This window comes from Lentzea sp. NPDC004782 (genome assembly GCF_040609115.1).
Classification (GTDB): domain Bacteria; phylum Actinomycetota; class Actinomycetes; order Mycobacteriales; family Pseudonocardiaceae; genus Lentzea.
In genome coordinates, this window is sequence record NZ_JBEXJN010000046.1 from 6,098 (window position 1) to 62,464 (window position 56,367).

The 56,367-nt window shown below is 69.7% G+C and carries 58 protein-coding genes (1 of these 58 running past the window's edge); 20 read left to right on the plus strand and 38 right to left on the minus strand.

The features are described from left to right. Nucleotides 1–106: 106 nt before the first annotated feature. Complete coding sequence (locus tag ABZV40_RS33590; protein WP_355450762.1) at nt 107–2,860, minus strand: AAA family ATPase; 2,754 nt, start codon at nt 2,858–2,860, stop codon at nt 107–109. 244 nt (nt 2,861–3,104) lie between these two features. On the opposite strand from ABZV40_RS33590, the gene ABZV40_RS33595 reads away from it, so the two are divergent. Then, nucleotides 3,105–4,325, plus strand: coding sequence for a serine hydrolase domain-containing protein (locus ABZV40_RS33595; protein ID WP_355450765.1), 1,221 nt, complete (start codon nt 3,105–3,107; stop codon nt 4,323–4,325). A gap of 67 nt (nt 4,326–4,392) precedes the next feature. Here ABZV40_RS33595 and ABZV40_RS33600 read toward each other — a convergent pair whose 3' ends face one another. Beyond that, the gene (locus ABZV40_RS33600; protein ID WP_355450768.1) at nt 4,393–4,830 is read right to left on the minus strand and encodes a DUF3237 domain-containing protein; all 438 of its coding nucleotides are present in this window, start codon (nt 4,828–4,830) and stop codon (nt 4,393–4,395) included. A gap of 109 nt (nt 4,831–4,939) precedes the next feature. Between ABZV40_RS33600 and ABZV40_RS33605 the strand changes: the two genes are divergently transcribed. Continuing rightward, nucleotides 4,940–5,926 (plus strand): PHP domain-containing protein, encoded by a 987-nt coding sequence (locus ABZV40_RS33605; RefSeq protein ID WP_355450771.1) that lies wholly within the window; start codon nt 4,940–4,942, stop codon nt 5,924–5,926. On the opposite strand, the gene ABZV40_RS33610 is transcribed toward ABZV40_RS33605, so the two are convergent. The 3 genes from ABZV40_RS33610 to ABZV40_RS33620 form a co-directional block, all read right to left on the minus strand. After that, nucleotides 5,889–6,470 carry a hypothetical protein gene (locus ABZV40_RS33610; RefSeq protein WP_355450774.1) on the minus strand — a complete coding sequence of 194 codons (582 nt, stop codon included), beginning with the start codon at nt 6,468–6,470 and terminating at the stop codon, nt 5,889–5,891. The genes ABZV40_RS33605 and ABZV40_RS33610 overlap by 38 nt on opposite strands. Before the next feature lie 131 nt (nt 6,471–6,601). Further along, nucleotides 6,602–6,823, minus strand: coding sequence for a hypothetical protein (locus ABZV40_RS33615; RefSeq protein WP_355450777.1), 222 nt, complete (start codon nt 6,821–6,823; stop codon nt 6,602–6,604). A 155-nt stretch (nt 6,824–6,978) separates the two neighbouring features. Continuing rightward, a complete protein-coding gene (locus tag ABZV40_RS33620; RefSeq protein WP_355450780.1) occupies nt 6,979–7,302 on the minus strand; it encodes a hypothetical protein in 324 nt (107 codons plus the stop codon). A 171-nt stretch (nt 7,303–7,473) separates the two neighbouring features. On the opposite strand from ABZV40_RS33620, the gene ABZV40_RS33625 reads away from it, so the two are divergent. From ABZV40_RS33625 to ABZV40_RS33635, 3 genes are read left to right on the plus strand one after another with little or no spacing between them, the layout of a single operon-like run. Continuing rightward, on the plus strand, nt 7,474–7,938 hold the full coding sequence (locus ABZV40_RS33625) for an SRPBCC family protein (protein ID WP_355450783.1): 465 nt from the start codon (nt 7,474–7,476) through the stop codon (nt 7,936–7,938). 12 nt (nt 7,939–7,950) lie between these two features. After that, a complete protein-coding gene (locus ABZV40_RS33630) occupies nt 7,951–8,670 on the plus strand; it encodes a SigB/SigF/SigG family RNA polymerase sigma factor (RefSeq protein ID WP_355450786.1) in 720 nt (239 codons plus the stop codon). Between the two features lie 42 nt (nt 8,671–8,712). After that, nucleotides 8,713–9,144 (plus strand): DUF4383 domain-containing protein, encoded by a 432-nt coding sequence (locus ABZV40_RS33635; protein ID WP_355450789.1) that lies wholly within the window; start codon nt 8,713–8,715, stop codon nt 9,142–9,144. Here the strand turns inward: ABZV40_RS33635 and ABZV40_RS33640 are convergent. Then, entirely contained in the window at nt 9,131–10,042 is a 912-nt protein-coding gene (locus ABZV40_RS33640) for a DNA topoisomerase IB (protein ID WP_355450792.1), read from the minus strand. The two genes, ABZV40_RS33635 and ABZV40_RS33640, sit on opposite strands and share 14 nt — an antisense overlap. A gap of 49 nt (nt 10,043–10,091) precedes the next feature. Here ABZV40_RS33640 and ABZV40_RS33645 point away from each other — a divergent pair, with 49 nt between their 5' ends. The 3 genes from ABZV40_RS33645 to ABZV40_RS33655 are packed head-to-tail and all read left to right on the plus strand — an operon-like array spanning nt 10,092 to nt 12,316. After that, the gene (locus tag ABZV40_RS33645; protein ID WP_355450795.1) at nt 10,092–11,159 is read left to right on the plus strand and encodes a glutamate--cysteine ligase; all 1,068 of its coding nucleotides are present in this window, start codon (nt 10,092–10,094) and stop codon (nt 11,157–11,159) included. Continuing rightward, entirely contained in the window at nt 11,159–11,923 is a 765-nt protein-coding gene (locus tag ABZV40_RS33650; RefSeq protein WP_355450798.1) for an iron-containing redox enzyme family protein, read from the plus strand. Before ABZV40_RS33645 ends, ABZV40_RS33650 begins: the two co-directional genes overlap by 1 nt. A 30-nt stretch (nt 11,924–11,953) precedes the next feature. Further along, nucleotides 11,954–12,316, plus strand: coding sequence for an STAS domain-containing protein (locus ABZV40_RS33655; protein WP_355450801.1), 363 nt, complete (start codon nt 11,954–11,956; stop codon nt 12,314–12,316). A gap of 1 nt (nt 12,317) precedes the next feature. On the opposite strand, the gene ABZV40_RS33660 is transcribed toward ABZV40_RS33655, so the two are convergent. From ABZV40_RS33660 to ABZV40_RS33685, 6 genes are all read right to left on the minus strand, one after another. Further along, the gene (locus ABZV40_RS33660) at nt 12,318–13,004 is read right to left on the minus strand and encodes an SDR family NAD(P)-dependent oxidoreductase (protein WP_355450804.1); all 687 of its coding nucleotides are present in this window, start codon (nt 13,002–13,004) and stop codon (nt 12,318–12,320) included. A gap of 134 nt (nt 13,005–13,138) precedes the next feature. After that, nucleotides 13,139–13,585, minus strand: a complete 447-nt coding sequence (locus ABZV40_RS33665) for a nucleoside deaminase (protein WP_355450807.1) — start codon at nt 13,583–13,585, stop codon at nt 13,139–13,141. Nucleotides 13,586–13,595: 10 nt separating this feature from the next. Continuing rightward, nucleotides 13,596–15,920, minus strand: a complete 2,325-nt coding sequence (locus ABZV40_RS33670; protein WP_355450810.1) for an immune inhibitor A domain-containing protein — start codon at nt 15,918–15,920, stop codon at nt 13,596–13,598. 89 nt (nt 15,921–16,009) lie between these two features. Next, complete coding sequence (locus tag ABZV40_RS33675; RefSeq protein ID WP_355450813.1) at nt 16,010–17,110, minus strand: hypothetical protein; 1,101 nt, start codon at nt 17,108–17,110, stop codon at nt 16,010–16,012. Beyond that, nucleotides 17,107–18,285 carry an ATP-binding protein gene (locus ABZV40_RS33680; RefSeq protein ID WP_355450816.1) on the minus strand — a complete coding sequence of 393 codons (1,179 nt, stop codon included), beginning with the start codon at nt 18,283–18,285 and terminating at the stop codon, nt 17,107–17,109. The genes ABZV40_RS33675 and ABZV40_RS33680 overlap by 4 nt, the downstream gene beginning before the upstream one ends. A 67-nt stretch (nt 18,286–18,352) precedes the next feature. Next, nucleotides 18,353–19,009, minus strand: a complete 657-nt coding sequence (locus tag ABZV40_RS33685; protein WP_355450819.1) for a M23 family metallopeptidase — start codon at nt 19,007–19,009, stop codon at nt 18,353–18,355. 196 nt (nt 19,010–19,205) lie between these two features. Between ABZV40_RS33685 and ABZV40_RS33690 the strand changes: the two genes are divergently transcribed. Further along, nucleotides 19,206–19,904, plus strand: a complete 699-nt coding sequence (locus tag ABZV40_RS33690) for a response regulator transcription factor (RefSeq protein WP_355450822.1) — start codon at nt 19,206–19,208, stop codon at nt 19,902–19,904. 4 nt (nt 19,905–19,908) lie between these two features. On the opposite strand, the gene ABZV40_RS33695 is transcribed toward ABZV40_RS33690, so the two are convergent. Then, nucleotides 19,909–20,238 carry a TfoX/Sxy family protein gene (locus ABZV40_RS33695; RefSeq protein WP_355450825.1) on the minus strand — a complete coding sequence of 110 codons (330 nt, stop codon included), beginning with the start codon at nt 20,236–20,238 and terminating at the stop codon, nt 19,909–19,911. Between the two features lie 81 nt (nt 20,239–20,319). On the opposite strand from ABZV40_RS33695, the gene ABZV40_RS33700 reads away from it, so the two are divergent. Continuing rightward, nucleotides 20,320–20,595 carry a YggT family protein gene (locus tag ABZV40_RS33700; RefSeq protein ID WP_355450827.1) on the plus strand — a complete coding sequence of 92 codons (276 nt, stop codon included), beginning with the start codon at nt 20,320–20,322 and terminating at the stop codon, nt 20,593–20,595. Here the strand turns inward: ABZV40_RS33700 and ABZV40_RS33705 are convergent. Beyond that, a complete protein-coding gene (locus ABZV40_RS33705) occupies nt 20,576–22,111 on the minus strand; it encodes an FAD-binding oxidoreductase (protein WP_355450830.1) in 1,536 nt (511 codons plus the stop codon). The genes ABZV40_RS33700 and ABZV40_RS33705 overlap by 20 nt on opposite strands. Nucleotides 22,112–22,180: 69 nt before the next feature. On the opposite strand from ABZV40_RS33705, the gene ABZV40_RS33710 reads away from it, so the two are divergent. Further along, complete coding sequence (locus ABZV40_RS33710) at nt 22,181–22,954, plus strand: hypothetical protein (protein WP_355450833.1); 774 nt, start codon at nt 22,181–22,183, stop codon at nt 22,952–22,954. Here ABZV40_RS33710 and ABZV40_RS33715 read toward each other — a convergent pair whose 3' ends face one another. Both ABZV40_RS33715 and ABZV40_RS33720 read right to left on the minus strand, forming a co-directional pair. Next, a complete protein-coding gene (locus tag ABZV40_RS33715; protein ID WP_355450836.1) occupies nt 22,955–25,543 on the minus strand; it encodes a CHAT domain-containing protein in 2,589 nt (862 codons plus the stop codon). Nucleotides 25,544–25,602: 59 nt separating this feature from the next. Continuing rightward, nucleotides 25,603–25,962 (minus strand): hypothetical protein, encoded by a 360-nt coding sequence (locus tag ABZV40_RS33720; protein ID WP_355450839.1) that lies wholly within the window; start codon nt 25,960–25,962, stop codon nt 25,603–25,605. On the opposite strand from ABZV40_RS33720, the gene ABZV40_RS33725 reads away from it, so the two are divergent. From ABZV40_RS33725 to ABZV40_RS33745, 5 genes are all read left to right on the plus strand, one after another. Further along, nucleotides 25,933–26,820 (plus strand): S8 family serine peptidase, encoded by an 888-nt coding sequence (locus ABZV40_RS33725; RefSeq protein WP_355450842.1) that lies wholly within the window; start codon nt 25,933–25,935, stop codon nt 26,818–26,820. The genes ABZV40_RS33720 and ABZV40_RS33725 overlap by 30 nt on opposite strands. A 54-nt stretch (nt 26,821–26,874) precedes the next feature. Next, nucleotides 26,875–27,504 (plus strand): sigma-70 family RNA polymerase sigma factor, encoded by a 630-nt coding sequence (locus ABZV40_RS33730; RefSeq protein WP_355450845.1) that lies wholly within the window; start codon nt 26,875–26,877, stop codon nt 27,502–27,504. Further along, nucleotides 27,482–27,925: a hypothetical protein gene (locus tag ABZV40_RS33735; protein ID WP_355450848.1), complete on the plus strand. Its 444-nt coding sequence runs from the start codon at nt 27,482–27,484 to the stop codon at nt 27,923–27,925. Before ABZV40_RS33730 ends, ABZV40_RS33735 begins: the two co-directional genes overlap by 23 nt. A gap of 98 nt (nt 27,926–28,023) precedes the next feature. Continuing rightward, nucleotides 28,024–28,824, plus strand: coding sequence for an SAM-dependent methyltransferase (locus ABZV40_RS33740; protein ID WP_355450851.1), 801 nt, complete (start codon nt 28,024–28,026; stop codon nt 28,822–28,824). Further along, a complete protein-coding gene (locus ABZV40_RS33745) occupies nt 28,824–30,662 on the plus strand; it encodes a diguanylate cyclase (protein WP_355450854.1) in 1,839 nt (612 codons plus the stop codon). The genes ABZV40_RS33740 and ABZV40_RS33745 overlap by 1 nt, the downstream gene beginning before the upstream one ends. Before the next feature lie 24 nt (nt 30,663–30,686). On the opposite strand, the gene ABZV40_RS33750 is transcribed toward ABZV40_RS33745, so the two are convergent. The 5 genes from ABZV40_RS33750 to ABZV40_RS33770 form a co-directional block, all read right to left on the minus strand. Further along, nucleotides 30,687–31,205, minus strand: coding sequence for a snapalysin family zinc-dependent metalloprotease (locus ABZV40_RS33750; RefSeq protein ID WP_355450857.1), 519 nt, complete (start codon nt 31,203–31,205; stop codon nt 30,687–30,689). A 213-nt stretch (nt 31,206–31,418) separates the two neighbouring features. After that, nucleotides 31,419–31,961 (minus strand): ATP/GTP-binding protein, encoded by a 543-nt coding sequence (locus ABZV40_RS33755; RefSeq protein WP_355450960.1) that lies wholly within the window; start codon nt 31,959–31,961, stop codon nt 31,419–31,421. A gap of 71 nt (nt 31,962–32,032) precedes the next feature. Beyond that, nucleotides 32,033–32,455 (minus strand): roadblock/LC7 domain-containing protein, encoded by a 423-nt coding sequence (locus ABZV40_RS33760; RefSeq protein WP_030468876.1) that lies wholly within the window; start codon nt 32,453–32,455, stop codon nt 32,033–32,035. Then, complete coding sequence (locus ABZV40_RS33765; protein ID WP_355450860.1) at nt 32,452–35,292, minus strand: nitrate- and nitrite sensing domain-containing protein; 2,841 nt, start codon at nt 35,290–35,292, stop codon at nt 32,452–32,454. Before ABZV40_RS33765 ends, ABZV40_RS33760 begins: the two co-directional genes overlap by 4 nt. Before the next feature lie 221 nt (nt 35,293–35,513). Beyond that, nucleotides 35,514–36,524, minus strand: coding sequence for an ABC transporter substrate-binding protein (locus tag ABZV40_RS33770; RefSeq protein ID WP_355450863.1), 1,011 nt, complete (start codon nt 36,522–36,524; stop codon nt 35,514–35,516). Nucleotides 36,525–36,699: 175 nt separating this feature from the next. Here ABZV40_RS33770 and ABZV40_RS33775 point away from each other — a divergent pair, with 175 nt between their 5' ends. Both ABZV40_RS33775 and ABZV40_RS33780 read left to right on the plus strand, forming a co-directional pair. Then, entirely contained in the window at nt 36,700–37,869 is a 1,170-nt protein-coding gene (locus ABZV40_RS33775; protein WP_355450866.1) for a 4-hydroxybenzoate 3-monooxygenase, read from the plus strand. Between the two features lie 174 nt (nt 37,870–38,043). Next, nucleotides 38,044–38,925 (plus strand): IniB N-terminal domain-containing protein, encoded by an 882-nt coding sequence (locus tag ABZV40_RS33780; RefSeq protein ID WP_355450869.1) that lies wholly within the window; start codon nt 38,044–38,046, stop codon nt 38,923–38,925. 217 nt (nt 38,926–39,142) lie between these two features. On the opposite strand, the gene ABZV40_RS33785 is transcribed toward ABZV40_RS33780, so the two are convergent. The 5 genes from ABZV40_RS33785 to ABZV40_RS33805 all read right to left on the minus strand — a co-directional run bounded on the left by ABZV40_RS33785 (nt 39,143) and on the right by ABZV40_RS33805 (nt 47,046). Further along, on the minus strand, nt 39,143–39,940 hold the full coding sequence (locus ABZV40_RS33785) for an ABC transporter ATP-binding protein (RefSeq protein ID WP_355450872.1): 798 nt from the start codon (nt 39,938–39,940) through the stop codon (nt 39,143–39,145). Further along, nucleotides 39,924–40,703, minus strand: coding sequence for an ABC transporter permease (locus ABZV40_RS33790; RefSeq protein WP_355450875.1), 780 nt, complete (start codon nt 40,701–40,703; stop codon nt 39,924–39,926). The genes ABZV40_RS33785 and ABZV40_RS33790 overlap by 17 nt, the downstream gene beginning before the upstream one ends. After that, the gene (locus ABZV40_RS33795; RefSeq protein WP_355450878.1) at nt 40,688–41,431 is read right to left on the minus strand and encodes an ABC transporter permease; all 744 of its coding nucleotides are present in this window, start codon (nt 41,429–41,431) and stop codon (nt 40,688–40,690) included. The genes ABZV40_RS33790 and ABZV40_RS33795 overlap by 16 nt, the downstream gene beginning before the upstream one ends. Before the next feature lie 81 nt (nt 41,432–41,512). Further along, entirely contained in the window at nt 41,513–44,245 is a 2,733-nt protein-coding gene (locus ABZV40_RS33800; protein WP_355450881.1) for a helix-turn-helix transcriptional regulator, read from the minus strand. A 92-nt stretch (nt 44,246–44,337) separates the two neighbouring features. Continuing rightward, nucleotides 44,338–47,046, minus strand: a complete 2,709-nt coding sequence (locus ABZV40_RS33805) for a helix-turn-helix domain-containing protein (protein WP_355450884.1) — start codon at nt 47,044–47,046, stop codon at nt 44,338–44,340. A gap of 142 nt (nt 47,047–47,188) precedes the next feature. Here ABZV40_RS33805 and ABZV40_RS33810 point away from each other — a divergent pair, with 142 nt between their 5' ends. Then, entirely contained in the window at nt 47,189–47,404 is a 216-nt protein-coding gene (locus ABZV40_RS33810) for a hypothetical protein (RefSeq protein ID WP_355450887.1), read from the plus strand. A 9-nt stretch (nt 47,405–47,413) separates the two neighbouring features. On the opposite strand, the gene ABZV40_RS33815 is transcribed toward ABZV40_RS33810, so the two are convergent. The 8 genes from ABZV40_RS33815 to ald all read right to left on the minus strand — a co-directional run bounded on the left by ABZV40_RS33815 (nt 47,414) and on the right by ald (nt 53,409). Next, entirely contained in the window at nt 47,414–48,148 is a 735-nt protein-coding gene (locus tag ABZV40_RS33815) for a pseudouridine synthase (protein ID WP_355450890.1), read from the minus strand. Further along, nucleotides 48,141–48,935: an SMC-Scp complex subunit ScpB gene (gene scpB, locus ABZV40_RS33820; RefSeq protein ID WP_355450893.1), complete on the minus strand. Its 795-nt coding sequence runs from the start codon at nt 48,933–48,935 to the stop codon at nt 48,141–48,143. Before scpB ends, ABZV40_RS33815 begins: the two co-directional genes overlap by 8 nt. Further along, entirely contained in the window at nt 48,935–49,762 is an 828-nt protein-coding gene (locus ABZV40_RS33825; protein ID WP_355450895.1) for a segregation/condensation protein A, read from the minus strand. The genes scpB and ABZV40_RS33825 overlap by 1 nt, the downstream gene beginning before the upstream one ends. After that, nucleotides 49,759–50,079 carry a hypothetical protein gene (locus tag ABZV40_RS33830; protein WP_355450898.1) on the minus strand — a complete coding sequence of 107 codons (321 nt, stop codon included), beginning with the start codon at nt 50,077–50,079 and terminating at the stop codon, nt 49,759–49,761. Before ABZV40_RS33830 ends, ABZV40_RS33825 begins: the two co-directional genes overlap by 4 nt. Further along, on the minus strand, nt 50,076–50,999 hold the full coding sequence (locus tag ABZV40_RS33835) for an AAA family ATPase (RefSeq protein WP_355450900.1): 924 nt from the start codon (nt 50,997–50,999) through the stop codon (nt 50,076–50,078). The genes ABZV40_RS33830 and ABZV40_RS33835 overlap by 4 nt, the downstream gene beginning before the upstream one ends. A gap of 101 nt (nt 51,000–51,100) precedes the next feature. Continuing rightward, nucleotides 51,101–51,430 (minus strand): helix-turn-helix domain-containing protein, encoded by a 330-nt coding sequence (locus ABZV40_RS33840; RefSeq protein WP_355450903.1) that lies wholly within the window; start codon nt 51,428–51,430, stop codon nt 51,101–51,103. A gap of 24 nt (nt 51,431–51,454) precedes the next feature. Next, nucleotides 51,455–52,330: a site-specific tyrosine recombinase XerD gene (gene xerD / locus ABZV40_RS33845; RefSeq protein ID WP_355450963.1), complete on the minus strand. Its 876-nt coding sequence runs from the start codon at nt 52,328–52,330 to the stop codon at nt 51,455–51,457. Nucleotides 52,331–52,338: 8 nt separating this feature from the next. Then, on the minus strand, nt 52,339–53,409 hold the full coding sequence (gene ald / locus ABZV40_RS33850; protein ID WP_355450906.1) for an alanine dehydrogenase: 1,071 nt from the start codon (nt 53,407–53,409) through the stop codon (nt 52,339–52,341). 52 nt (nt 53,410–53,461) lie between these two features. Here ald and ABZV40_RS33855 point away from each other — a divergent pair, with 52 nt between their 5' ends. After that, nucleotides 53,462–54,061, plus strand: a complete 600-nt coding sequence (locus tag ABZV40_RS33855) for an NINE protein (RefSeq protein WP_355450909.1) — start codon at nt 53,462–53,464, stop codon at nt 54,059–54,061. Here ABZV40_RS33855 and ABZV40_RS33860 read toward each other — a convergent pair. The 4 genes in view from ABZV40_RS33860 to ABZV40_RS33875 are tightly spaced (at most 41 nt apart) and all read right to left on the minus strand, a layout consistent with a single transcriptional unit that may run on beyond the window. Next, a complete protein-coding gene (locus ABZV40_RS33860; RefSeq protein WP_355450912.1) occupies nt 54,051–54,479 on the minus strand; it encodes an SRPBCC family protein in 429 nt (142 codons plus the stop codon). The two genes, ABZV40_RS33855 and ABZV40_RS33860, sit on opposite strands and share 11 nt — an antisense overlap. A gap of 10 nt (nt 54,480–54,489) precedes the next feature. Then, nucleotides 54,490–54,855, minus strand: coding sequence for a DUF2752 domain-containing protein (locus ABZV40_RS33865; protein WP_355450915.1), 366 nt, complete (start codon nt 54,853–54,855; stop codon nt 54,490–54,492). Nucleotides 54,856–54,896: 41 nt separating this feature from the next. Further along, nucleotides 54,897–55,517 (minus strand): NUDIX hydrolase, encoded by a 621-nt coding sequence (locus ABZV40_RS33870; RefSeq protein ID WP_355450918.1) that lies wholly within the window; start codon nt 55,515–55,517, stop codon nt 54,897–54,899. Beyond that, nucleotides 55,514–56,367, minus strand: the 3' portion of a protein-coding gene (locus tag ABZV40_RS33875) for a CTP synthase (RefSeq protein WP_355450920.1). 832 nt of this gene lie beyond the right edge of the window; only the last 854 of its 1,686 coding nucleotides appear in the window; its start codon lies beyond the right edge, outside the window — the gene reads right to left on this strand; its stop codon occupies nt 55,514–55,516. Before ABZV40_RS33875 ends, ABZV40_RS33870 begins: the two co-directional genes overlap by 4 nt.

Below are 56,367 nucleotides of genomic sequence, written 5' to 3' on the forward strand. Positions count from 1 at the left end.
CCCTTTTTTCGCCGCCCCCCCCCCCGCTGTTTTTTGGCCTTGAGGGCCCCATACAACAACCCCCCCGGGTTCCGGCCCCCCCAACCCCCCAACGGGGCGCACGTGCTTAGCGCTGTTGCATGGTGTCGAGCACGCGGGCGAGCTCCAACCGCGAGGAGACGTGCAGCTTGGCGTAGATCCGGGACAGGTAGACCTCGATCGTGCGCGGGCTGTAGTGCAGCGCGGCCGCGATGTCGCGGTTGCGCATTCCCTGCTGCACCAACCGCGCCACGTTCTCCTCGGCCTCGGTCAGCAACCCCGGCGCCTTCGAGCGAGCCCGCGGCACCTTCGCGCCCAACGCGCGCAAGCGGTTGCCCGCCTGGCGCCGCAACCCGTGCGCGCCGAGCCGTTGGAACGCCGTGTACGCCTCGACCAGCACCGGCACCTCGTCGGCCGACAGCTCGCCGAGCGCGAGCTGGGCGCGGGCCTTCTCGAACTCCAGACCGCCCAGCTCGGCCTCAGACACCGCCTCCCGCAGCAGGTCCGCGTCCTGGCGCAGGACACCGCTCACCCGCCGGGTCGTGGTGCGCGACCAGGGCGAGACGCGGGTGGACGACACGGAAACCAGTCGTGCCAACGCTTCCTCCGCCGCGGCCGGGCGCCCGCGGTCCAGGTCGAGCTCGATCATCCGCGCGACCAGGACGCAGGAGTAGGCGGACTCCAGCTTCGCGGTGACGGCGTCGTCCAGCACCGCGTAGGCCTCGTCGACCTCGCCACGGGCGATCAGGTACTCGGCGAGGGCGCAGGCGTGCAGCTTGGAGATGTTCACCGACTGCGGTGCGGGCAGGGCGGCCAGGCGCGCGGCGACGTCGAGCTCACCGCGCCAGGTGCGGATGAAGAGCTCGACCGCCTGCAGCACCCCGAGTGCCTGGTCGGCCTGGGCGGCCTCGACGTCCGGGAGCCAGCGGCCGATGCCGTCGAGAGCGGCGTCCCAGCGGCCGCCCAGCCAGTCCAGTGCCACGCGCGAGGCCGCGCGTTCGGCACGGAAACCGTGCGAGCCCACCTGGTCGACCAGTTCCTCTGCCCTGCGCACGCGCCACGACGCGTCGTGCACCAGGCCCGCCAGCGCGGTGATCGACGCGCAGACGGACAACGCCTGCAGTTCGAGCATCGGCTGGCCGTCGCTGCAGGCCAGGGCGCGGTTGGCGTACTCGACGGTGCGGTCGTGCTGAAACAGCAACGACGACAGCATGGCCAGGTGCTCGAAGACGATCACGCCCTCGGCCGGTGAGCTGATCGGAAGTGCCTCGATGCGTGCCACTTCGCTGACAGCGTCGTCGTAGCGGTTGTTGTAGACGAGCAGCACAGCGCGTTGGGCTTCCAGCGAAGCCGGGACCGGACCTCGCGCGACTTCGTCATCAGCCAGTGCCATCGCTTCTGCCGTGCGTCCGACGGAGAACAACGACGAGATGACCGCAGTGGCGACCCTTGTGCGTTCCGGCCCGGGGTCCAGCGACTCCAGCGCGGCCAGGCCCGGTTCGACGGCCAGGGCCGGACGTGACGCCCTGGCGAGCACCCGGCACTGCAGCGCGAGCAGCTCGGCGCGTTCAGGTGCGTTGCGCGGCAACAACTGCAGGGCGCGGGCACACAACGCGGCGGCGGTCTCGGGGGCGGTCGCGCGGGCCACCGAGGCGGCTTCGGCGAGGATGCCGACCGCGACCCGGTCGCCGGGCGCGGCGGACTCGGCGAGGTGCCACGCCAGTTGCAGCAGGTCGACCGGCAGGCCCCGGGCGCGGTCCTCCATCAGCCGCGCGGAGATCAGGGAGTGCAGGTGACGGCGCTGCGCCGGACCGACCTCGTGGTAGAGCGCCTCCCCGACCAGCGCGTGCGAGAAGCCGTAGCCGAGGTCGTCGTGCACCACGATGTGTGCGCGCAACAGGTCGTCGAACGCCGCCACCACCGTCGACTCCGGCAGCGAGGCGACCCTGGCCAGCAACGAGATCTGGTCCAGCCGCACGCGCCGGAAGACGGCGACGGCCCGTGCGACCAGACGGGTGTCGTTCTCCAGAGGGGCGACACGGCGCAGAACGGCCTCACGACGCGTCAGCCGGATGGCGTCGGGAGACACCGCGAGACGGGCGCGGTTGCCGTCGACCGTCACCAGATCGAGCTCTCTCAACGAGCGGGCGATCTCGGTGACGAAGAACGGGTTGCCGTCGGACCGTTGCTGGACTTCGCGGGCGAGCCCGGAGTCCACGGGGGTCTGCAGCACGGCCTCGACGATGCGGGCGACGTCGGCGTCCGACAGCGGGGCGAGGTCGATGCGCACGACCTCCGCGTGCTGTTCGACGCGATCCAGCAGGTGTTCGGCGCCCGGTTCGCTGACGTGCGAACGGCTCGCCGTGACCAGCACGAGAGGTGCCGCCGACACGCGGCGCAACACCAGGGTCAGCAGGGCCAGGGAGTCGTCGTCGACGTGGTCGAGATCGTCGATCAGCAACGCCGCCGGACGCGTCGCGGTGAGCTCGGTGAGCAGCCGCACCACCCGGTCGCAGGCCCGCCCGAACCAGGCACCGGAGTCCTCGGCCACGGAGATCTCCAGTGCCGCGAGGGCATCCGCGCGGATCTTGTCCAACTGCGGCGGCGCGCCGAGCGACCGGATCAACGCGACCACCGCGCCGTACGGGATGCGCTTGCCGAGCACGTCCGACGCCGACGTGAGCACCCCGCAGTGCCGTTCGCGCAACCGGCGGGCGATCTCCGCGAGCAACGACGTCTTGCCGATGCCCGGTTCTCCGCTCACCCGCACCACGACGAGCCCGGTCGCGGGCGCGGTGCCGACGCAGTCGAGCACGGCGCGCAGTTCCGGTTCCCGGCCCACCAGGCCGGTGCGGAGCGGAGTGTCGACGATGACGGCCTCCCGGCGAGCGTCGGCGGAGCACCGCCGAGTCTTCCACGCGGGTGTCCGGCCCCGGCAAGGCCCGCGTTCCGCACACGATCAGTCACACACGGTGCGAAGGACTGCTCCAGGTGAGGCTCGTCACGTTAGCCGCTAAGTCTTCCCTACTGATCCGTGGCTCCAGTCAGTGATGCCCTTGGTACAAGCCACCTCAGAAGGAGGATCCATGTCGATCCAGGGAACCTGCGCGCCGCAGTTCGAAGAGGTGCGCGCCGAGTTCGAACGCAACTTCGCCGAGCGCGGTGAGGTGGGCGCCTCCGTGCACGTGACCCTCGACGGCGAGCCCGTCGTCGACCTCTGGGGCGGCGTCGCCGACCCCGTCACCGGTCAGCCGTGGTCCGAGGAGACCATCGTGCACGTGTGGTCGTGCACGAAGGCCGCGACCGCGCTGTGCGCCCACATCCTCGCCTCGCGCGGCGTCCTCGACCTCAACGCGCCGGTCACGACGTACTGGCCGGAGTACGGCGCCGAGGGCAAGGACGCGACGCTCGTCCGGCACGTGCTCAGCCACCAGGCCGGCCTGCCCGCGCTCACCGAATGGCTGCCCGCCGGCGCGTTCTACGACTGGAACCTGGTCACCACCGCCCTCGCCGCCCAGAAACCGCTGTGGGAGCCCGGCACGAGACACGGCTACCACGGCCTGACGTTCGGCTTCCTGGTCGGCGAGATCGTCCGCCGCGTCACGGGGCTGACCCTGGGCCAGTTCTTCGAGAAGGAGGTGTCCGGACCACTCGGCCTCGACTTCTGGATGGGCCTGCCGGAGGACCTCGAACCCCATGTGGCGCACACGATCCCGGTCGACCCGACGCAACCGGGCATCCTGCTGCCGTCGCTGTTCATCACCGCGATGACGCAACCCGAGTCCGTGCCCGGCCTGATGCTGCTCAACAACGGCGGCTACATGGCACCGGGCGAGTCGGACTCCCGCGCCGCGCACACCGCCGAGATGGGCGCGATCGGCGGCATCTCCAACGCCCGCGGTCTCGCCGGCCTGTACCGGCCGCTCGCGCTCGGTGGCTCCTACCACGGCGTGCGGCTGGTCGAACCGCGGCAGATACCGCAGATGTCGAACGTCGTGGTGGCCGGGCTCGACGCCGTCGTGGGCGTGCCGTCGCGGTTCGCGCTCGGGTTCCAGAAGGCGTGCGACAACGCGCACCTGCCGCCCAACGACGCCGAGGGCCTGCTGCTGCCCGAGGAGGCGTTCGGGCACAACGGGATGGGCGGCTCGCTCGGGTTCGCCGACCCCAAGGCGCGGGTCTCGTTCGGTTACGCCATGAACCGGCAGGGGCCGGGGCTCGGCGTCAACGCGCGCGGACAGTCCCTTGTGGACGCTCTGTACCGGGCGCTGGGGTACCGGCAGACCGGTGGCGGCACCTGGTTCGCCTGAGGGCTTGGCCCCGAGGCTCCGGAGGAGCACATTCCTCCGGAGCCTGGCGGCGGAGGCCGGGCGAACTTCACCTCACGAAACACACCTCGTAGGTCAGCACCAGACCATCGAGCGCGCCCTTCGCTACCGCCTGGACGCGGTTCAGCCAGCGGTAGCGGTCATCGCCGGTCTCGAAGAGCGGGGCCGCGTACAACGGCGCGCCGAAACCGCTCGAGACGTCGACCCGTCCCGAGTAGTGCAGGTACACGTAAGCGTCGTCGTGCGTCCTCAGCACAGACCGCACGTCGAGGGTCGCCGTGCCGTCCGGGCCGATGGTCAGCCAGTCGGCGGTGGACGTCCCGTGCATGACGCCGGACAGCCGCTCGCCTTCGAACCTCCCCGACTCGACCTCGTAGATCAACCGGTCGCCGACGGGCGTTTTCGGGAGCAGGTAAGGCTTTCGCAGGGTCGCGGTCATCGTTCCCAACGGCACGAGCTCCATCGGCGCGAACAGGTTGCTCGACATGGCGGCGAAGCTATTCGGCCCGTGCCGGGCGGGCAACGAGCACCGCTTATCCGTCGGGAAACCCCGTACACCGGCCCGCGCGGCCGAGCCCGATGAGGTAGGAAGAGGTATGGATCCGGTCAAGGCGTTGAAGCAGGTGGCGTTCCACCTCGAACGGGCGGGCGAGCCGACCTACCGCGTCCAGGCCTTCCGCAACGCGGCGGCGGTGCTCGCCGAACTCGACCCCGCCGAGGTCGAGAAGCGGGCGGAACTCGGCACGCTCACCGACCTGAAAGGCGTCGGGAAGTCGACGGCCGGAGTGGTCGCGGACGCGCTCGCGAACCGCGAACCGGCCTATCTCGCGAAGCTGCGGCACGTCGACCTCACCGGCGGCGAGGAACTGCGCGCGAAGCTGAAGGGCGACTGCCACGTCCACTCCGACTGGTCCGACGGCGGCAGCCCGATCAGGGACATGGCCGAGGCCGCACGGGACCTGGGCCACGAGTTCATGGTGCTGACCGACCACTCGCCGCGCCTGACCGTCGCGAACGGACTTTCCCGCGAACGCCTGGAGAAGCAGCTTGAGGTCGTCGCCGAGCTGAACACCGAGCTGGCGCCGTTCCTGGTCCTCACCGGCATCGAGGTCGACATCCTCGACGACGGTTCGCTCGACCAGGACGAGGACCTGTTGGCACGACTGGACGTCGTGGTGGCGAGCGTCCACTCGAAACTCAAGATGCCCAGGGCGGAGATGACCGAGCGGATGCTGACGGCGGTGGCGAACCCGCACGTCGACATCCTCGGACACTGCACCGGACGTCTCGTGGTGGGCAAGGGTCGCCCGGAGTCGCAGTTCGACGCGGAACGGGTCTTCGAGGCGTGCGCGGAACACGGCACCGCGGTGGAGATCAACTCACGCCCGGAACGCCTCGACCCGCCACGCCGGCTGCTGAGCCTCGCCGTCGACGCGGGCTGCACGTTCTCGATCGACAGCGACGCGCACGCGCCCGGCCAGCTGGACTGGTTGAACTACGGCTGCGCCAGGGCGGAAGAGTGCGGTGTGCCGCCGGAAAGCGTGATCAACACCAGGTCCGCAGCCGAGCTGCTGTCCGGGTGAGGTGCTCGTACCACGACACCAGCGGCCCGGTGTCGGCGAGCGCGCGTCCCAGCGCGACCCGGCACAGGTCCCTGACCGGTTCGGGATCCCAGCCGGCCACCAGGTCGTCGAGTGATCCGCGCAGGGTGCCCAGCGCGTAGCGCTCCAGCCCGGCGCAGATCGGCACGACCGTCCCGTCCGCCTCGACCACGAGCGGATCGACCCGCACGAACGCCGACGGGTCCGCCCGCAGCAGCGCGGCGGACGTGACGTCGAACCGGACCTCGACCGCGTCGTCCTCGGCGACCCGGTTCAGCTCCACGGCCGCGTGCACGAGGTCGACCCGATCGACGCCGTACGGCCGCACGCGGACCTTGCGCGCGCCCTTCCCGACGGCCTCGGCAGCCATGCCCCGGAGCAATGGCACGGTGTCCGGCACCAGGTCGATCAGCACGGTCACCCGGTGACCGTGCGCAGCGCACTCACCCACCTCGTCCAGCCCGACCACGAGCTCGGCGCCCGGCACGGCGGTGAGCCAGCGAGCGTCGTGGACCTCGACTCCCATACCCGGTAGGAGCGTCCGTTCGGCCCACAAATACGTCCGTACCGCTGATGGGGCCATTTGCTTTTCGCATCCGGGTTCCCACCCGGCGGGGATTTCGGTACCGGAGGGGAGCTCGCCCGCGCCCCGGTGGCTCAGACGGGCAGGGGCCGCATCCGGTCGGGCATGTGGGCGCGCAACGCGTCGTGCAGCAACGTCACGTCGTCCGCGTCCAGCACGACCGACCCCGTGGCGCACGCCAGCACCGCCTCGCCGGTGCGCTGGTCGGGCACGTACCGCAGCATCACGTCCTGCTGGGCGACGTCCCGGACAGTGCACGACTCCGCCTGACGAATAGCGGTCAGCAGCTCCGACACCCGCTCGTATCCCAGCCGCGCACTCCACCGCAGCCCGGCCGGGGGACGAACGAATAACCGGAGGCCTCCCGCGGCTCGGCGAACCTCGACGCACGTCAACACCGCTAACCTCCTACAACCCGCTCACCAGCGAGACTAGCCAAAAAATCCGGGCATCAGCGGTGCCTGTCACCCGTTCGGTTCACTGATCGCGCGGCTTCGGAGAGCTTGAATTCTTTTTCCGTCCGAGCGCTGAAAAAGTTCTCCACCAGCATCACTCCGGTTGGAGCAGCGCCGTCCGGGCAGCAGAAGACCGGCTGACGGAACAGTGCATCCCGCACAGAAGCGGAAAAATGGGCTGCACCCGAAGGAAGCATGCCCTCACAGGGTTCGGAACTGTCGGTGAAGGACGGCGGTGGCGAAGTGAAACGCCGCCCTCCACTCGACGTTTTCGCCGGTGAGAGCCGGTGGATCGGTTCACCGTCGAGCCGTTGGCTCATCAGTATGACGTGGATCACAGGCATTTTGACCGGCGCGGGCGAATTCGTGATGCGCGGAGCGCGAGTGACCCCCCACCGGGTGTGTCCGTCCAGAGTGGACCGAACACGATGTGTAACAACCGGCGGCCCGGGTACTCACCTGGTGCAAGCAACTCATGAGGAGGAGGTTTCGTGACCACCATTGAGAAGACGGTGGACGTCCACGTGCCGGTGAGCACGGCCTACAACCAGTGGACCCAGTTCGAATCCTTCCCGGCGTTCATGGACGGCGTCGAGAAGATCGACCAGGTCACGCCGACCAGGACCCACTGGACCACGAAGATCGGCGGGGTGGTCCGCGAGTTCGACGCGGAGATCACCGAGCAGCACCCGGACGAGCGGGTCGCGTGGACCACGATCGACGGGCCGCCGCAGGGTGGCGTGGTCACCTTCCACCGCTTGGACAACGACACGACGCGGGTCCACCTCCAGATGGAGTACGACCCGGAGACATTCACCGAGAAGGCAGGCGCCGCCCTGGGCGTCGTCGGCCACCGGATCGAGGGTGATCTGAAGCGGTTCAAGGAGTTCATCGAGAACCGCGGCACCGAGACCGGCGCCTGGCGGGGCGACGTGACGCCACCGCCCCAGGTCTGATCGTGGTGCACGTTGACGCCAGATCAACACGCGGCGTTCGAGGAACTCGCGCGCACCGGCCGTGACTCGCCGCGCTACTACGCGCTGCGGGACCGGCTGGTGCGCGAGTACCTCCCGCTCGCCAGGCACATCGCCCGCCGCTTCAGCGAACGCGGCGAGCCGATGGAGGATCTCGCGCAGGTGGCGGCGGTCGGACTGATCAACGCCATCGACCGGTTCGACGTGGGCCGGCAGACGGACTTCCTGTCCTACGCCGTGCCCACGATCACCGGCGAGGTGCGCCGCCACTTCCGCGACCAGTGCTGGGCGGTGCGGGTACCGCGCAGGCTGAAGGAGCTGTGCGACTCGATCGACGGCGCGACCGCCGAGCTGTCGCACAAGACCGGGCGATCTCCCACTCCCTCCGAGATCGCCCGGCATCTGGGGGTCCCGCTGTCCGACGTCTACGAAGGCCTGCGGGTGGAGAAGAACGTCGCCTTCGCGCCGCTCGACGCGCTGGAGTCCTCCACCGTCGACGACCCGGCGCTGGAGGGCGTCGAGATCCACGAGGCCCTGCAGCCGATGCTGCGGGGCCTTCCGCGGCGTGAGCGGACCATCGTGGTGCTGCGGTTCTTCGGCCGGCTCACCCAGACGGAGATCGCGCGCCGCGTCGGGATCTCCCAGATGCACGTCTCCCGCCTGCTCACCAAGTCGCTGGAGCAGCTGCGGCACAACCTCCTGGCGGACGACTGAAATGAGCGAGCGGGGATGTCCGGTCTTCGCGATACTGACCGCATGAACCGGTTGCGGTGGCCCCAGAAGCTGGCGATCAGCACCGGTGCCCTGCTCGTGCTCTGGGGAGTGGCCGGCTTCTTCGTGACCGGCTTCTCGCCCTTCGCCGGCGAGTCCGGCACCTCGATCCTGCTGCTGCGGGTGAACCCGTTGCAGAACACCGTCCACGTGGTCCTCGGCGCCCCGCTGGTGCTGGCCGCCCCGCGGCTCAAGGCGTTGAGCGGCACCGGGTTGCTCGTGGCGATGTTGTTCCTGGTCGTGTTCGGACTCGGGCTCGCCCGCTACGACGACCAGGTCGTCAACTTCCTCAACGTCAACCCCGGCAGCAACGCGCTGCACCTCTTCGCCGGGTTCGCCGCGCTGGCCGCGGCCCAGGGCGCCGCCTGGTGCCGGCAGTGCGACCGGGCCGCGGCCGCCGCCGTCAGGGCCGCCTGAGCAGCTTCAGCACCGCCCGCTCCGGGTCACCTCCGCCGATCACCTCTCCGCGCTCGAAGGCCTCGGTCAGCCGCGGGTCCACGTAGGACTTCCTGGCCACCGCCGGGGTGTTGCCCAGGCGCTCGGACACCTCCTTCATCACCGCGCTGACCGCTCGCCTGGTCGGCTTGGCCTGCGCCGCGAAGGCCTGGGCGGCGAACACCGTGGCGTGCCAGGTGCGCAGGTCCTTCACGCTGAACTCGTCGCCGACGAGCTCGCGGAACCGCTCGTTGACGTCGTCGGCGGTGAGGTCGAAGACGCGGCAGTCCGGGGTGCGGTCCTTGAGCAACGTCCGGACGGCTCGCGCCAGCTGCGGGTCGGTGATCTCCTCGTCGACCTCGACCCCGTGCTTGGCGGGGAACCGGAACCGGACGCGGTCACCACGCACGCTGAGGTGTTCGCAGAGCAGCGTGGCCACGCCGTGGGTGCCGTTGTCCTCCGCGTACTCCTCGTGGCCGACGCGGAAGACGCCGAGGTCGAGCATGCGCAGGGCGATGGCGAGCAACCGCCGGGGGCCGCGCGACCTCATGTCCTTCAGGATCTGCTCGCGGAACCGCTTCAGTCGCGGGGCGAGCCGGAGGACGCGGTCGAACTTCTCGGCGTCGCGGTCGGCCCGCCACTTCTCGTGGTAGAGGTACTGCCGCCGGCCGGCGTCGTCGTAGCCGACGGCCTGGATGTGGCCGTTGGGGTGCGGGGAGATCCAGACCTCACGCCACGCGGGCGGGATGACCAGGGCTTTCACCCGTGCCACGTCGTCGGCGCTCAGGGGCCTGCCCTGCGCGTCGAGGTAGCGGAAGCCGGCGCCGTGACGGCGGCGCGTCCAGCCCGGGCCGGCCGGGTCGCTTCGGCGCAGTCTCATGTTTGATCTTGGGGATTGATCGTCACGGCATCCGGGTACCCGCTCGCCGATGAACGACTACACGGTTGGGGTCGAGCAGGAGTTCCTGCTGGTGGATCCGGAGACGAGACGACCGGTCCCGCTCGCGCCGCGGGTTCGCGAGCTCGCGCACGCGCCAGGTGACCTCGACGTGCAGGGCGAGCTGACGCCCTTCCAGATCGAGATCGCCACCGGCGTGACCTCGTCGTTCGAGGAGCTGGACGAGCAGGTGCGCGCGGCACGGCGGGTGCTGGTCCAGGCCGCCGACGAGGCCGGGTGCCGGCTCGTGGCGACGGGCATGCCACCGATCGGGAAAGCCGGGCCGCCTCCGGGCACCGACGACCCCAGATATCACCAGATCGAGTACTCGCACCGAAGACTCGTGATCGGGCAGGGTGCTTGCGGGCTGCACGTGCACGTGGGCGTCGAGGACAGGGCGGAAGCGCTGCGGGCGTCCAACAAGCTGCGGGTGTGGCTGCCGACGTTGCTGGCGTTGAGCGCGAACTCCCCGATCTACGAAGGAGAGGACACCGGGTACGCGAGCTGGCGGTCGATGGTGTGGTCGCGCTGGCCGGTGAGCGGACCGCCGCCTTCGTGGGACGGCCCCGAGCACTACGACCGCACCGTCGACGCGATCATCTCGACGCAGGCGTTGCTGGACCGGGCGATGGTGTACTGGGACGTCCGCCCCTCGGCGAACCACCCGACCGTCGAAGTGCGCGTTGCGGACATCCCGCAACTGGCAACGGAAGTCGCCGTCCTCGCCGAGCTGATCCGAGCCCTCGTCGTGTCGGAACCCTCCGAACAGAGGGTGGACGACCCCGTGCTGCGGGCGGCATATTGGCGGGCGTCGCGCGACGGGGTCGACGGACTGGCCGCCGATCCACACACCGGAAAACTCTCCCCCGCGTTCGACCGGGCACTCGAGCTCGTCGAGCACGTCGCGCCCGCGCTGCGCGATCGCGGCACTCTGTCTACTGTGGAGCGCCAGATGGACTGGTTGCGCCACAACGGCTGCGGTGCCGCTCGGCAACGACGCTGCCCGGACCCCGAGTCCCTTGTGGACATGCTGATCGCCCGAACGCGTGAGGAAACCTGATGCGCCTCCCCGCTCCCCGCGGCCACATGAGCTCCGCCCTGGTCGCCGCACTCCGCGAGCCGCCCCTGCCCCGCCCGGCGCTGCTCGTCAGCACGGGCGCCAGGGAGATCTTCCTCGACGACGACCTGCAGCTGTCGTTGTGGATCTGCTACGAACTGCGGACGCGCGGCTTCGACGACGTGGCCGCCGGCTGGGAGGACCACCCGGCGCTGGCCCAGTTCCACGCGGCACTGGAGACGCGCTGGGAGGAGGCGCTGCGCTCGCTGACCGAGACCACGCAGCCCGCGGTGCTGGACGACGGGGGTGTGGCCGAACTGCGCAGGCACCACGCGTTCTGGCAGCCGCGCCGCGAGATGCGCTCGGTGCTGCGCGACATCCACGGCGACGCCTACGGCATCCGTTCCGAACGGACGCACTCGGTGCTGTTCACCGTGACGCTGCGCGACCTCGACCCCGTCGGCGTCGACGAGATGCCCGCCCTGACGTTGGCGCTGGTGAACGCCCTGTCGTTGTTCGGCCTGCACCAGCGCCTGGTCGGCGCGCTCGTCGGGTTCCTGAGCGCCGTCGACACGATCGGCGGTGACCCGTTCGCCCAGCTGCTGCCCGTCCAGTGCCCTCCGGACGACGTCCGTCTCGGCTTCACCGCGTGCCACGAGCTCCACGCCCGACTCACCCAGCACGTCCACGCCTGTCTGCGGGCCGGCCGCACCTCGCTGCGGGGCCGCTGGCTGGTCTCGCAGGGCAGGGTTAACGTGGGGTGCTGACCGCCCTGTGAAGGCTCGAAGGGAGACAGCGTGCCCGACCCGATCGCTCTGGCCACCGTGGTCGTCGACCGCACCGCATCCGACGTCGTCGTGCTGCACGTGTCCGGCGAACTCGACACCACGAGCAGCAGTGAGCTGACGACACCGCTGGAGAGTCACGTGGTGTCCGGAAACCGCGCTGTCGTGGTGGATCTGGGCGGGGTGAGGTTCCTGGGTTCCGCCGGGCTGGAGGCGCTGGTGCTCGGTCAGCAGCGGGCTTCCCGCGCCGGCATCGACTTCGTCGTCGTGGCGTCGTCGCGCGCCGCTCTGCGCCCGATCGAGGCGACCGGGCTGGGCTCCGTCTTCACGATCCTGGGGTCGGTCGACGAGGCCGTGGCGCGCTATACGTCCTGAGTCACCACGGCAGCGGTCCCTCGGCGTCGAAGTAGCCGCCGGTCGGGCCGTCCGGACCGATCTGCGCCATCCGCACGATGATCTCCGCACCCTGCTCGACGGTCTGCCGTCCGGCACCGCGGTTCAGGTCGGTGGCGGTGAAGCCCGGTTCGACGGCGTTGATCCGCATGTTCGGGAACGCCTTGGCGTACTGCACCGTGACCATGTTGACCGCGGCCTTGGACACCGGGTAGGCGACCCCGGGATACCCGCTGCCCGCGGCGGCCGTGGCGAGCGAGGCGAGACGGCTGCTGACGTTCACCACGACCGGCGCGGCGGAGCGCTGCAGCAGCGGCAGGAAGGCGTGCAGCACGCGGACCAGGCCGAAGAGGTTGACCTCGAACGTCTCGCGCATCAGGTCCGCGGTGAGCTCGGCGGCGGAGACCACGCCCGACTCGGTCCACTCCGGAGCGATGCCGGCGTTGTTGACCAGCACGTCCAGTTCCCCGACGGTCTCGGCCGCGGCGGCCACCGAGGCGTCGGAGGTGACGTCGAGCTGGACGGGGCGGGCGCCGAGGCGGTCGGCGGCCTGGAGACCGCGTGCGAAGTCCCTGCTGCCCAGCCACACCGTGTGACCGGCGAGGACGAGCTGACGGGCGGTCTCGTGGCCGAGGCCCTTGTTGGCGCCGGTGATCAGCACGGAGGACATGCCTCCAACCTACGACCTGGAGCGCGTTCCAGGTCAAACAACGGGCCCTGGCCGGAACTCGCCGTCCGGCGAGGTGGATGAAGGGCGCCTTCCTCCACCTGGTGTGGATGAAGGCGCCCTTCATCCACGTAACTTCAGTCCTGGCCGATGTCCTCGTACCAGAGCTCCGGCCGTTCGGCGATGAAGGACGTCATCATCTCGATGCACTCGGCGTTGTCGGCGATCGTGATGCCGACACCGTGCTCGGCCAGCCAGTCGTGGCCGCCGTAGAACGTCGTGGCCTCGCCGATCAGCACGTTCGAGATGCCGAACTGGCGGACCAGGCCGCTGCAGTACCAGCACGGCGACAGCGTCGTGACCATCGTCGTGCCGCGGTAGCTGCGCTGCCGTCCGGCGTTGCGGAACGCCGAGGTCTCCGCGTGCATGGACGCGTCACCGTCCTGCACCCGGCGGTTGTGGCCCCGGCCCAGCAGTCGGCCGTCGCCGTCGAAGAGCGCCGCGCCGATGGGAATTCCCCCCTCGGCGAGTCCCGTCCGCGCCTCTTCGACGGCGACGGCCAGCATGTCGGAAGCAGCTGTCATGCGCTTCAAACTACTTCGTCTTGAACAGCTTCACCGTCATCGACGTGCCGGACTGCCGCAGCACGCGCAGACCGACGCCGACCGCGGGCAGCTTCACGCCCGCCTGGGGCTGCTCGGCGTACCAGTACTGCTTGGTGTCGTCGAACACCGGCTGGGCCGCGGCACCGCGGATGTAGGAGGCCTTGCCGTTGACGTGCAACGTGAAGGAGTCCGACTTCTGCAGCGAGAACGGCGCGTCGTAGCCCGCGACCGAGGTCGGCCACCGCTGGCCTTCGAGGTTGTAGATCGGCGCCGGGTTGGCGTCGATCGGCAGGATCAGGCCCTCGCCGGGGTGCTCGCTGACGTTGTTGTCGAGGAAGCTCGTGTTCCACAACGACACCAGCAGGCCGTCCTGGTACGGGAAGTGCTCCACGAGGTTCGGCTTGTCCGGGAAGCTGTACCGGTAGGGCCCGGTCTTGTTGTACTGCCCGTACGACTCGTAGGTGCGGTTCGACGCGATGTAGAACTGGTCGAAAGTCTTCGTCTCCTTGCCCGTGGTCGTGCGGAAGCCGCGCGTGATCCACGGCGATGTGGTCTCCGCGCCGTCCGTCAGCACCGGTGCGCCGTCGGCGGTCACGGTGATCTGGTCGGCGAAGAAGCCCTGCAGCGACACGGCACCGTCGGTGCGGTAGGCGAGGCGCAACTTGGTGTTCTTGCCCGCGTACGCGTCCAGCGACACGTTCACGTCCACCCACTGACCACCTGACGACCCGGTGATCGCGGGCGCCCCGGCCGAGTCGCGGGCGAACGCGGCACCACCGGCGGTGCCGTCGAGCTGCGTCCAGCTGCCGTCCTCGTTGGACGCCTCGACGTAGAGGTAGTCGAAGTCCTTCTCGACGTCGTAGCGCGCCTTCAGCGTGACCGACGCCGACTTCTTGCCGCGCAGGTCCAGCGGAACGGTCATGGAGTGGTCGAGGTCGTTGCCCTGATCGCTCCACCACATCTTGTTGCCCGCGAACGGTGTGCCGTAGTCGAACGACTTGGAGGTGTCCGGCAGCACGACCACGAGTCCCTGGGCCTTCGCGGTGTTGTACTCGTGCGGCCCCAGCTCGAACACGCGTTCCTGACCCGCGACCGCGACCTCGTAGTCGAGCCAGCCCAGCTGCAGCTTGTCCCAGGCGGAGAACTCGTTGGGACGCTCACCGGGGGCCTCGCCCGGCGCGTTCGCCCGGTCCTGCCCCATGACCGACCACCAGTTGACGCCGTTCGAGCCACCGTTGGTGTCGTAGTGGTCGGGCAGGCCGAGATCGTGCCCGAACTCGTGCGCGAACGCGGCCACGCCGCCGTTCTCGGGCTGCATGGTGTAGTCGCCGACCCAGATGCCGGTGTCACCGATCGGCGTACCGCCGAGCTTGTTGGTACCGGGCCCGGTCGAGTAGTTCTTGAACGCGTAGCCGCGGTGGCTCCAGATCGCGTCCTCACCCTGCCACCGGTCACCGTCGGCCTGGTCACCGCCCGCGTGCACGATCTGGAAGTGGTCGATGTAGCCGTCGGGCTCGTTGAAGTCGCCGTCACCGTCGTAGTCGTAGCGGTCCCACTGGTCGTACTCGGCCAGCTGCGCCTTGATCTGCTCGGTGGTCCGGCCGGCGGCCTTCTGGTCGGCGACCCACTGGGTGACCGCGTCCTTGACCAGCTCACGGACGTTGTCGCAGATGTTGCCGTCGCACGGGTAACCGTTGCTGCGGCCGTAACGCGCCTCGTTGTAGCGGACCTTCACCCAGTCCGTGACGGTGCCGTCGACCGCGTACCTGCCGCTGGACTGCTTGTCGTAGAAGTTCGCGACGGAGTTGGCGTCCTTCCGGTGCGAGAAGTACAGGTCCTGGAAGTGCGCACGGCTGTAGTCCGGCTGCCAGATCGTCGTGTTGTCCACGGCCCGGTTCGGCTCGGGGATCTGGTTGCGCAACGGCCCGTCGAACCGCTGCGGCCCCGGCGTCTTGGGGTCGGTGTCGCGGTCGGGGTAGTCGGGATGCCGCTCGTTGCCGAACTCCGCGAGGATCACGAAGATCTTGTCGGTCTTCTCCCGCTTGAGCTCGACGTACTGGTCCTTGCCCTGCTTCCGGCCGACCTTCGCGACGGTGCTGCTGCCGCGCTTCTCCGTCTTGGCCACCCCGGTCAGCACGTCCGCGAGCGCCTGCTGCTTCAACGCGCGCCGCTTGACCTCCAGCTCGTGCGGCTGCTCGTCGGACTGCCGCGCCTGAAGCTTCTCGGGCTGGGCGGGCGGAGTCGCGGTTGCCGGTGTGACCAGGGCCGCGGTGATGAGCGTGAGAGCCGCTGCTCCCGCCAGAACTCTTCGCACGGTTCGTTCCCCTCCTCGGAATCCGGAGGGCACGCTACGTAGTTGGCTGGTGGCTCAACACGTCCGAAAGTCGGGAGTCGACGCTGCCGTCACGGCTTGCCGGACCGCAGTTCCACGTAGCACGGCGGGTCGACCCGCAGCCGCCCTCCGACCTCGGCGAGCACCGCCTGGGCGAAGGCGACGTCCGCGGCACCGGGAGGTGTCTCTCCGCGCGTGACCAGCACCGTCACCACGACTTCGGAGTCTTCCGAGCCGACGTGGACCACCACGGCTTCGTTGCCGGCGGCGAGCCCTTCGAGGATCCGGCGGCCGGCGCCGACGAGGGCGGTGCGGTGCTCAGGACCGAGTTCGGGCAGTCTGCCGGGCACGCGCAGCGCGGCGTCGTTCGTCTCGACCGTCAGGCCGCGGCGGCGTGCGGCTTCGACGGCGCCGTCCAGTCCCGCGGCCAGGCCGTCGGCGGCGGCCACCTCGCCCGTCTCGACGAACCGGCGCAGCCAGGTGGCCTTGGCCCTGGCCAGTTCGCGCTGCCGGTCGTCGTGGACCAGGTCGCCGAAGGCCAGCACCTCCAGGGTTTGCAGGACGCGGTCGTGCAGTGCTCTGGCGTGCCGCAGCCGTTCCCGTTCGGTCGCGATCTCGGCCGCCACGAGCAGTTCCCGCGCCCGCCCGCGGTTGATCTCGGTGTCCGCGCGGCGCAGCAGCCAGGCGCCGGCCCAGCCGCCGAGCGCGTTGGCGAGGTAGGCCGCGGGCGTGCCGAGCGCCGCCGCCGGATCGGCGTGGTGGAACGCCAGGTCGGACAGCAGGTGGCAGACGCCCCAGGTGGCCCCCAGCAACGCCGCCGGGCCCGCGCGGCGGCAGGCCATGCCCAAGGTGATCGAGACCAGGATCGTGTAGGGGTAGGCGAAGTAGGTCCACCCCGGTCGCGGGCCCTGCGTGAGCCACGCGTCGGCCACGATCGCGACCAGCCCGGCGGGCACGTCGAGGTACAGGCCCGCGGGACGGATCGTGCGCGTCCGGCGCCACACCACGAGCACCAGGCCGGTGGTCACGACCAGCCAGACCAGCAGTGCCGCCGTGGCCGGTGGATGCCGGAAGTCCTTCCACACGAAGGGAATCGCGACCCCGACCATCGCGAGCGCGCCCAGCCGCACGGTCACGCCGACCGCGTGGGCGGACCGCGTGACGCCCGTCATCGCACCGGCACCCACAGCCGGACCCGGGTGCCCCGGCCGGGGCTGGAGTCGATCACCGCCCCGCCGCCCACTTCGGCCAGCCGTTGCCGGATCGACTGACGACTGCCGGTGCCGGCCCGGACCGCGGCGGGGTCGAAACCCCGCCCGGCATCGGACACCACGACCCTCACGTCGCCGTCCGTCACGTCCACCGCCAGCGACGCCTGAGCCACACCAGCGTGTTTGACGACGTTGGTCAGAGCTTCTCGCACAGCACCGAGCAGCGCCTGAACCCGTTCAGCGGGCAGGGCCGGCACGGTCCCGGGTGAGAAGCACACCCGCACGCCGGCACGCCCCTTCTCCTCGGCCAGCCGGCCGAGCCCCTCGACGAGATCAACGGGCGGATCCGTCGAGCCGGTCGTGACCAGCCGGCGCAACCACGCCGCTTCCGCGCGCAACTGGTCCCGCACCCGCCGGTCGGCGATGTCGTCGGCGGCGAGCTCCTCGATGGTGGACAACAACTGGCCGCGCAACGCGTCGGTCTGCCGGATCCGTTCGCGTTCGCGGGCGAGCGTCCCCGCTCTGGCCACCGCCTGCCGCCGTTGCTCGTCGACCTGGCGTGCGGCGGCACGGACCGAGGCGGCGATCACCCAGGCGATGAGCGCGTCCCAGACCGGGTTCAGCACGTCCGGGGTCACGTGCCAGGTCAGCGGATACGGTTCGGTCGAGGCGGCGATGTTGCCCAGGGTGGCCCCCGCCGCGATCGTGGCGACGCCCAGCGCGGCGGGGAGCGACCACGGCGCGAGGCCCGCCACCGGGATGGCCACCATCAGGTAGTTGTAGGTCGGGCTCCAGGCACGACCGGCCGCTGTCACGGGCAACAGCAGCACACCCGGCCACAGCGTCGAAGACGTGGTGAGCATGTCGAGCAACGCCGGCCACACGGACACCGCACGCCGCCGGAGGCAGATCACGGCGAACACGGCGGTTTCCGCGGCCGCCACCGCCACGATGGCCACCAGTGGCCACCACCTGGCCGACGGCACGGTGGTGCTCACCAGCGCAGGAATGAGCGTCAGCAACGACAACAGCCGTGCCAGCACCACGACGACCGCCAGCATGTGCTCGACGAAGGCGGCGGCGGTGCCCGTCAGGTTCGACGACTCGGCACGTGCGGGCACCGCGACACCGGCCACTGCGCAAGTGTGCCGCAGTGGCCGGTGCCGCAGTGGTCATCAGCCGCAAGTTGATCCACTCGGACGGTCAGAAGCAGACCTTCTGGCCCTTCTGCAGGAAGTCGTAGAAGCCGCCACCGCAGCCCGCGTGCACCATGTGCCGCGGTTGCGCGCTCTGACCGCCGTAGACCCCTCCGGCCGCGGTGATCTTGGCGTTGCGCATCAGGGAGAAGTGCAGGTGTGGCGCGAACCCGCCGGTGCCGCCGACCAGGCCGATCACGGTGTTGTTGCCGATCCGCTGGCCTTTGCCCACCTTCACCGCGCTCAGGTGGCAGACCACGCTCCACCAGCCACCGCCGTGGTCGACGATGACGTACTGCCCGCACGTCTCCCAGCCGCTCGGCGCCCACCCCGCGTAGACGACGGTGCCCGCACCCCCCGGAGCCAGCACCTGGTCACCCGCGCGCATCCCGAGATCCACCGCGTAGTACTGGTTCATGTGGGTGGCGTCGTTGCAGTTGCGGTGGAAACCCTCGCCGTAGAACGACCCGTTCTGCATCGCGAACCCCTGACCGCCGTTCGCACTGCTGGTCAGCGGTGTCTGCAGGAACTTGTTGGTGGGCCAGTCGACACAGCCGGCGACGGTCTGCGCGGACACGTCACCCGGTGCCGCGGCGGCGCTGGTGACGGTCACCGTCAGCAGCGCGAACAGCGCCGCGGCGGCCACGGCCAGCCTGCGTGCCATGGTGCTCTTTCCCATCGAACTCCCCCGTTCTGATCACGTGATCCTCTTCGTCGGATCGGGTTGTTTGGTGCCATCGCAGTCTTTCGGCGATGCCGCGCGGACGTCATGTCGGCAAAAACCTGTAGGTCGCGCACCACGACGACCGTGGTGCGAACAGGGGAAGGAGGACGCCGGTCCCGCTACGTACCGTGAGAGCATGAGCGACGAGACCAGCACCGCAGACGTGCGCCGGGACGACGCGATCCGCGTGGCAGTCGTCGACGACCACCCCATCGCCCGGCTCGGCATCGAGCACGTGCTGAGCGCTGCCTCGCACATCGAGGTGGTCTGCAGCACCGGTTCGGTGGCCGAGCTGGGCCGCGAGCTGGAGCGCGGAGCCGGTCTGGACGCGCTGATCCTCGACCTCTACCTCGACGGCGACACGCCCGCGCTCGCCGAGGTGGCCGAACTGTCCAGGACGAACCGAGTGCTGATCATGTCAGCCTCCGGGAGAGCGGCCGACGTGCTCGGCGCGATCCGGGCCGGCGCCAACGGCTACATCACCAAGCGGTCCAGCCCCGAGCTGATCGTGTCGACCGTCGAGACCGTCGCCGCCGGTGGATTCCTGCTGTCCGGGGAGCTCGCCGACGTGATCCAGAACGAGCTGGTGCGGCACGCTCCCCCGCCCGCCCCCAGCGAGGCCCGCCCGTCGTTGTCGCCTCGCGAGGAGCAGACGCTGAACCTCGTCGCCAAGGGGTTCACGCACGCGCAGATCGCCACGAGGCTCGACGTCCGGAAGGCCACTGTGGACACCTACGTGGAACGAATCCGGGCCAAGCTCCAGCTCGGCAACAAGGCGGAGCTGACCAGAGCCGCCCTCGAACGACTCGCCCCACCGCCGCGCGAGCGGCCGTGACCGGTCACTTCGGCGGCAGCGCCTCGACGAACTCGCGCGCCCTGCCGATCCACTCCTCCAGCGCCTCGTCCTCCGCCACGGCGCCGCCGTCCACGATCACCCAGCCCTTCATCGGCCGTCCCGTGAAGTCGAAGACGCGCGCGCCGGGCCGGGCGAGCGCGTCCTCCTGCGCGTCCGGCCCGACGCGGGCGATCAGGTCGTCGCCGATCACGCCCACCAGCATGTTCCCGTGCCACAGGAACGCGATGCCGCCGAACATCTTCTTCGCGATGATGCCCGGCAGCGGCACCAGTGCATCGCCCAGGCGATGGGCCAAACCCTCGTCGTACGCCACAGGCTGAATACTGTCTCAGCGAGTTGCCAGGCGCCTCTCAGATTCGTGTGGCTTCATGGACATACAGGACAAAGGGAGGCCATGTTGTTCGGCTTGGTCGGCTTCGTGCTCGGGTGGCTGTTGACGCTGTTCATCCTCGTGATGATCGGCCGGATGATCGTGGACTGGGCGGTCACGCTGGAGGCGCGGGGTGACTGGGTGTGGAAGACGCGCCGGGTGACGCACGCGGTGACCGAACCGGTGCTGTCGCCGGTGCGGCGGGTGTTGCCGCCGCTGCGGTTCGGCGGGTTCGGGCTGGACCTCGCGTTCACGGTCGTGTTCTTCGCGGCGTTGATCCTCAGGTCGATCGTGTGGTGAGGACGCCGGGGTTGAGCACCCCGGCCGGGTCCAGCGCGGCCTTGGCACCGGACAGCGCCGCACCGAAAACAGCCGGGCGCTGACGTGCGTACCAGGGCATGTGGTCGCGGCCGACGGCGTGGTGGTGGGTGATCGTGCCGCCCGACGAGATCAACGCCTCCGACACGGCGGCCTTGATCTCGTCCCACTGCGCGGTGAGGCTGCCCCACCGGCCCGGCGCGTAGATGCCGTAGTAGGGCGCCGGGCCGTCCGGGTAGACGTGGGTGAAGCGGCACGTGACGATGCCGGCCCCGCACACGTCCTGAAGAACCCGTGTCGCGGCCTCCACCACAGCGGCGTGCAGCGCGGGGAACCGGTCCCAGGTGCAGGCCGTCTCGAACGTCTCGGTGATCATCGCGTGCTGGGCCATCGCGTCGCGCTGATAGGGCATGCGCAGGAACGACCTCCGCCACCGCTGTGCCGCGCCCTCGACCACCTCGCCGTCGCCGCACAGCTCCAGCGCCTGTGCCAGCACCGCGTCGACCGGGTGCGAAGCGGACTCGAAAGCCAGCACCAGCACGGAAGAAGCCGCACCGGCGTTGAGGAACGCCTCCGCCGGATCCAGCAGACGGCAGTTCGCCGGGTGCAACCCCGACTGCGCGATCAACCGCGTCGCCTCCACCGCCCGTTCCCACGACGCGAACCGCACCGAAGCGCCGGCGCGGAAGACGGGCGGCGACTGCAACCGCAGCCACGCCTCGGTGATCACGCCCAAAGTGCCCTCCGAACCCAGGAAGAGCCGGTCGGGTGACGGCCCGGCGCCCGACCCCGGCAACCGCCGCGACTCGGACACCCCGACGGGAGTCACGACCCGCAACGACTCGGTCAGGTCGTCGACGTGCGTGTAGAGCGTGGCGTAGTGGCCGCCCGCGCGGGTCGCGAGCCAGCCGCCCAGCGTCGAGAACTCGAACGACTGCGGGAAGTGCCGCAACGTCAACCCGGACGGCTTCAGCTGCGCCTCCAGCGACGGCCCGAACACACCGGCCTGGATCCGCGCGGCACGGCTGACGGCATCCACCTCCAGCACCCGGTCCAGCAACGACAGATCCAGCGTCACGACCCGTTCGAGATCCCGCGGCTCGACCCCGCCGACCACCGAGGTGCCGCCACCGAACGGAATCACCGCGACGCCGTTGGACGAACACCAGTCCAGCACGTCGACGACGTCCTGCTCGGTCCGCGGCCGCGCGACGGCGTCCGGCAACGGCCCGACCTCACCGGCGAGGTTCCTGGTGACATCGCGATAGGCCTGACCACGGGCATGGCTGAGCCGGTCGACGACGTCAGCGGAGTACAGCCCGCCAGGCGGTGAGATCCGCGGCGGCGGAACGTCCAGCGACGAAGGGTCCGGCGGAGCGTGGAACGTCAGGTCCGCGTCCGGCAACACCGCGCGGACGCGGGAGACCAGCTCACGGCGTTCGGCGGGGGTGACGGCGTCCTCGACGGTGCCCCAGCCCCACCACGACCTCGTTGTCATGCCGAGCAACATAAGCGAAACGTTTGAGTTCTGGAATGCCTCGGACCGGAACGCACTAGCGTCGCCCGCATGAAGCCCTGGGGGATCGTGGCTTTGCTCGCGGCCGTGCTCGCCGTGCTCGCGTACTTCGCAGCCAGACCAGCGGGCGACGGGGCCACCGACGACTCCGCCGACAGCTCGGCGGAGTGCCTCGCCAGGTATCCGGTGCCGGACAGCGCGGCCGCGTTCGCACGCCGCGAGCTGGAGTGGTACAGCCAGTGCGGCGGCTGGGACGTCATCGAGTTCACCGACATCGGCAACCGCCTCACCGACACCAAGAAGCCCAGCTCGCGCCTGGTCATCCGCATCCACCACGACGAGTACAACGCCTTGTGGGTTCACAAGGACGCCGTCACCGCGTGCTATCGCATGGAGTTCAACTACTTCGGCCTCGCCGACGGCCCCTCCCGAGTCCACTGCCCGCCCGGCGCCCCAGCGCTGCTCCCGCCGGGCATCCCGCATGACGGCGTGCCCGGCAACTACGCGGATGCCTTCAAAGCAGCCCTCTCCGCACTACCACCAGCCCCCAGCCGCGACGAGGTGCTCACCGCGGTGCGCGCGCAGCTGCCACCGTTGCCGACCGACGAGTACGGGCAGCCGTGGCGCGAGCCCACTCTGGACGCGGCCGTCGAGAACGGCGAAATCGGCGTCGTCGCCAACGGTGGCCGCGACAAGTGCCTTGAGGGCGTGCGCCTCGCGGACGGCACCGTCACCGTCGGGATGGCGGCACCTTCGGACATACCGAATGCCACCCGCGGCTGCGCCGCCGAAGGCGCGCTGTTCTCCAAGCGCCCGCGGAAGTGATCAGCCCGCGCCGAAGCACACGAACCCCACGGCCGCAGCATAAGCAGCGTCGTCGGCCGCAGCCCGTTGCACCGCCGCCAGAGCCTCCGCCGGCGCCATCCCCGCGGCCAGTTTCTGGTGCAGCTCCACCATGACCGGCGCGGTCCCGTCGGTGGGCACCGGCACCACCGGCGCGATCAACGTCCGCGTCCCCAGCCCGAGCAGCGCCGCCGTGAACCCCATCAGCTCGTCCCCCGGACGGACCGCCGACTGCCCGGTGTCACACGCCGACAGCACCACCCGAGCCGGAGGCGTCCGCAGCCGTTCGATGTCGTAGACGGTCAACGGCCCGTCCGCCAGCTCCAAGGCGCTGAACAACGGGTTGTCGACGCGGAACGAGCCGTGGGCGGCGATGTGCGCCAGAGCCGCACCGTCCATTGCGGACGCAACGGCGCTCACGGTCGCCTCTGAGTCGACCAGGACACGGCCAGGAACGTGCGCACTGATCGCCTTGATCTCGGCGGGCGCGGCGGTCATGCGCGGTCCGGCCGCCAGCACCGCCTCCCCGCCCGCGTCGGCGGCCGAACAGGCCCGCAGCCACACCGAAGCCGAAGGCGCCACGGTCACCTGACGCTCCAGCACGGCCCACGGCAGGCCGTTCAGCGCCCCGGTCGGCACCACGACCAGCGGCCGTCCGTCGATCCGGGCCGCCAGCGGTGCCAGCAACCGTTGCGCCAGAAGAGAAGCCGCGTGCGCCGCGGAAGACCGCGCCACGGCCAGGTTCGGCAGTCGCGGCGGCAGCGTCACCAAGCGGTGCAACGCGAAGCGCAGCAACCGGATCTCGCGGACCACGCCGTCCAATGGACCGAGCGTGTGCAGCGAGGCCCGGCCACCCGCCAGCACCACGGCCATCAGTGAACCGTCGTACTCGACGAACTCGATCAGCGCGGCGTCACCCAGAGCACTCACCAGCGAAGCCACCGACGGCGGCTTGAACACCGCTCCCCCGCCGGACATCTGCCGGGTGAGGTCGCGGACGCGTTGTTCGGCACGGACCAGCTGCACGCGCAACGCGCCGGCGGGCTTGCCGGCCAGCACCGCCGACTCGATGTCGGCGGACACCGCCCGCAACGACGCCAGCGCGTCCTCCAGGCGCGGATCGTCCGGCGGTGACACGGACTTCATCCGCAACGCCCCCGCGCGCCAGGTCTCGGTCCACGACAGCACCCGCCCGGCGTTCCCGGACGCCACGGCCAGCCGCAGCCCCTCCAGCGCCAGGGCCTGCCCCTGCACGCCGGTGGACGCCCGCAACTCGGCGGCGCCCAGGGACACCCGGTACTCGTCCAGCAACGAAATACCGCGGCGCAGTGCGGCGGACGTGCCGCGGATGTCACCGGAAAGCTTGCGCCGCAACGCCTCCGCGTACCAGCCGCGGACCCGCAGCCCGGCCGGTCCGCGCGACCGCGCCGCCGCCGCCACGGACAGCTCCGCGACCGCACGCGCACGATGCCCGAGGTCGGCGGCGACCAGTCCGGCGTCGATGCGGGCCTCCAGCGCGGGCAGGCGCCAGTCCATCGCGTCGAGCTCGGCGGCCACGCGGGACAGCGCGAGCCGCAACGGCCGGGTGCGGTCCCCGCGCAGCACCGCGGCGTGCAGCTCCAGGTAGCGCGCGCCGGCCGCCCACAGCAGGCGTTGCTCGCGGCGGAACCGGCGGCGTGCCTCGGCGGCGAACGCGTTGGCGGCGCCCGGATCGTCGTCCAGCAGCGCGATCCTGGCGCGGAAGTACAGCGCCTCCGAGGTGGCGAACGGGTTCCTCAGCGCCTTCAGCTCGGTGATCGCCCGGTCGGCCGCCGCACGGGCCTCGTCGACCAGCGGCACGGAGACCAGCAGCTCCAGCCGGTTCACCAGCAGCGCCGGCCGGGGCACGTCGAGCCGCCGGTAGACCTCGTCGGCCTTGTCGAACAACGTCAGCGCGGCCGGCACGTCACCGGACCGCGTCGCCATGATGCCCGCGTTCCAGTGCACGTCCGCGACGCCCAGTTCCTGCCCCAGCGAACCGAGCAGCGAAGCGGCCACGTCGAAGTCCGCGGCCGCCTCGCGCATGTTGCCCACGTACGCGCGCACGAGCCCGCGGTTGTTGTAAGCGCGCGCCTCGACCAGCTTGTCCTCCACGCGGCGAGCACCGCCGATGGCCGCGGTGTAGTCGCGCTGGGCGTCGTCGTAGCGGGTGAGGTAGTGGAAGACGACACCGCGTTGCATCAGCGCGGCGACCGCGTCGGCACCGGTCAGCTCCGGCATGGCGACGTCCAGCGCGCGCAGGGCAGCGCGGTGCCGGCCCGTGTAGGCGAGCACCCACGCGAGGCTCATCTGCGCCAGAGCGGACAAGCGGGGCAACGACGCGTCGGTGGCGATGCGGATCGAGCGGCGCAGGTGGCGAATCGAGCCGCTGTAGTCGTGCAGCTCGCGCAGCGCCAGTCCGATCGCCCGTTCGGCGATCGCCCATTCCGAGCGATCTTCCGTCGTGCGGAGCACCTCGCGAGCCATCTCCACGGCCGCACGCGGGTTGCGCTGCCTGGCCTCCAGCGCGTCCTCCGCACAAAAGTCGGTCACGGCGCCACTTTATCGGGTGTGGTAGTTTGATCAAGCTCGGTCGGGGTGGAGAGTCGACGCTACTTTGTGAGGCCCTGGTGACGAAACCGTCGGAACGTTCTGAGCTTTACGAAAGAGCATTTCAGCAGCTCATCGCCGATGACAAGAACATCGGCTTCCACGCCGAACGCGGGCGGGAATTCCTTTATCGTCCCGGCCAGCTCCTGGTCGGCACCGCCGATCTCGACCGGGTGATCGCAAAACTGCGGCAGAACAATATCGACGCCCGCCCCGGCGAAGGATTCGCCGGAATGGCGCGATTGATCCTCCCGAACAACGCCCAAGACATTCCGCGCATCGTGCGACTGTTGCGCGACCAACGAAACTGGCCGAACGAGCGGGTGCCGCTCGTGCAGCCGCACCACGTGATCGTCGGCCACGGCGGCAACGTGATGGGCAACCCCGGCGACCGCCCCCGCCCCACCGACCCGCTGTCCGCGCCCAAGGCCGACGACCGGCACTCCGCGATCCGGGTCGGGATCATCGACACCGGCATCGCCCAGAACGCGACGAGCGAGCACGCGGACTGGTTCAAGGGCCGATACGCCGAGGAAGCCGACGACGTCGACAGGGCCTACAGCGCCGGCAGCCTCTTCGCGCTGCAGGGCGGGCACGGCACGTTCGTCGCGGGCGTCATCCAGAGCGCCGCGCCCGGCGTCACGTTCGACCCGGAGGTCGCGCTCGACCCCAACGGCCTCGGCGACGAGGAGACGCTCTGCCGCAAGATCACGGAGCTGGGCCGCAAGAAGATCAACGTCCTGAACCTCTCGCTCGGCTGCTACACCGAGGACGACGTGGCGTCCGAACCGCTGCGTCTCACGCTGCAGAACCTGCCGAGCGACATCGTCGTGGTCGCGTCCGCCGGCAACCGCGGCGACCAGCGACCGAGCTGGCCCGCCGCGTTCTGCGGCGTGACGGCCGTCTCGGCACTCGCGCAGAACGCCGACGGCTCGATCATCCCCGCGTGCTACTCGAGCTTCGGCCACTGGGTCAACGCGTGCGCGATCGGCAACCGGTCCTCGACCTACCTCAAGGGCGAGTGGAAGCTGCCGGGCGAGCCGGACTTCACCCCGTTCACGCTCTGGGCGTACTGGGCCGGCACGTCGTTCTCGGCGCCGTGGATGACGGGCCGGATCGCCGCCGTCATGGCCGCGGACGGCATCAGCGCCGGTCAGGCGCGTGACAAGCTGCTGGACGGTGCCGAGTTCCACCCCGGCTACGGAGTTTTTGTCAAATAGTTGTATCTGGGGAGCAACCTCGGCCTCCGCCAGTTGTGACCGCGAGGAGTCGACGTGACCGCAGGATCCCCGATCGCCGCGCTCGTGCGCGCGGCGGCCGAGGGCGACCAGTCGGCGTGGAACGAGATCGTGGACCGTTACACGCCGCTGGTGGTGTCGGTGATCTACAAGCACCGGCTGCGCCCCGCGGACGCGGCCGACGTGAACCAGACGCTGTGGCTTCGGCTGGTGGAGCAGATCGGACGGCTGCGCGAGCCCGAGGCACTGCCCGGCTGGATCATGACGACCACCCGCAACGAGTGCCTGCGCGTGCTGCGCGTGCAGCAGCGCACGCACCTCTACGACCCGTTGTCGGAGTCCGACGCGCTGGAGTCGGAGCAGGTGGACGCGGACGTGGAGGCGGACCTGCTGGCCGTGGAGCGGCGGCAGGCCCTGCGGGACGGGTTCGCCGAGCTCACGGACCAGTGCAAGCGGTTGCTGACGAAGCTGATGACCGATCCGCCGCCGAGCTACCAGGTCGTGAGCGACGAGCTCGCGATGCCGATCGGCAGCATCGGCCCGACCCGGATACGTTGCCTGGAGAAGTTGCGCAAGACCCCCGCGATCGCAGCGTTCCTGGGATCGCCCCAGAAGAAGTCGTCAGCGAGAGGAGGTGTGCTGGGTGCGGCACGACTGGGACAGTGACGAGATGCTGCTCGACGCCTTGCGGGACGCCTTGAGCACACCTTCCGAGGAGGTGCCGCCGGAGTTCGTGGAGGCCGCGAAGGCCGCGTTCACCTGGCGGACCATCGACGAGGAGCTGCTGCTGCTCACGTCGTACGACTCCGTGCTGGACGACACGCTGTTCGACCGCGCGAGGTCCACGACGACGGCGCGGCAGCTGGTGTTCGACGCGGACGGCGTGTCGCTGCAGGTCGAGGTGTCGGCGGCGGGGATCACCGGTCAGCTGATGCCGGCGTCCGGATCGGTCACGCTGGTGACGCCGAACGGGGAGCACGAAACAGCGGCGGTCGACGAACTGGGGATGTTCGTGATGGGGAGTGCACCGCGCGGACCGGTGAAGTTCCGGTTCGCTCACGGTTGCACCGATTGGTTCATCCTCTGAGCACCATTCGAGTGATGGAGGAATTCCTTCGTTCGGCCCACCTCTGCGGCCACTAGGGTTGTCCGCGCTCCGAATTCGCGTCGCGAAAGGTGTGGGCCGTGGTCGATCGAGTCAGCTGGGTTCCGGAGGGCGTCAACGTCGACGTGCCGAGTTCCGCCCGGATCTACGACTACCTGCTGGGCGGCGGCCACAACTTCGAAGCGGACCGCGAGACCGCCGAGGCGCTCATCAGGGTGCTGCCCGTGCGGGACATGGCCCGGCGCAACCGGGCGTACCTGCGCCGCGTGGTGCTGGAGCTGGCCGGTCTGGGCATCCGGCAGTTCCTCGACCTCGGGTCGGGCATCCCGACGGTGGGCAACGTGCACGAGGTGGCGCACGAGGTCGCCCCCGAGTCGAAGGTCGTGTACGTCGACTTCGAACCGGTCGCGATCACGCACGCCGAGCTGATGCTGGCCGACGAGCCGAACGTGACCGCGTTGCTCGGTGACCTGCGCGAGCCGGAGAAGATCGTGGCGCAGGCCCGGGACCTGCTCGACTTCTCGCAGCCGGTCGGGTTGCTGGTCGTGGGCGTCCTGCAGTTCATCCCCGACTCCGACGACCCGCGGGGCGTGCTGTCGCGTTACGTGGAAGCGCTCTCCTCCGGTTCGTACCTGGCGCTGTCGCACTTCACCGCCGACAGCATGCCGGCGGCCATGGCGGCGGGGAAGGAGATCTTCGCGAAGACCGCGGAGCCGATCACGCCACGCACGCGCGCCCGGGTGGCGGAGATGTTGTCCGGACTGGAGATCGTCGAGCCCGGCATCGTGTTCACCCCGCAGTGGCGACCGGAGACGCCGGAGGACGTCGGCGAGGACCCGTCGAAGGCGAACCTCTACGCCGCGGTGGGGCGCAAACCCTGATGACCACCTCGCCCCTCGCACAGCGCTGGGCGGCCGTTCTGATCGAGAGCGCGTACTCGCCGATGTCACGGCGGAAGCTGACGCAGCACCTCGACGAACACGCCGCCCGGCTGCGTGCTGGGCAGGAGGCCTCCGCCGTCGGGAAATGGCTGGTGCGCAAGCGCTTCACCGGTCCCGACTCGTTGCGGCGGACGCTGGAGGTGCTCGCGCCGGAGGTCTCTCCCGAGGTGCTGGGCGAGCTCGCGGCCGGGTACGTGCGCGCCACGCGCGACCAGCTGTTCTCCGAGCAGGAGAAGGTCAAGAACGCGCTGCTGAAGGCCGTCGAGGACGCACAGCGCGACCTGCACGACAGCGAGGCCCGGTTCGCCCAGGTCTTCGCGTCGACGGCGGTGGGTATCGCGATCTTCGACCTGCTCGGCACGGTCGTGGAGGCGAACGAGGCGCTGGTGCGGATGCTCGGCCACGAGGAGATGCCCAAGGAGCTCTTCGCCGAGGCCGACGCACTGGCGCTGGCGTCGGCCTGCGAGCGGATGATCGCGTCCTCTGTGGACAGTGATCGGCGCGAGTGGCAACTGGTGCGCGGCAACGGTGACACGGTGTGGGTGAACATCGTGCTGTCCGTGCTGCGCGGGGCGGACGGGCTGCCGAAGTTCCACGTCGCGCTGATCGAGGACGTGACCGAGCAGCGGATGCTGCAGGAGTGGTTGCGGCACCAGTCGTTGACGGACCTGCTGACCGGGCTGCCGAACCGCGCCTCGTTCACCGACAAGCTGGAGTCGGCGCTCGCGTCCGGTGAGCCGCACACGCTGGGGTACCTCGACGTCGACAGCCTCACGATCGTCAACGACGGCCTGGGTTGCGCGGCCGGGGACGCGGTGCTGGTGGAGGTCGCGCGACGGCTGCGGGTGGTGCTGCCGGACGCCGTGGTCGCACGGATCGGCGGCGACGAGTTCGTGGTGCTGATCCACGGTTCCCCGGACGTGGCCGCGCTGGCCGAGATGATCGACGACGAGCTGTCCGAGCCGGTCTACCTGGAGGGCGCGGGCGTCGCGGTGTCGACGTCGATCGGTTTCGTGCACACGTCCGGGCCGGGCGTGGATCCGAACGCGGTGCTGCGCCGTGCGCATTCGACGTTGCGACGGGCCGAGACCGGCGGCAAGCGGCAGTGGGCGATCTACGACCACGAGGCCGACCTCTCCGACCGCGCCCGCTTCGCGCGGATCGCGGCCATGCCCGGCGCCTTCGAGAACGGCGAGATCTCGGTCGAGTACGCGCCGGTGTCGTGGGGGTCGGGCTCGCTCGCCTTCGTCGAGGCGTCGCTGCGGTGGGGCACGTCCCGGCACGACGACGTCGTGGCCTACGCGGATGCTTTGGGCCTGGCCGCGCGCGTTGGGCAGATGGTGTTGCACGACGCGTGTTCGCGCGGAGAGCCGGTGCTGATCCGGTTGTCACGGGACCAGTCGCGGGACCAGGACCTGGCCGCGCACGTGCGGGCCACCCTGCGCGCCTGCGCCTTCCCGGCCTCGTCGCTGTTCCTGGCGCTGGACGTGCGGTCGATGCCCGACGGCGAGGAGAACCTCGAAGTGCTGCACGACATGGGCGTCCACGTGCTGCTGCACGAGTTCGGCGGCGGTTTCGCCGGTCTGTCCACTGTGGATCGCAGCCCGGTGTGGGGCGTCCGGCTCGCCCCACCGCCGTCGGAACGGCTGGCGCGGCAGGGTTTGGCGCTCATGGTGCCGTTGCTGCGGTCGGCGGGCCTGCACGTGATCGGCGGACCGGGCGACCGCGACGAGCTGACCGCCCTGGGTGTCGACCTGGCGGTGGGTCTCCCGCGGTAGCCGCGGGAGACCCACCGGGCGCGGTCAGGCCGCGTCCACGCTCTCGGTGAGGTCAGCCTTGGCGGAACCGGCGAAGAGCCGCTCGACGCGGGCCTTCTCCGCCGCGTTCGGGTGGACGTTCGGGCAGTCGACGCCGCCGGTGGAGCCCGACATCAGGCTGGAGCACGGGCCGGGCTTGACGTCCGGCAGACCCAGGATGTGCCCCATCTCGTGGGCGACGATCCGGACCCTGCTGTACCCCTGGTCCACGGCCTGCTTGCCGATCCAGATCTTGCCGTTGCCGAGCGTGGTCGGTTGCGCCCGCGGCCAGCCGGGGTCGGACACGATGGTGAAGTTCGCACGGGTCCCCGGGGCGGCCTTCTTGATCTGGACGTTCTTCACGTCACCGTTCCAGACCTTCACGGCCTCCGTGATGTCCGACTCGTACTGAGCCGCACCCGTGGAGTCGTAGGTGATGGTGCGAGCGGCTTGTGCGGTGCCCGCGACGCCGAGAGACAGGGCGGCGGCGCCGGCCAGCACAGCAACAGTCTTGCGCAGGAACACAGGAATCTCCTCGCAATGCAGGGTGATTGCTCCTCGACTGTATCGCTGAAGCCTTGGCGCACAAGAAAAGTCAAGAGTCAATCAACGCTGGCACGGTCCAGGCACTTCGCAGGTGCTCGTACCGGCACCGCGAACAGATCGCCGCCGAACAGGCGAAAACCCCTGCCCACGGCGTTGCGGGCAGGGGTTCCCGGTACCGACTTTCGTTGCGTGTCAGGCGAACGAAGGCTGGCGCAACGCGTGCTCCACCAACGCGATCAGGATCTGCTTCGTCGACTGGCGGTTCCGCGCGTCGCACGGGATGATCGGCACGGACGACGGGATCGTCAGCGCGTCCCGCACCTCCTCGGCCCGGTGGTGCATGAGACCGTCGAAGCAGTTCACCGCGATCACGTACGGCAGTTCGCGGTCCTCGAAGAAGTCGATGGGCGCGAAGGCCTCGTCGATCCGGCGCGTGTCGACCAGCACGACAGCGCCGATCGCACCGCGGACCAGGTCGTCCCACATGAACCAGAACCGGTGCTGTCCAGGTGTGCCGAACAGGTAGAGGATCAGGTCCTTGTCCAGCGACACGCGGCCGAAGTCCATGGCCACCGTGGTGGTGACCTTGTCAGGAACCGCGGACAGGTCGTCGACTCCGACCGATGCCTGGGTCATGACGGCTTCGGTGGTCAGCGGGGTGATCTCGGAAACCGAGCCCACGAACGTCGTCTTGCCGACGCCGAACCCGCCCGCGACGACGATCTTCGCCGACATCGCGGTCAGGTCCACCCCAGGTGACCCCGGACGACCCGGAGCACCGTCTCTCATGGGGAACTTCTCTCTACTCAGGCTCGCATGGAAACGTGCAGCTGGGCACGGATCTCCGGCGTGAGCTGGAGACCGACCCGTTCCACCAGCCGGGTCATCGCGTAACCGATGAGCCCGATGTCGCAGTTGGGCGCGGCGAGCACGGCGAGGCAGGACCCGTCGCTGATGGACATCAGGAAAAGATAGCCCCGTTCCATCTCGACGACGGTTTGTTTCACCTCACCCGCCTCGAAGCAACGCGCCGCGCCGAGGTTCAGCGAAACCAGGCCGGAGGACACAGCGGCGAGCTGTTCGGCGCGGTCGTGCGGGAGCCGGTCCGACGAGGCGAGCAGCAGACCGTCGGCCGAGACGACGATCGCGTGCGCGACACCGGCGACCCTGCTGACGAAGTCCTCGACCAGCCAGCTGAAGTTGTCCAGTTCCTCAGTCGCGGTGGTCACTGGTGTTCCCTTTCTGCGATCACGGGGATGCCGCCGACGGCCGAGTCGAAGAGCGACTCACGGCCCAGCTGGACACCCTTCTGGTACGTGGCGAACCGCTGCCGGAGCCGTTCCGCGGAACGACCTCCCGTCGCGACGGCCGCCAGCTGGGGAACGGGTGACGACGGTTTGGGAGACGAACCGGGCACCAGGCGCGCCTTCGGGACGCGCTTGGGCAGGCCGTTCTCCGTCGTCTGCGCGGGCACGCTGCTTTCCAGCGCCCCAGCGGCACGCCAGCCCTCGTCGGCCGATCCCCAGTCGGACTCGGCGAAGTCGGCGACCGCGCGCGGCACCGCCGTTGGTGCCTCGGACTTCGATGGTTCCGGCGAACGCTGCCGCTTGGGCAACCCGTTCACCGTGGGAGGTTCGGACTCTTCGTGCTCCGGCTCCGCTGCCGGAACGTCCTTTGTGGAGTCTTTGACGTCGACGGCCTTGACGTTGACGACGGTGGCGCCGCCGCGCTGCGGCACCGCGGCGGGCGTCTGGAACCACCGCGACAGGCTGTCGGCGGAGATCTCCTCGACGTCGTCGCGGACGGCCGGGAAGATCTCGGTCGCCGGGTCGCCGGGGTCCGCCGACGCGGCGGGCTCGGCCGGCCGTTCCATCGGCGGCTCGTACGAGTAACCGTCCTCAGCGGACGTCTCGGAGGCCTCGACGCGCGCGGTGAACAGGCCGTCGGCCGACGTCTGCTCGATGCGGTGCCGGCCGGAGGGCTCGTCGGAGACCTCGGAGGCCGACGGCAGCACGACCGGGTACTCCGGCGTCCACTTCGGCACACCCGACAGGCCTTCGCCGGTCGTCTCCACCGCGCCGGGCGGAATCGTCGAGGTGACCGACGGCAGCAGCGGCAACGCGGGCGGCGCGCCCTTGTGCAGCAACGTGACCGGGAGGATCACCTGGGCGGTGACGCCGCCTTCGATGTCGTCGTTGTTCGCGAGCGTCACGCGGATCTCGTGCCGCTTGGCGAGCTGGCCGACCACGTAGAGGCCCATCTCGCGGGCCACGGAGACGTCGACCTCCGGCGGCTCGGCGAGCTTCGCGTTGGACTCGGCGATGTCGGCGTCCTGCATGCCGACGCCGCGGTCGTGGATGCGGATCGCGACCTCGCCCTTGCGGGTCTCGATCGTGCGCACGGTGACCTTGGTGGTCGGCTTGGAGAACGCCGTCGCGTTGTCGAGCAGCTCGGCGATGAGGTGCGCGAGGTCGTTGACCACGCGGCCCTGCACCATCAGGTCCGGCGTCGGCGCGATCTGGACGCGCGCGTACTTCTCCACCTCGGACACCGCGGCACCGAGCACCTCGGCGATCGCGACCGGGCGGGTGACGCGGCGGTTGACCGTCGTGCCGGAGAGCACCAGCAGGTTCTCGCTGTTGCGGCGCATCTGGGTGGCGAGGTGGTCGAGCTCGAACAGCGACGCCAGGTGGTCGGGGTCCTGCTCGTCCTGCTCCAGCCGGTCGATCACGCTGATCTGGCGTTCCACCAGCGCCTGCGAGCGCCGCGACAGGTTGATGAACATGTCGTTGACGTTCGCGCGCAGGGCCACCTGCTCGACGGCGAGGCGGACGGCTTCGCGCTGCACCAGGTCGAACGCCCGCGCGACCTGACCGACCTCCTCGGTCGTGTGCAGCGGCACCGGGACGATCGCCTCCTCCGCGGCGCGTTCGGGGTCGCGGTGCGAACGGATGCGGCGAATCGCCTCCGGCAGCTGGTTGCGGGCGACGTCGAGGGCGCTGCGGCGGAGGATGCGCAGCGGCCGCAGCATCGACTGCGCGACCATCGCCATCAGACCGAACGCGACGAGCAGCGCCGCGGCGACCAGTGCGGCGTCACGCCACGCGTCGGTGCGCGCGATGCTCTGCAGGCGCGAGGTGGTGGCGTCGGCCTGGCTCTCCAGGTCCGCCGCGACCTCCCGCACCAGGTTCGCGGTGTCCTCACCGATCTTGAGCACCTCGGCGTCCGTGATGGACACCGCCTTGTCCTCGGCGTCCTGCGCCAGTGCGAGCTTCACCAGCCGGTTGCGCCCGTCGACGGCGGAACCGGACACCCTGTCCTGGAACTTCTGCCGGTTCTGCGCGGACGCCACGTCGTTGAACTCGTTGAACGCCGCGTCGAGCCGGGACTGCGCGGCCCGCAGCTCGTCCGCGCCACCGGGCGCGAAACCCTTGCGCAGCGCGGTCGCGGTCAGGATCGAGTTCTGCTGGCCGAGCTGTTCCTGCGCCTGGTACAGCGCCTGGGCCGCGGCGACCAGCGGAACGATCGCCGGTTCGCTCAGGCTGGAGATCGCGGCGCGGTGCACCTGGCCGAGCGAGGCGATGATCTGGTTGTAGGCACCGATCACGGCCATGTCCGGGTACTTCGTGCTCAGCAACGTGACGCGCAGGCTCGCCAGGTTGTCGAGCGACTGCAGCGACTTGCCGAACGCCTCGCGCAGCGGCGCGCTCAACGCCGTGGTCGTCGCGCCCGAGTCGCGGTACCTGCCCAGTTCCGCGTCGGTGACGCCGGTGCGGGCGGCGTGCTCCGGGCACGCGTTCTGCCTGCCGGCGGCCACGCACTGCACGGCCCAGTCGCGCTCGACCTGCAGCGCGTTCTCCACCTTCGCAGCCTGGTGGCTGACGGCGAGCTCGCGCTGGACGGTGCCGAAGAGCTCGACGGAGTCGAGCTGGGTGTTCAGGCGCAGGCCCGCGAGCGTCGCGGTGCTCAGGGCCGGAACCAACAACACCACCGCGAGCTTGCTTCGCAGCCGCCAGTTGCGTAGGCGGAACCGGTCGATGCCTCGCTGGTCCTCTCGACCGCGCACCGTCAACACTCCCCGCCCCGTTTAATAGCAGCAAACCTGGTGGATCTTGGTGTAAAACGCACGGTTCTCATACCGCCGTTCGGACGACAAAAACAGCTGGTTCGAGAATCAACAACTTCGAGCTGGGCGGCTAAACGGCCCCTTACCGATAATTCATCCGGCCGAAACGGCAGCGCGGGCAGCCGTGATCACGGCGCGATCACAGCCACCCGCGCTGTTCGTCAACTGCCGGAGGGCTGGACGAGCATCGGCTTGACGTCCAGCGCCTTGTCCAACAGGCCGTAGCGCTGCATCAGCTCGGTGACGCGCTGCAGACGCGTCGCGTCGAGCGTGGTCGGGAAAGCGCCGAAGTGCACGAGAGCAGCGGTTTCCTTGTCGACCTTGGCGTAGTCGACGAGGAGCGGCTCGACCGTGGGACGGTCGCCCGCGTCGGCCTGACCCTTGGCGATCGCGCGCTGGAACGCGGCCACCGTCTTCGGGTTCTCCTTGGCGAACTGACCGCTGGTCGCGTAGCCGGCGATCGGGATGTTGTCGGTCGGGCCGGAGGCCGCGTCGAGGATCTTGACCTGGCCGGCGGCGCGCTGCGCGCGGGTGATGAACGGCTCGACCATGAACGCCGCGTCGACGGTCTTGTTCGCGACCGCGGCCTGCATGTCGGGGAACGGCATCTCCTTGAACGTGACCGACTTCGGGTCGACGTTCGCGGCCTCCAGGGTCGCCTTCGCGGTCAGCTCCGCGATGTTCTTGAACGTGTTGATCGCGATGGTCTTGCCCGCCAGGTCCTTGGGGCTCTTGATCGCCGAGTCACCGGCGGCCAGGATCAGGAACATGTCGGGTTTGGCCTGGTAGCCATCGGCGATGAGCTTGATGCCGTCGACCTGCTTGGCCGCGTCCTTCGACTGGGCGGCGAAGAACGAGACCCAGTTCCCGAACGTCATGTCCAGCTCTTTGTTGATCAGGCCGGGGATCGCCTGAGCACCACCCTGGATCGTCTTGAGCTCGACCTCGAGACCCTCGGCCTTGAAGTAGCCCTTCTTGATCGCCACGTGGACCGAGGCCACGTCGAGGATCGGCAGGACCCCCAGGGTGATCTTCGCCTTCTCCACCTGCCCGTTCGCGTCGGTGGTGGGCGCCGGCTCTTTGCCGCCGAGCAGTCCACAGCTCGCCACGGTGGCGAGCATCGTGGCAAGGGCGATGCCACGGACGGCCATACGGCGGACTCTTCGAGTCATCGGGAGCACTCTCCTGTCGGAGCGGTGTCGTCGTTGCGGGGTGAACGCGACGGTCAACCACTCAGAGTAGTGATACTGCTCCAAAAGACCCCAGTTGACCGACACGCGCAGGTTCCAGTCCACTACCTGCGGTGAGCATCTAAGCACAGCAGGTCTAGGGCTAGGAGAACCCCAGTTGAAGCGCGCTGTAGCCGTCATCGGCGCCGGGCCGGCCGGTCTGACCTTGGCAAACCTGATCCAGCAGTCAGGTATCGACTGCGTCGTCCTCGAAAAAGCTAGTCGTGCTCATGTGGAAACCCGGCCACGAGCGGGAGTCCTGGAACATCGCTCTGTAACCATGTTGGAGTCACTCGGCCTGGCGGATCGTTTACTGATGGAAGCAGACCGTCACGGAACGTGTGAATTCCGCGTGAGCGGACAAGCCTTCCAGGTGGCCTACAGCGACCTGTATGGAGGCCGTCAGCACTACGTGTACCCCCAGCAGGAAGTCGTCAAGGACCTCATCGGGTCATTCCTGGACGCAGGGGGTGACATCAGGTTCTCCGTCAGCGACGTGGAGTTGCACGACTTGACGTCCTCGCAGCCCTCCGTGACCTGGACCAGCGCAGACGGGGTGCGCACGAAGGTCACGTCCGACTTCGTGGCCGGATGTGACGGGTTCCACGGCGTGAGCCGGCCCTCCATTCCCGCGGGGGTGCTGACAGAATTCACCCATCACCACGGAATTGAGTGGCTGGCAATTCTCGCAGAGGCACCTCCGTCGACTAAAGCCATCATTTACGCTTTACACGAGGACGGTTTCGCCGGACACATGCTCCGGTCCCCGACCGTTTCCCGGTTCTACCTCCAGGTGCCGGTCGGAACGAATGCTTCAGACTGGTCCGACGAACAGGTCTGGGAAGCATTGCACAAGCGGTTCGCACTCCACGGTTCCTCGTGGTCGCTGACCGAGGGCAAGATCATCGAGAAGCGCGTGCTGGACATGCGCAGCCATGTCGTGGAGCCCATGTCGTACGGACGGCTCTACCTGCTGGGTGACGCAGCCCACATCATCACGCCGGTCGGCGCCAAGGGCATGAACCTCGCCCTGAACGACGCCGCAACGTTCGGACGTGCGCTGACGGAGTTCTACGCGACCGGATCGGAGACCGGTCTCAAGACCTACTCCGAGGACTGCCTGCGCCGCGTGTGGCGGGCACAGGAGTTCTCCCAGTGGATGGTGAACATGATCCACACCGACGTGGGCTCGCCGTTCTTCGGACGCTTGGCGCAGGCGCGGCTGGAGCACCTGGCGGAGTCGGCTGCCTATCGGGCGACCTTCGCGGAGAACTACGTCGGCCCCTGAGGGCAGAATCTCCCCCTCTAGGGTGACTTCCCGGACTCCCCTAACGGGTGAGACCAACCCCCTAGGGATCTTGTTTCGTCACGATCTGGGGCCAACTCCCGATGCCGGGGGATGTCGTTCGTCCATACGGTTCAACTCGACATCCCCCGACCCAGCTACAGGAGCTTGAGTCCCATGCAGCAGCAGACCGCGACCACCACCACGGCGCAGACGGGCCCGACCACGGTCCACGCGGGCGACACCACCGTGGAGACCGGTGGCACCACGGTGCAGACCGAGCAGATCACCCTGCACGACTTCACCCTCGGCCTGCTGACCGACCTCGACGCCCGTGAGGCGTTCCAGCAGGACCCGCTGGGCTGCCTGGAGGCCGCCGGCCTGAGCGACATCACCGCGGGCGACGTGCACGACATCCTGCCCCTGGTCCTCGACGCCGCGTCCGTCGCGAACGTCGACGCGGTCGGTGGCATCCTCGGTGGCGAGCTGCCCGCCGGCCTGCCCGCCGACCTGCCCGCCGTCGACACCCTGAAGCTGGTCGCGGGCAACGTCGAGAGCGTCGCGGGTGTGAACGGCCTGGCGAACGCGGCCGCTCCCTCGGCGATCACCGCGCTGGTCTCCGACTTCTCCGGCCTCGGCGACGTGTCGCACACGCTCGACGCCACCGTGCTGAAGGGCACCCACGTCGTCTCCAACGTCTCGGACATCGCCACCGGCAACGACGTCGTCACCAAGGTGACCGACGTGGCGAACCTGCACGACGTGTCCGGCGTGTCGGACGTGCTGGTCAAGGACATCGACACCGACGTCCTCGCGAAGCACGTCGTGGACACCGACGTCCTCGTCAAGAACACCGACGTGCTGGTCAAGGACGTGGCGGACGTTCACAACGTCGTCGACGTGAGCCACAACGTCGTTCAGGACGTGGCGCAGGTCGGCGAGATCCACAACGACCTCCACCACGACCTCGGCCAGGTCATCGGCGACGTGAAGGTCGCGGGCAACGACGTGCTCGACCACGGTGTCGCCAACGGCAACCACATCGACATCCACTTCTGAGTGGCTGTGTCTTGAACGAGTAACCAGTACAGCGCGGGCAGCCCCGAGAAGCGCCGGGGCGCCCGCGCTGTCCACCGCCTGCTTGCACACCCTCCTCGCACGGCGACGGCTTCTCGTTGGCCGACGGGCCCTCCCTCTCGTCGGCCCCGTCTCCCGTGCGACGCAGATCAGCCCCGGACCGCGACGGGTCCGGGGCTGATCTGCATCTGCTCGTGCGTCAGGAAGAAACGGTCTCGCTCAGCGACTCGCGCTCGGCGGCGGCCCACTTCTCGACGTCCAGCGCCGGCTTGCCCACGTTCAGCAGCCGCGCCACCTTCGACCGCAGCGCCACGAAACCCTCGTCGGTCCGCGTCGTCACCTGGTCGCGCTCGGCGGGCAGCGGCACCTCCAGATCGGCTACCAGACGGGCAGGAGAGCCCGACAGGACGAGGATCCGGTCTCCCAGGTACACCGACTCGTCGATGTCGTGCGTGACCACGAGAACGGTCGTGTCGTGCTCACGGCGCACGCGAAGCAACAGGTCCTCCAGCTCGAACCGGGTCTGCGCGTCCACCGAGGCGAACGGCTCGTCCATCAACAACAACGAAGGCCGGTAGGCCAACGCGCGCGCGATCGCCACGCGCTGCTGCATACCGCCGGAAAGCTGCCACGGCCGCTTGCGGGCCGCACCGGACAGTCCGACCCACTCCAGCGCCTCGGCGGCGCGTGCGCGGCGTTCCGCGCGAGGCAGGCTCCGCAGCGGGAACTCCACGTTGCCCTGCACGCTCAGCCACGGGAAGAGCGAGCGCGAGTAGTCCTGGAACACCACGGCGAGATGCGAGCCGTTGAGGGACACGTCGCCACGCGATGGCGCGACGAGCCCGGAGATCGTGCGCAGCAGTGTCGATTTGCCACACCCCGACGGTCCCACCACACACACCAGTTCCCCGGCGCGCACGGTGAACGACAGGCCCCCAATGGCCTCGTGGTCGCCGTAGGTGTGGCCTAGATCAGCCACCTCAAGCATGTTGCTCATCCCTACTCCTCGGTTGCCACGCCAACACCCTGCGTTCCACCGCGAGAAGCGCGGTGTTGAGTCCGTAGCCGAGCACGCCCAACAGGACGATCCCGGCCCACATGCGCGTGTAGTCGAACTCGCGCTGTGCCTGCATGAGCTGCGAGCCGATGCCGTTGTCCGTGCCCACGAGCTCGGAGATCACCATCAGCACCAGCGAAAGCGACAACGACACCCGCAGGCCGGCGAAGATCTTGGGCGACGCGGCGGGCAGGACCACGCCGAGCACCCACTGCCAGCGCGGGATCCGGAAGACCGCGGAAGTGTCCACTTTGGTCACGTCGACGGAACGGGCACCGTCCACGCTGTTGAGCAGCACCGGCCACACGACGCCGAAGACGATCGTCGCGAGCTGCATCGACGTGCCCGCCTTGAACAGCAACAGGAACACCGGCACCAGCGCGGGCGGCGGGATCGAGCGCAGGAACACCAGCAACGGTCCCGCGTACTCCATCGCGCGCTCGGAGCGGCCCAGCAGCAGGCCCAGCGACACGCCGATCACCGAGGCGATGGCCCAGCCGCCGAGCAGCCGCACGATCGACGGCACCACGTGCTCGGTGACGTTCGACGGCTCCAGCACCCACCACTCCCACGCCGCCGTAAGGATCTTCGACGGCGGTGGGAAGAACGGGTCGTCCGCGAACCAGCCGAGCAACTGCCACACGGCGACGAGCCCGGCGAACACGGTCCACCGCTGCAGGAACCTGGTCACCAGGCCACCCATCGCCGGCGGACGCGTTCGAGACCGTTGTTGAGCAGGACGCCGATCGCGCCCGCGACCACGGTGCCGACCAGCACCTGGTCCATCCGTCCCGGCCCGCTGCGGGCCTCCATGATGAAGTAGCCCAGGCCCACCTGGCTGCCCGCCATGAGCTCCACGCTCACCATCACGACCAGCGCGGTCGTCGCCGCGAGCCGGATTCCGGTGAGGACGAACGGCAACGCGCTCGGCAGCGCCACGCGGAACAGCACGCCCGTGCGGCCGGTGCCGAAAACCCTTGCGGTGTCGACCAGCAACGGGTCCAGCTCGTCGAGGGCGTAGATGGTGTTGAAGAGGATCGGCCACAGTGCCGCGTACACGGCCAGGGTGATCTTGGTTTCCGGTCCGAAGCCGAGCATCACCAGCGCGAGCGGAATCAGTGCCACAGAAGGGATCGGGCGCAGGAACTCGATGACCGCGCGGGTCGCGTGCCGCACGGCCGGAACGCTGCCGAGGACCAGTCCACTCGGCACGGCGATGGCGATCGCGATCACGATGGCGATCAGCAGTGCCAGGACCGTTGCCACGACATGACGGAGGAACTCCGGCGAAGTCAGCTGCGTGACCAGCTCACCGAACACGTCGGACGGTGGCGGAAGCGCGTGTGCAGGGATGAGAGGGGAGCGTCCTAAGAGCTCCCACAGCACGAGAAACCCGGCAATGCCGAGAAGTCCCCTTGTGAACGCACGCACTCGGTCACCCTAGAGAGTGGATCTCCCGTTCACAATGCGTGTTTGGCCAACTCCGGGTTGTTTCCCACACATCAAGGCGGTTCAGCAGACTTCCACGCGCTCCACTTCGCCGAAGCTCTTCACCCATTCGGAGTCCGTGAGCCGCGCACCGTCTTTTTCACACATCTTCTTGATGATGCGGGCGCTGTCGAGGTCGTACGGCAGCAGCTCGGGGTTCTGGCCCCCGCCGCGCACGAGGAAGTCGCCGTACTGCGGCCGGTACACCGCCGCCGTCGAGTGCCCCTGCCCGGACACGTACACGAGCCGGTCCGCCGGGCGTCCCGACGTGTAGAGCCGCTGGACCTCGAAGACGTTGTCACGCACCACGGCCACGCGGTCGTCGTCGGCGGAGAACGTCACCCGCGCCGCGGTGCGCAGCACGCTGTCGATCGTCGCGCGCAGCACCGGTGACTTGCCCGGCACGCGCTGCCACACCTGCACGACGGACTCGGGCGAGTGCTCGACGGCGAGCCACCGGCCGTCGCTGCTGTAGGTGAGGCCGCGGACGTAGCCCTGCTGCGTCAACGACGGCGCCGCCTTCTCGAACGTGGCTCCGACGCGCCAGAACTCGATCGTCGAGGTGCCGCTCGCCGCGTCCCAGACCGCGGTGGCGAGCTCGCGGCCGTCCTGGCTCAGCGCGACGGTCTCGGCGTCGCGCACCGGCACCGGCCACAGGCGCGGCTTCCCGGGATCGCTGAGGTCGTACAGCTCCAGGTGCTCGGACGCGTCCGGCGTCGGGAGGCCGACCTCGGCCACCTCGCCGATCTTGCCGATGATCCGCGAGCCGTCCGCGCTCAGGTCGAGCGTCCGGAACCGGTCCGCGAGCCGTGCGAGGTAGGTGATGTCGCCGGCGCTGTTGACGGCCCACAGGTGCTGCCGCTCGCTGCGGTCCTGCGTGACCGCGCGGTGCTGGGCGAGCTTGACGACCCGGTGGCCGTCGAAGAACCGCTTGCCGGACGTCGCGCGGTCCTCGTCGAGGTCCCACATGCGGTCGGTGCCGTCCCCGTCGGTCACCGCGGCCAGCTGGCCGAGCGGCGCGACCTGCACGACCGCGTCGTCCGCCGGGGTGCCGGTGAACGGGATCCCGCGCGTCATCGCGTTGGCGAGCCGCAGCACCTTCTCGGCCTCGATCGACGGGTTGACCTTGTAGCCGACCAGCGCGTACTTGTCCGCGTACGGCCGCCGCTGCTCCATCAGCGCCTCGGACTCGGAGATCGCCTTGCCGCCGAGCTCCCGGTCGTGCAGCTCGGTGATCCTGCGTTCGGTGGACAGCGAGTAGACGACCGTGCCGGGCACGAGCGCGATCAGCACGGCCGCCACCGCGATCAACGCCGTCGAGCGGCGCGTCTCGCGTTTGGCGCTGAGGTCGACGAACCGCCGTTCCCGCACCGTCAGGAACTCGCCGAGCTCCCTGGCCCTGCGCAACCGCGCGCCGCGGTAGAGCGCCATCGGGTCGCGGTCGCTCGCCTCCCACAGCTCCATCGCGGTGACGAGCTGCTCGTGCGTGCGGAGGTTCTCGCGTTCCTCGTCGATCCACTCGGTGAGCCGCGGCCAGCGCAGCAGCGCGTCGTGGGCGAGCTCGACCCCGTCCTCGGTCAGCGTGACCAGCCTGGCCCCCGCGAGCAGGTCCAGCAGCGCGGACTCGACGTCGGGCCTGCGGCTCCGGCGTTGCACGATTCCGTTGCGCTGCACCGAGACCAGCCGCAGGAGAACCTTCTTCGCCTCCGCCCGCTCGTCTTCGGTCAGGTGGTCGAAGAACGCGGTCGCCGCCCGTCCGACGACGTGCTCGATGCCACCGGTCTCCTCGAACCCGGCCTGCGACAACGTCATGCCGCGCTTGCGCCGCCACGTCTCGGTGAGCACCTGCTGCACCAACGGCAGCGCGTGCTGGTTGGCGGCGTCCGCGACCAGCCGGGCGATCACGGCCGTCTCGATCGTGGCGCCGATCTTGGCGGCGGGCTCGGTGATCGCGCGCCGCAGCTGGTCCGCGCTCATCGGCGCGATGACGATCTCGTTGCCGCGCAGGCCCTTCTCGTGGCACCGGTCGCGGTGGTCGGCGCGGACCGCGACGACGACGTGCGGGCAGCGGGTCAGCGCGGTGACGAAGTCCTGCTGGTCCAGCGCCTTCTCGACGTCGTCGACGAGGACGGTCAGGCCGGGCCGGTGCTGGCGGATCCGCAACCGGAGGTGGTCCGGGTCCTGTCGCAGCTGTGCGGCGAGCCGTGCGGGCGTCGTGTCGCCGAAGACCTCGGCGAGGGCGCGGGCGAGGTTCTCCAGCGCGTCGCCGTCCGGCGTGACCAGCACCGCGTCGTCGAGCGCGGGCTTGACCCCGGCGGCGAGGAGGGAGGTGCGGCCCGACCCGGAGACGCCGACGAGAACGGTGAGCGGTTTCGCCCTGACCGACTCCACGACCTGTTCGACGAGGTACTCACGGCCGAAGAACTTCTTCGCGTCGTCTTCCCCGAACGGTTCCCCACCCGGATACGGTGCGTTAGGCTGCAATGGCATTGCGTGTTCGGCGGCGAGCTCGCGCCACCGCTTGGTCCAGGGCGCCGGATCGCCTTCACAGGCACGCACGAACGCGAGCGTCAGCGCGAGGGACGGCAGTTTCCGGCCGCCCGCGGCGTCGGACAACGCCGTGGGCGAGTAGTTGGCCCGCCGAGCCAGCTCGCGGTAGCTCGGTTTACCTGCCTGGTCACGCAGTCTGCGCAGGTCACCGGCGAACCGCAGCAACGCGGTGTCCTCCGGACCCAGCGGTCGTTCCCCTCGTGGCATGCCGCCTCCTGGCCGGATTGTCCACCAGAGGTTCGCCTGTCGTCTAACACCCCGCTAACAGCTCACCGGCCAGACGTCATTCTGGTGATCGTTCAACACGGCGGGGTGAACTCCAGGTCACCGAAGTACCGCCGCCACTCCTCGCGGTTCATCGGCCGGACCGCCTGTTCGCAGATCCGCACCGCCGGGTCGCGCGGGTCGACGTCCCACAGCCGCACCGCCCGGTCCGCGCCGCCCGTCACGACCTCGTCGCCCTTCGGCCTGAGCCCGACCGCGGCGACCGGTCCCGTGTGACCGCGCAGCAACGCCTGTTCGACCGGCTCTTCGCGGTCCTTGAGCCGCCACAGCCGCACCAGGCCGTCGTCCGTGGCCACCGCGAGCCTCTCAGGTCCGAGCCAGGCGGAGGTGACCGAGCCACCGCCGGACGGGACCTCGGCGCGCAGCACCGGGTGACGCAGGTCGGTGACGTCCCAGACGTGCACCGCGGTGGTGCCGGTGGTCAGCAGCAGGTCCTCGCCCGCGAACTGGGCGGTGCCCGCGAACTGCTTGGTCAGGGACAGCAGGGCCGGGTTGCGCGGGTCGGTGACGTCGACGAGGTGGACGGCGCGACCGGTGGTGACGGCGGCGAGGACCTGGCCGTCCGGGCGGAAGGCCAAGCCCGCCAACGGACCCAGGCCCAGCTGGGCGGTGGTGAGGAGTCTGGGCCGGTCGAGCCGGAGATCGGTCCAGAAGCTCAGCGCGCCGTCGTGGTCGGTGGTGACGAGGGTGGTGCCCTGCCAGGCGATCGCGGTGGCGTGCGTGGGCAGCGCGGCCAGTTCGCGGGGCTTGCCGAGGGAGACGTCGACGACGTGGACGGCACCGTCCTCGCTGACCGACGCGACCAGGCCGCCGGCCGAGTCCATCGCCAACGCCGTCACGGCACCGGCATGCCTGGTGGCCTCGTGGGAGGTGCGCGGTGACGGCAGGTCTTCGAGGTCGGTCAGCACCACGGTGCCGTCGCGGTGCCCGGTGACCACCTGCTGCTGGGTCGGTCCGACCACCAGCGCCGTCACCTCCGCCGGGGCTTCGCGCACCACCTGGGACGGGACGTTCTCCTGGCGCAGACCGTTGCGTGCCTGGGTCAACGGCATGAGCCGATAGGCGGCCAGCGACACCTGCTCGGCCAGGCCGGGGTTGGTGGAGCGCAGGGCCGCGGCCTCGCCGACGGCGTTGAGCACCACGGCGGCGGTGCGTTGTTCAGCGGCGGTTCTGCTGGCCTGCAAGGCGAAGGCCGTCGAACTGGCGGCGACGACGACCAGGGCGGCGAGCGCGGCGAGCAGTTGACGCTGACGACGCGTGCGTCTTCGTGTGCTCGTGTGGACTTCTTCCTCGGCGGCGCGACTGGCGGCGAGGAACGCGCGTTCCCCGGAGTTCAGCGCGAGGCCGGCCGGGACGGTGGCCAACCTGCGTCCGCGCAACAACGCGCCGGGATCGCGGTCCAGTGACTCCCAGGTCTGGGTGGCGTGCGTGAGTTCGCGCTGCGCCTTGATGTTCTCTCGTTCTTCTTCGATCCACGCACCGAACGTGGGCCAGCTGCGGATCAACGCCTCGTGCGCCAGTTCGACGCCGTCGCGGTCGATGACGACGAGCCGGGCCGCGGCCAGCGCCTGCAGCACCTGCTCGTCGGCTTCGAGCTCGTCCTTGCCGGCCCGGCGTTTCGTGTCGTCCTCGGTGACGAGCCGCAGCAGGATCCGCTTGGCCTGCTGCCGTTGGTGCGGGGACAGCCCGTCGAGCACGTCCTGCGCGGTGCGGGCGATCGCGTGTTCGAGGCCGCCGACCTCCTCGTAGCCCGCGAGCGTCAACGTCATGCCGCGGCGGTGCTGCCAGGTCTCCGCGAGCGCGTGGGACAGCAACGGCAATACGGCGGCCTGTCCCACCGCGTCGGCCATCAGACGGGCCAGCAGTGCCGTCTCCACCTTGGCGCCCGCGAAGGCCGCGGGTTCGGTGATGGCGAGACGCAGCTCGTCCGGCGTCATCGGGCCGACCATGAGCTGACCGCCGTTGAGAGCCGCGACGAGTTCCGGATATCGCGCGCAATGCCCGTAGTAGTCGGCGCGCACACCGATGACCACCTTCGTGCAGCCCAGGAGTGCCGAGATGAGCCACACGCGCAGCTCTTCGTTGCGGCACAACGTGAACAGCTCCTCGAACTGGTCCACGACCACGAGGTGCTGATGCCTGCGTCGCAGCTCCGCGGGATCTGCGAGCTCGTCGGCCAGCTCGACCGCGTCCTGGCCGGTGAGCCGGGCGAGCGCGACCGCGCACTCCTCGACGGGGTTCGCGCCGGGCGTGAACAGCAGGACCGGCTCGCGGGTGCGGGCGATGAGACCGGCCCGCAGCAGCGACGACTTCCCCACCCCGGACGGCCCGAACACGCCCGTGAACCGGTTCTTCGTGGCGAGCAGCTCCGCCGTCAACCGCTCACGCCCGAAGAACCTCGGCGCGTCGTCCGGCTGGAACATCGCGAGCCCCGCGTACGGACTGCCGGCCGCCTGCGGTTTGCTCTCCGCGACCGCCCGCCACCGCCGCTCCCACTCCTCCGGGTCGGCGTCACAGGCCTTCACGTACGCCTTGGTGACCGCGAGACTGGGCAGCTTCCGCCCACCGGCCGCCTCCGAGAGCGCGGCCGCCGAGTAGTGCGCCCGCCGGCTCAGCTCCCGGTAGGTGGGGCTGCCCGCCCGTTCCCGCAGCCTGCGCAGATCCGCGGCGAACTGCAGCAGACCGCTCTCGCCCTCGTCGAGAGGGCGTTCCCGTCTCGGCATCCCGTCATTGTTCAGAGAACCTCGTTCAGCGGCCAACGCCTGACCGCGAACAACCCGTTCGCCCCAACCGTGCCGGGCGGTTTGGTTGTCAACCTGAGCGCTGCGACCGTGGACAACGGTGATGTGCCTAGATTCCGGCGATGTGACCACTGACTCGGTCGTGCCGGCCCGGATGGTCTGCGAGCTCCGCCGCGGCGTCGTCGTGACGTGGCCGGGCGAGCCGCTGAAGCATCTCCCGGCGGGCACCGAGTTCTTCGTCGACGCGTGGGTCGGCGACGGCTGGTACCGCGGCCGGCTGCGGGACGACCCCCGGCCGCTGGACGTGCACGCGAGAGATCTCGGGCTGCCGCGCGGCTGAGGGGCCGGATCAGAGACCGACGAGCTTGTACAGACCGCCGACTTCCTGCCGGTTGAGCACGCGCATCGAACCGGGCCGCTGGTTGCCGAGCGACACGTCCCCGATCGCGACCCGCACCAGCGACTGCACCGGATAGCCGACGTGCTCCAGCAGACGACGCACGATGTGCTTGCGTCCCTCGTGCAGGATCACCTCGACCAGCGCCTTGCCGGGAACCGCGCTGATGAGCTTGAACGAGTCGACCTTGATCGGCCCGTCCTCCAGCTCGATGCCCGCCTTGAGCTTCTTGCCGAGCCCCTTCTCGACCGGGCCGGGCACCTCGGCGAGGTAGGTCTTCATGACGTTGTAGCTGGGGTGCATCAGCCGGTGCGCGAGCTCACCGTCGTTGGTGAGCAGCAGCAGCCCCTCGGTCTCGGCGTCGAGCCGGCCGACGTGGAAGAGCCGCTCCTTGCGGTTGCGCACCAGGTCGCCGACGCACGGCCGCCCCAGGTCGTCCTCCATCGTCGACAGCATGCCGTACGGCTTGTTCAGCGCGATCGTCACGACGTCCTCGCGGATCTGCACCCGCACGCCGTCCACGTGCACCACGGCCGTCTGGGGGTCGATCCGCCGTCCCTGCTCGCGCACGACCTTGCCGTCGACCTGGACGCGGCCCTGCTCGATCAGCTCCTCGGAAGCACGGCGCGAGGCGATCCCCGCCTGCGCGAGCACCTTCTGCAGGCGCACGCCCTCGTTCTCAGACATCGTCGATCGCATCCACTTCGGGCAGCAGCGGCGCGATTGGGGGCAGGTCCTTCAGTGACGACAGCCCCAACCGCTCCAGGAACAGTTCGGTCGTGCGGTACAGGATCCCACCCGTGTCGCTGTCCGTGCCCGTCTCCTCGATGAGCCCCCGCGCGACCAGGGTCCGGATCACACCGTCCACGTTGACACCGCGGACCGCCGCGATCCGCGCCCTCGTGACGGGCTGCCGGTAGGCGATCACCGCGAGCGTCTCCAGGGCCGCGCGGGTGAGTTTCGCGCGCTGCCCGTCGAGCAGCAGCTTCTCCACGAACGGGGCGAACCGGTCCCGCGTGTAGAACCGCCAGCCGTCCCCCGCCCTGCGTAGATCGATGCCACTGCCGGACTCGGTGTACCGGTTCGACAGTCTACGGAGTGCCTCCTTGATTCGCTTAACCGGCTGCTCAAGGGCACTGCTGAGCTGGTCTTCGGCGATCGGGCTGTCGACGACCAGCAGGACGGACTCCAGCGCGGCCTCGAAGACCGCGTCGTCGGTGAGGTCCGGCAGCCCGCTGTCCTCGATGACCTCCTCGGGGGCGGCGGCGAGCAGCTGCGCCTCGAGCTCGGCGGCCGCGTCGACGTCCTCCTCCGCCTCGCCCGAGTCCTCAGGTCGATGAAGGGCGCCTTCATCGACGTCAGGTGCGGCAAGGCGCCCTTCATCGACAACGACGTCCTCGGGCTCGGCCCCGTCGAACGCCGGTCCCGGGTTCCGCACCTCTGCCGCGTCCGGCCCCACCAGTGGCTCGCTCATCAGCCGTAGTCCTCGTCCTCATCGCCGGCGTGGGCCTGCGCCTGCGCCTGCTCCAACGTCCCACCGACCCACGTCACCTGCAGCGGGCCTAGCGGGTCCTCCTGCTCGAACGCGAGCGACTTCTCCCGGTACAGCTCCAGCAGCGCCAGGAACCGCGCGACGACCTCCATGGTCTCCGTGCAGTCCGCGACGATCTCCGCGAACGACGCCGTGCCCCGCTCGATCAGCAACGCGCGGAGCAGGTCGGCCGTCTCGCGGATCGACACCCGGTGCTGGTGGATGTGCGCGACGGACAGGGTCCGCTTCTGCTTCGGCCGGAACGCCGCCGCGGCGATCAGGGCGAACTTGTCGGGCGTCACGCCGAGCATCACCTCGGGCAGCAGGCCCTCGAAGCGCGGCTCCAGCGACACCGACCGCGGGTACCGGCGGTACGCGCCCTGTTCCAGCTCGGCGAACAGGGCCGCCACCTGCTTGTACGCCCGGTACTGCAGGAGCCGGGCGAACAGCAGGTCGCGGGCCTCCAGCAACGCCAGGTCGTCCTCGTCCTCGACGTCACCGGCGGGCAGCAGCCGGGCGGCCTTCAGGTCGAGCAGCGTGGCCGCGATGACCAGGAACTCGGTGGTCTCGTCGAGGTCCCAGGACTCGCCCATGGCGCGGATGTGCGCGATGAAGTCGTCGGTGACCTGGTGCAACGCCACCTCGGTCACGTCGAGCGTGTGCTGGGAGATCAGCTGCAGCAGCAGGTCGAACGGGCCCTCGAAGTTCGTGAGCCGAACCTTGAACTTGCCGTCGTCAACCGGAGACTCAGCGGGAACTTCTTCTGTCACTGCTCGCGCAACCTGCGTACCAGCAACGACGCGTCACCGTGCGTCTCCAGGTCGTCGAGCACGATCGCGATCGCCTCGCGCACCACACGTCCGCGGTCGACCCCGAGCCCGTGCGACCCGCGCAGCACCAGCCGCGCCTGTTCCAGGGCCAGCAGCTCCTCGTCCGACACGTACACCGTGATCTTCGTGGTGTGCTTGGTGCGACCGGAACCGCGACGCTGAACAGGCGGTTCGACGGCGTCCGAGACCTCGGCGGGCGTGGCGGACGTCAGCCGGAAGAGCTCCGCCGCGCCCGGCAGTGAGGGGCGACGGTTCACCGGGCGATCACCTCGCGGGCCAGGGCGCGGTAGGAGTTGGCACCGGAGGACCGCGGCGCCCAGCGCGTGATCGGCTCACCGGCCACGGTCGTCTCCGGGAAGCGCACCGTGCGGTTGATGACCGAGTCGAACACGATGTCGCCGAACGCCTCCACGACGCGGGCCATGACCTCGCGCGAGTGCAGCGTGCGCGGGTCGAACATCGTGGCGAGGATGCCGGTGATGTTGAGCTTGGGGTTCAACCGTTCCTTGACCTTCTCGATGGTGTCGATGAGCAGCGCCACCCCGCGCAGCGAGAAGAACTCGCACTCCAGCGGGATCAGCACTCCGTCCGCGGCCGCGAGGGCGTTCACCGTGAGCAGGCCGAGCGAGGGCTGGCAGTCGACCAGCACGTAGTCGTAGTGGTCGATGACGGGACGAAGGGTGCGCACGAGCGTGTGCTCGCGGCCCACCTCCGACACGAGCTGGATCTCGGCCGCCGACAGGTCGATGTTGCTCGGCAGCAGGTCCATGTCGTCGACCATCGTCTTGCGGATGACGTCGCGGACGGCGGTGTCGCCTTCCATGATGACGTTGTAGATCGTGGTTTCCAGCTGGTGCGGGTGCACGCCGAGGCCGACGGACAGCGCGCCCTGCGGGTCGAAGTCGACGAGCAGCACGCGTCTGCCGTACTCGGCCAGCGCCGCGCCCAGGTTGATGGTCGACGTCGTCTTGCCGACGCCGCCCTTCTGGTTGCAGATCGCCAGGATCTTCGCCGGGCCGTGGTGCAGCAACGGCGGCGGATCCGGGATGTGCCGGCGCGGGCGGCCGGTCGGTCCGATGCCGTCGACCTGCTCCTGGGCGACGTCGTCCACCGGCGCGGCGTGCGGAGCCAGGCTCAGTTCGGCACGGGGCGCGAAAGCGTGCTCCGGTGTCGACATGGCTGGCGTTCCCTCACTGGTCGTAGTCGTCTCTCCGGGCGCAGCCTAGGCCGCACCCGTGCGAGCGGCAACGCGCCTCGCCGGGGTTTGTCAAGACTTTGTCAGGCCAGAACATCCGCTCGTGTACGCCTGTCGGCAGCGGAAAGCACCACGTCGAGCAGGCCTGGGAAGAGAAGGTCCAGGTCATCTCGGCGCAGTGACACCCAGCGCTGGTTGCCGCGGCAGCGTGTTCGGGTGATGCCCGCTTCGCGCAACACGCGCAGGTGCTGGGAAAGGGTCGACTTCGCCACGTCAACCTCGAAGGCCCCGCACAGCCTCTCGCCACTGATCTGGATCTGGCGAACGACCGCGAGCCGGGTCGGGTCGCTCAGCGCGTGCAGCACGGCGGCGAGATCGATGGCCTGTGGGGACGGCTCGTCCAAGTTCGGCACCTGACCACCGTACCCGTGGAAGCCTCATGTTCCAGTGGCCCGAGGGTGTGCAGTTGCGTAGACCTCCCTCAAAGTCGTAACGGTTACCAGTGTGTACACCTGAGTGGTGGTAACGGATGCGTGTCCGAGAAGTTCTTGCACCACCCGAACGTCCGCACCCCCTTCCAACAGATGGGTGGCAAACGAATGTCGCAACGTGTGCGGGGACACCGCGGCGGTGATCCCGGCGTCCTCCGCGGCGGTCTTCAGCACGGTCCACGCGCTCTGCCGGGAAAGCCTTCCTCCGCGCGCGTTCAAGAACAACGCGGGCGTGCCGCGCCCCTTGGCCGCCAACGCCGGCCGCGCGCGAACGAGATAGGCGTCCACCGCCGCCAACGCCGGTCGCCCCACCGGAACCAGCCGCTGTTTCCCGCCTTTTCCGTCGAGCAGCACGGTGCGCTCGGCCGCGTCGATGTCGTCCACGTCGAGCCCGACCACCTCGGAGATCCGGGCTCCGGTCGAGTACAGCAGCTCCAGCAACGCCTTGTCCCTGAGGTTTCCCACGTTGTCGAGCAGCGTCAGGACATCGTTGACAGGTAAGGCTTTCGGCAGCCTCTTCGGTGGCGATGGCGGGTGCACGGCCCGTGCGGCGTCATGTGGCACCACGCCCTCACGGTGCGCAAAACGATGTAGTCCGCGCACGGCGACCAACGTCCGGGCCGCCGACGACGCCGCGAGCCCGCTCTCCCGCAACGCCGCCAGGAACTCGCTCACGTGCAGCTCGGTCACCGCGCCCAGGTCCGTGATCCCGACGGACTCCAGGTGCTCGGTGTAGCGGCGCAGATCGCGGGTGTAGGAGTCGAGCGTGTTGCGGGCCGTGCCGCGTTCCACGGCGAGGTGGTCGAGGTAGCTCGCCACCAGATCTGCTATCACGCCAGCCCTTCCAGCACGATCTCTCCGTCACGCGCGTTGACGCCCTTGGCCAGCGCCGGATCCTCCGCCACCGCCCGCTCGAAACCCTTGTCCGCCAACGCGACGACGTACGGCAGCGTCACGTTCGTCAGCGCGTACGTCGACGTGTTCGGCACAGCGCCCGGCATGTTCGCGACGCAGTAGAACACGGAGTCGTGCACGCGATACGTCGGCGAGTCGTGCGTGGTCGGCCGCGAGTCCTCGAAGCAGCCGCCCTGGTCGATCGCGATGTCCACGAGCACGCTGCCCGGACGCATCCGGGACACCAGGTCGTTGCTCACGAGCTTCGGCGCCTTCGCACCGGGCACCAGCACCGCGCCGATCACCAGATCCGCCCAGCGGCAGGCCTTCTCGACCTCGTAGGCGTTCGACGCGATCGTCTGCAGGTGCCCGCGGTAGGTGAAGTCGATCTGCCGCAACCGGTTGACGTTGTTGTCCAGCACGACCACCTCGGCCTGCAGCCCGACGGCCATGGTCGCCGCGTTCAGCCCGGCCACCCCGGCGCCGATGACCGCGACCTTGCCCGCCGCGACACCGGGCGCGCCACCCAGCAGCACCCCGCGGCCGCCCTGCGCGCGTTCCAGGCAGTGCGCGCCGACCTGAGCCGCCATCCGCCCGGCGATCTCGCTCATCGGCGCCAGCAACGGCAACGACCCGTCCGGCAGCTGCACGGTCTCGTAGGCGACGGCGGTGATGCCGGACGTGACGATCGCCTTGGTGCACTCCGGGCTCGCCGCGAGGTGCAGGTACGTGAAGAGCACCTGGTCGCGCCGCATCCGGTGGTACTCGGGCTCGATCGGCTCCTTGACCTTCAGCACCAGGTCCGCCAGACCCCACACCTCGTCGGCGGAGGACGCGATCCGCGCACCGGCCGCGACGTACTCGTGGTCGGGGAACGACGAGCCCGCACCCGCGTCGTGCTCGACGACCACCTCGTGCCCGCGGCGCACCAGCTCGACCACACCCGCGGGCGTGATCGCGACGCGGTACTCGTGGTTCTTGATCTCCTTTGGGACACCGACCAGCATCGTCGCAGCGTATTCCCGATGTCGATCTGCTGCATCGGATAACGTGCCAGCCGTGTCAGACGCATTCGGGCCAGAACACCAGCGCATCGGCAACCAGCAGCGCGAAGAGGCGATCACCGCGCTCAACGACCACTTCGCGCTGGCGCGGCTCGACATCACCGAGTACCAGAGCCGGGTGAACCGCGCGTCCGCCGCGCAGACCTACGCGGAGCTCGCGGAGCTGTTCCGCGACCTGCCGCAGCCGCACCCGCCGTTCCTCGCGCCGCCGTCGGTGCCGTTCGCCGCCGTGCCCCCACCGCCTCCGGGCTACGCGCCCCCGCCCACCCAGCCGCCGTACTACCCGCCGCCGCCCACGGGCCCGCAGTACGCCGTTCCACCACCTCCCGGTATGGGCTTCCCGAACCCGGCCGCCCCGTACGGCTACGACCCGATGACCGGCATACCGCTGTCGGACAAGTCGAAGATCGCCGCGGGCGTGCTGCAGCTGTTCCTGGGCAACCTGGGCATCGGCCGCTTCTACACCGGCCACGTCGGCATCGCCGTCGCCCAGCTGCTGACGTGCGGTGGCTGCGGCATCTGGTCGTTGATCGACGGGATCATCATCCTGGTCAACGGCGGCACGGATGCCCAGGGCCGCAAGCTCAGGGACTAGCGGCTTCCGCGGCCGCCTTGACCGAGGCGGCCTCCGTCTCGACGTAGCGCCTGGTCAACGACCGCGTCATCAGCCAGGCAGGCCCCGACAGGAACCCGGACATGGTCAGGCCGAGGGTGAGCCGGCTGCCGTCGGGGTGCGGTTCCACGTCGTGCGCGGCGACCACGGTGACGCCGGGCGACCGCGACTCCCACGTGAACGACGACCCGTCGGTGAGCTCGGTGACCGTCCACACCGCCGGGGACAGCCGGGGCTGCCGCAGCCGGGTGCGCGACCCGACGGCCAGCGGTCCGTCGTCGAGCCGTTCCGCGGAGTCGACCGTCGGGAACCGCTCGGGCCAGCGCTCCACGTCGATGATCACCGCCCAGACGCGTTCCGGCGGGGCCGCGATGACGACACCGTGCTGCAGGCCAGGCATGCGCCGAAGTCTAGATTCCGGCGAGGTTGCGGCCCACGCCCCAAACGGCCGCCACGACAAGAACAGCGACCCCGACCGACTTCGGCACGGATCGCTGCTCGCCGGTCCACTTGTCACGCATCCACCGCGAGAACAGCCACACGGCCAGCGGCACGCCCAACGTGAGCAACACGGCGTTGTAGTGGAACGCGCCGACGACGTCACCGTGCAGCAACGCGTGCACCATGCGCGTGGCCCCGCAGCCAGGACAGTTCAGCCCCGTCAGCCACTTGAACGGGCACTTCGGCAGCAGATTCCCCGGCTGGTTCGGATCCACGAACAACAACAGCCCCGCCCCCGCGCCGCCGGCCGCGAGAACGATGAACGGCGCTTTCATCGACCTCAGGTGGACAAAAGCGCCGTTCATAACGCGAGACCCTACCCCTTGCGGGCGAGGAACCGGGTGGGTTTGTCGCGGAACGGGGCGTCGGCGGGACGCGGTTCGGCGCGACCTTCCAACACCTCGCGGGCCGCGAGCAGCCCGGCGACGGTCGACGCGTTGACGATCTCGCCCGACAGGATCATGCGCACGGCCTCGTCGATCGGGAAGCGGTGGATCTCCAGGTCCGCCTCCTCCTCGCCCTGCACGTCGCGGTCCACCTCGGACAGCTCGCGCGCCAGGAACACCCGCACGACCTCGTCGGTGAACCCCGGCGACGCGGCGACGTCGACCAGCACGTGCCACTGCTGCGCGGCGAGCCCGACCTCCTCGGCCAGCTCCCGGCGCGCACCCACGACCGGCTGTTCGCCCTCGTGGTCGAGCAGGCCGGCGGGCAGCTCCCACAGGTGGCGGCCCAGCGCGTGCCGGTACTGGTGGATCAGCGTGACCTGCCCGTCGGAGTCCGCCGCGACGACCGCGACCGCGCCGTTGTTCTCGACGATCTCGCGCTTGGCCGTGCCGCCACCGGGCATCTCCACCTCGTCGACGCGCAACGCGAGGATCTTGCCGACGTGCAGGTCCTGGCTGGAGATCGTGCGGAAGTCGTGCCTCGACGTCACTTGGCAGCCCCAGCCGTCAAAGGAAGCCGGTCGGCCACCCGGTAGTCGATCGCGGCCTTCACGAACGCCGCGAACAACGGGTGCGGCTTGGTGGGACGCGACTTGAGCTCCGGGTGCGCCTGCGTGGCCGCGTAGAACGGGTGCACGTCCGCGGGCAGCTCGACGAACTCGACCAGACGCCCGTCCGGCGACACACCGGAGAACACCAGACCGGCCTCGGTGAGCTTGCCGCGGTAGGCGTTGTTGACCTCGTAGCGGTGCCGGTGCCGCTCGGAGACCTCCGTGGCACCGTACGCGTTGGCGACGACCGAACCCGGCGTGAGCTTCGCGATGTACGCGCCGAGCCGCATCGTGCCGCCCATGTCGCGCTGACCGGCCACGACGTCCTGCTGGTCGGCCATCGTGGAGATGACCGGCGAACCGCCCTCTTCGAACTCGCTGGAGTTCGCGTCGTCGATGCCCGCGAGGTTGCGCGCGGCCTCGATGACCATGCACTGCAGGCCGAGGCACAGGCCCAGCGTCGGCACCCCGCGCGTGCGGGTGTACTTCAGCGCACCGATCTTGCCCTCGATGCCGCGCACGCCGAACCCGCCGGGGATCAGCACGCCGTCCATGCCCGACAACGCCCGAGCCGCACCTTCCGGCGTCTGGCACTCGTCCGACGGCACCCACTTGATCTCGACCTTGGCGTGGTGCGCGAAACCGCCCGCACGCAGCGCCTCGGTGACCGACAGGTAGGCGTCGGGCAGGTCGACGTACTTGCCGACGAGCGCGATCTTCACCGTCTCCGTCGGGTTGTGCACGCGCTCCAGCAGGTCGCCCCACACCGTCCAGTCGACGTCGCGGAACG

Coding starts and splice junctions, on each gene's coding strand:
- ABZV40_RS33595 (WP_355450765.1), top strand. CDS start 3,105: ATGTCGATCCAGGGAACCTGCGCGCCGCAGTTCGAAGAGGTGCGCGCC.
- ABZV40_RS33600 (WP_355450768.1), bottom strand. CDS start 4,830: ATGTCGAGCAACCTGTTCGCGCCGATGGAGCTCGTGCCGTTGGGAACG.
- ABZV40_RS33605 (WP_355450771.1), top strand. CDS start 4,940: ATGGATCCGGTCAAGGCGTTGAAGCAGGTGGCGTTCCACCTCGAACGG.
- ABZV40_RS33610 (WP_355450774.1), bottom strand. CDS start 6,470: ATGGGAGTCGAGGTCCACGACGCTCGCTGGCTCACCGCCGTGCCGGGC.
- ABZV40_RS33620 (WP_355450780.1), bottom strand. CDS start 7,302: ATGAGCCAACGGCTCGACGGTGAACCGATCCACCGGCTCTCACCGGCG.
- ABZV40_RS33635 (WP_355450789.1), top strand. CDS start 8,713: ATGAACCGGTTGCGGTGGCCCCAGAAGCTGGCGATCAGCACCGGTGCC.
- ABZV40_RS33640 (WP_355450792.1), bottom strand. CDS start 10,042: ATGAGACTGCGCCGAAGCGACCCGGCCGGCCCGGGCTGGACGCGCCGC.
- ABZV40_RS33645 (WP_355450795.1), top strand. CDS start 10,092: ATGAACGACTACACGGTTGGGGTCGAGCAGGAGTTCCTGCTGGTGGAT.
- ABZV40_RS33650 (WP_355450798.1), top strand. CDS start 11,159: ATGCGCCTCCCCGCTCCCCGCGGCCACATGAGCTCCGCCCTGGTCGCC.
- ABZV40_RS33660 (WP_355450804.1), bottom strand. CDS start 13,004: ATGTCCTCCGTGCTGATCACCGGCGCCAACAAGGGCCTCGGCCACGAG.
- ABZV40_RS33665 (WP_355450807.1), bottom strand. CDS start 13,585: ATGACAGCTGCTTCCGACATGCTGGCCGTCGCCGTCGAAGAGGCGCGG.
- ABZV40_RS33675 (WP_355450813.1), bottom strand. CDS start 17,110: ATGACGGGCGTCACGCGGTCCGCCCACGCGGTCGGCGTGACCGTGCGG.
- ABZV40_RS33685 (WP_355450819.1), bottom strand. CDS start 19,009: ATGGCACGCAGGCTGGCCGTGGCCGCCGCGGCGCTGTTCGCGCTGCTG.
- ABZV40_RS33690 (WP_355450822.1), top strand. CDS start 19,206: ATGAGCGACGAGACCAGCACCGCAGACGTGCGCCGGGACGACGCGATC.
- ABZV40_RS33700 (WP_355450827.1), top strand. CDS start 20,320: ATGTTGTTCGGCTTGGTCGGCTTCGTGCTCGGGTGGCTGTTGACGCTG.
- ABZV40_RS33705 (WP_355450830.1), bottom strand. CDS start 22,111: ATGACAACGAGGTCGTGGTGGGGCTGGGGCACCGTCGAGGACGCCGTC.
- ABZV40_RS33710 (WP_355450833.1), top strand. CDS start 22,181: ATGAAGCCCTGGGGGATCGTGGCTTTGCTCGCGGCCGTGCTCGCCGTG.
- ABZV40_RS33745 (WP_355450854.1), top strand. CDS start 28,824: ATGACCACCTCGCCCCTCGCACAGCGCTGGGCGGCCGTTCTGATCGAG.
- ABZV40_RS33755 (WP_355450960.1), bottom strand. CDS start 31,961: ATGTCGGCGAAGATCGTCGTCGCGGGCGGGTTCGGCGTCGGCAAGACG.
- ABZV40_RS33770 (WP_355450863.1), bottom strand. CDS start 36,524: ATGACTCGAAGAGTCCGCCGTATGGCCGTCCGTGGCATCGCCCTTGCC.
- ABZV40_RS33780 (WP_355450869.1), top strand. CDS start 38,044: ATGCAGCAGCAGACCGCGACCACCACCACGGCGCAGACGGGCCCGACC.
- ABZV40_RS33785 (WP_355450872.1), bottom strand. CDS start 39,940: ATGAGCAACATGCTTGAGGTGGCTGATCTAGGCCACACCTACGGCGAC.
- ABZV40_RS33790 (WP_355450875.1), bottom strand. CDS start 40,703: ATGGGTGGCCTGGTGACCAGGTTCCTGCAGCGGTGGACCGTGTTCGCC.
- ABZV40_RS33800 (WP_355450881.1), bottom strand. CDS start 44,245: ATGCCACGAGGGGAACGACCGCTGGGTCCGGAGGACACCGCGTTGCTG.
- ABZV40_RS33805 (WP_355450884.1), bottom strand. CDS start 47,046: ATGCCGAGACGGGAACGCCCTCTCGACGAGGGCGAGAGCGGTCTGCTG.
- ABZV40_RS33815 (WP_355450890.1), bottom strand. CDS start 48,148: ATGTCTGAGAACGAGGGCGTGCGCCTGCAGAAGGTGCTCGCGCAGGCG.
- scpB (WP_355450893.1), bottom strand. CDS start 48,935: ATGAGCGAGCCACTGGTGGGGCCGGACGCGGCAGAGGTGCGGAACCCG.
- ABZV40_RS33835 (WP_355450900.1), bottom strand. CDS start 50,999: ATGTCGACACCGGAGCACGCTTTCGCGCCCCGTGCCGAACTGAGCCTG.
- ald (WP_355450906.1), bottom strand. CDS start 53,409: ATGCTGGTCGGTGTCCCAAAGGAGATCAAGAACCACGAGTACCGCGTC.
- ABZV40_RS33860 (WP_355450912.1), bottom strand. CDS start 54,479: ATGCCTGGCCTGCAGCACGGTGTCGTCATCGCGGCCCCGCCGGAACGC.
- ABZV40_RS33865 (WP_355450915.1), bottom strand. CDS start 54,855: ATGAAAGCGCCGTTCATCGTTCTCGCGGCCGGCGGCGCGGGGGCGGGG.